This is a genomic window from Mycobacterium pinniadriaticum, assembly GCF_026242045.1.
GTDB classification, from domain to species: Bacteria; Actinomycetota; Actinomycetes; order Mycobacteriales; family Mycobacteriaceae; genus Mycobacterium; species Mycobacterium pinniadriaticum.
In genome coordinates this window covers 115344-173014 of the sequence record NZ_JAPJDO010000009.1, presented here as the reverse complement: position 1 = coordinate 173014, position 57671 = coordinate 115344, and the positions used below count along the sequence as shown (strand labels likewise).

52 protein-coding genes and 1 pseudogene (2 of these 53 cut by a window edge) are annotated in these 57671 nt (G+C 66.7%); 20 read left to right on the top strand and 33 right to left on the bottom strand.

Annotated elements, in window-relative coordinates; genetic code table 11:
* Window positions 1-67, bottom strand: partial view of a DUF998 domain-containing protein gene (locus tag ORI27_RS13130; RefSeq protein ID WP_265997195.1) — the 5' portion only. Its footprint begins 593 nt before the window's first position; the window shows 67 of its 660 coding nt (coding positions 1-67); it begins with the start codon at window positions 65-67; its stop codon lies beyond the left edge, outside the window.
* A gap of 9 nt (window positions 68-76) precedes the next feature.
* Window positions 77-1102: an epoxyqueuosine reductase gene (locus tag ORI27_RS13125; protein ID WP_265997196.1), complete on the bottom strand. Its 1026-nt coding sequence runs from the start codon at window positions 1100-1102 to the stop codon at window positions 77-79.
* A gap of 177 nt (window positions 1103-1279) precedes the next feature.
* Here ORI27_RS13125 and ORI27_RS13120 point away from each other — a divergent pair, with 177 nt between their 5' ends.
* Together ORI27_RS13120 and ORI27_RS13115 are read left to right on the top strand one after the other, a co-directional pair.
* Window positions 1280-3289, top strand: a complete 2010-nt coding sequence (locus ORI27_RS13120) for a universal stress protein (RefSeq protein WP_265997197.1) — start codon at window positions 1280-1282, stop codon at window positions 3287-3289.
* Window positions 3286-3936: an O-methyltransferase gene (locus tag ORI27_RS13115; protein WP_265997198.1), complete on the top strand. Its 651-nt coding sequence runs from the start codon at window positions 3286-3288 to the stop codon at window positions 3934-3936. Before ORI27_RS13120 ends, ORI27_RS13115 begins: the two co-directional genes overlap by 4 nt.
* A gap of 11 nt (window positions 3937-3947) precedes the next feature.
* On the opposite strand, the gene ORI27_RS13110 is transcribed toward ORI27_RS13115, so the two are convergent.
* Together ORI27_RS13110 and ORI27_RS13105 are read right to left on the bottom strand one after the other, a co-directional pair.
* Window positions 3948-5582 (bottom strand): fatty acyl-AMP ligase, encoded by a 1635-nt coding sequence (locus ORI27_RS13110; RefSeq protein ID WP_265997199.1) that lies wholly within the window; start codon window positions 5580-5582, stop codon window positions 3948-3950.
* Between the two features lie 314 nt (window positions 5583-5896).
* Window positions 5897-6841 (bottom strand): 4-(cytidine 5'-diphospho)-2-C-methyl-D-erythritol kinase, encoded by a 945-nt coding sequence (locus ORI27_RS13105; protein WP_265997200.1) that lies wholly within the window; start codon window positions 6839-6841, stop codon window positions 5897-5899.
* A gap of 68 nt (window positions 6842-6909) precedes the next feature.
* On the opposite strand from ORI27_RS13105, the gene ORI27_RS13100 reads away from it, so the two are divergent.
* Complete coding sequence (locus ORI27_RS13100; RefSeq protein WP_265997201.1) at window positions 6910-7719, top strand: serine/threonine-protein kinase; 810 nt, start codon at window positions 6910-6912, stop codon at window positions 7717-7719.
* Here the strand turns inward: ORI27_RS13100 and rsmA are convergent.
* The 3 genes from rsmA to ORI27_RS13085 form a co-directional block, all read right to left on the bottom strand.
* Complete coding sequence (gene rsmA, locus ORI27_RS13095) at window positions 7707-8621, bottom strand: 16S rRNA (adenine(1518)-N(6)/adenine(1519)-N(6))-dimethyltransferase RsmA (protein ID WP_265997202.1); 915 nt, start codon at window positions 8619-8621, stop codon at window positions 7707-7709. The genes ORI27_RS13100 and rsmA overlap by 13 nt on opposite strands.
* On the bottom strand, window positions 8618-9739 hold the full coding sequence (locus ORI27_RS13090; protein ID WP_265997203.1) for a resuscitation-promoting factor: 1122 nt from the start codon (window positions 9737-9739) through the stop codon (window positions 8618-8620). The genes rsmA and ORI27_RS13090 overlap by 4 nt, the downstream gene beginning before the upstream one ends.
* Before the next feature lie 124 nt (window positions 9740-9863).
* A complete protein-coding gene (locus ORI27_RS13085) occupies window positions 9864-10691 on the bottom strand; it encodes a TatD family hydrolase (protein ID WP_407666297.1) in 828 nt (275 codons plus the stop codon).
* A 26-nt stretch (window positions 10692-10717) separates the two neighbouring features.
* On the opposite strand from ORI27_RS13085, the gene metG reads away from it, so the two are divergent.
* The 4 genes from metG (at window position 10718) to ORI27_RS13065 (ending at window position 15978) form a co-directional block, all read left to right on the top strand.
* A complete protein-coding gene (gene metG / locus ORI27_RS13080) occupies window positions 10718-12307 on the top strand; it encodes a methionine--tRNA ligase (RefSeq protein ID WP_265997205.1) in 1590 nt (529 codons plus the stop codon).
* 173 nt (window positions 12308-12480) lie between these two features.
* Window positions 12481-13665, top strand: a complete 1185-nt coding sequence (locus tag ORI27_RS13075) for an NAD(P)/FAD-dependent oxidoreductase (RefSeq protein ID WP_265997206.1) — start codon at window positions 12481-12483, stop codon at window positions 13663-13665.
* Complete coding sequence (locus ORI27_RS13070; RefSeq protein ID WP_265997207.1) at window positions 13662-14555, top strand: RNA polymerase sigma-70 factor; 894 nt, start codon at window positions 13662-13664, stop codon at window positions 14553-14555. The genes ORI27_RS13075 and ORI27_RS13070 overlap by 4 nt, the downstream gene beginning before the upstream one ends.
* A gap of 40 nt (window positions 14556-14595) precedes the next feature.
* On the top strand, window positions 14596-15978 hold the full coding sequence (locus tag ORI27_RS13065) for an aminodeoxychorismate synthase component I (RefSeq protein ID WP_265997208.1): 1383 nt from the start codon (window positions 14596-14598) through the stop codon (window positions 15976-15978).
* Here the strand turns inward: ORI27_RS13065 and rsmI are convergent.
* Window positions 15918-16820, bottom strand: coding sequence for a 16S rRNA (cytidine(1402)-2'-O)-methyltransferase (rsmI, locus tag ORI27_RS13060; RefSeq protein WP_265997209.1), 903 nt, complete (start codon window positions 16818-16820; stop codon window positions 15918-15920). The two genes, ORI27_RS13065 and rsmI, sit on opposite strands and share 61 nt — an antisense overlap.
* A gap of 24 nt (window positions 16821-16844) precedes the next feature.
* On the opposite strand from rsmI, the gene ORI27_RS13055 reads away from it, so the two are divergent.
* On the top strand, window positions 16845-18395 hold the full coding sequence (locus tag ORI27_RS13055; RefSeq protein ID WP_265997210.1) for a dolichyl-phosphate-mannose--protein mannosyltransferase: 1551 nt from the start codon (window positions 16845-16847) through the stop codon (window positions 18393-18395).
* A 191-nt stretch (window positions 18396-18586) separates the two neighbouring features.
* On the opposite strand, the gene ORI27_RS13050 is transcribed toward ORI27_RS13055, so the two are convergent.
* A complete protein-coding gene (locus ORI27_RS13050; protein WP_266073960.1) occupies window positions 18587-19513 on the bottom strand; it encodes an LLM class F420-dependent oxidoreductase in 927 nt (308 codons plus the stop codon).
* A 91-nt stretch (window positions 19514-19604) separates the two neighbouring features.
* Here ORI27_RS13050 and ORI27_RS13045 point away from each other — a divergent pair, with 91 nt between their 5' ends.
* On the top strand, window positions 19605-20753 hold the full coding sequence (locus ORI27_RS13045) for a Zn-dependent alcohol dehydrogenase (protein ID WP_265997212.1): 1149 nt from the start codon (window positions 19605-19607) through the stop codon (window positions 20751-20753).
* Window positions 20750-23044, top strand: coding sequence for a CaiB/BaiF CoA-transferase family protein (locus ORI27_RS13040; RefSeq protein WP_265997213.1), 2295 nt, complete (start codon window positions 20750-20752; stop codon window positions 23042-23044). The genes ORI27_RS13045 and ORI27_RS13040 overlap by 4 nt, the downstream gene beginning before the upstream one ends.
* Here ORI27_RS13040 and ORI27_RS13035 read toward each other — a convergent pair.
* The 5 genes from ORI27_RS13035 to arcA form a co-directional block, all read right to left on the bottom strand.
* Complete coding sequence (locus tag ORI27_RS13035; RefSeq protein ID WP_265997214.1) at window positions 22984-24525, bottom strand: flavin-containing monooxygenase; 1542 nt, start codon at window positions 24523-24525, stop codon at window positions 22984-22986. The two genes, ORI27_RS13040 and ORI27_RS13035, sit on opposite strands and share 61 nt — an antisense overlap.
* Window positions 24526-24548: 23 nt before the next feature.
* Entirely contained in the window at window positions 24549-26288 is a 1740-nt protein-coding gene (locus ORI27_RS13030) for a flavin-containing monooxygenase (RefSeq protein ID WP_265997215.1), read from the bottom strand.
* 69 nt (window positions 26289-26357) lie between these two features.
* The gene (locus tag ORI27_RS13025) at window positions 26358-28697 is read right to left on the bottom strand and encodes an HAD family hydrolase (RefSeq protein WP_265997216.1); all 2340 of its coding nucleotides are present in this window, start codon (window positions 28695-28697) and stop codon (window positions 26358-26360) included.
* A gap of 142 nt (window positions 28698-28839) precedes the next feature.
* Window positions 28840-30285 (bottom strand): aldehyde dehydrogenase, encoded by a 1446-nt coding sequence (locus tag ORI27_RS13020; protein WP_265997217.1) that lies wholly within the window; start codon window positions 30283-30285, stop codon window positions 28840-28842.
* A complete protein-coding gene (arcA, locus tag ORI27_RS13015; RefSeq protein WP_265997339.1) occupies window positions 30282-31478 on the bottom strand; it encodes an arginine deiminase in 1197 nt (398 codons plus the stop codon). Before arcA ends, ORI27_RS13020 begins: the two co-directional genes overlap by 4 nt.
* A gap of 59 nt (window positions 31479-31537) precedes the next feature.
* On the opposite strand from arcA, the gene soxR reads away from it, so the two are divergent.
* Both soxR and ORI27_RS13005 read left to right on the top strand, forming a co-directional pair.
* Window positions 31538-31969, top strand: coding sequence for a redox-sensitive transcriptional activator SoxR (gene soxR, locus ORI27_RS13010; protein ID WP_265997218.1), 432 nt, complete (start codon window positions 31538-31540; stop codon window positions 31967-31969).
* A 40-nt stretch (window positions 31970-32009) separates the two neighbouring features.
* The gene (locus tag ORI27_RS13005) at window positions 32010-32606 is read left to right on the top strand and encodes an alpha-ketoglutarate-dependent dioxygenase AlkB (protein WP_265997219.1); all 597 of its coding nucleotides are present in this window, start codon (window positions 32010-32012) and stop codon (window positions 32604-32606) included.
* Between the two features lie 2 nt (window positions 32607-32608).
* On the opposite strand, the gene ORI27_RS13000 is transcribed toward ORI27_RS13005, so the two are convergent.
* From ORI27_RS13000 to ORI27_RS33140, 4 genes and pseudogenes are all read right to left on the bottom strand, one after another.
* Complete coding sequence (locus tag ORI27_RS13000; RefSeq protein WP_265997220.1) at window positions 32609-33268, bottom strand: DUF5642 family protein; 660 nt, start codon at window positions 33266-33268, stop codon at window positions 32609-32611.
* Window positions 33269-33289: 21 nt separating this feature from the next.
* Window positions 33290-33955: a DUF5642 family protein gene (locus ORI27_RS12995; RefSeq protein WP_265997221.1), complete on the bottom strand. Its 666-nt coding sequence runs from the start codon at window positions 33953-33955 to the stop codon at window positions 33290-33292.
* 132 nt (window positions 33956-34087) lie between these two features.
* A complete protein-coding gene (locus tag ORI27_RS12990) occupies window positions 34088-34564 on the bottom strand; it encodes a TspO/MBR family protein (RefSeq protein ID WP_265997222.1) in 477 nt (158 codons plus the stop codon).
* A 10-nt stretch (window positions 34565-34574) separates the two neighbouring features.
* Window positions 34575-35817: pseudogene (locus ORI27_RS33140) on the bottom strand (PE-PPE domain-containing protein).
* A gap of 351 nt (window positions 35818-36168) precedes the next feature.
* Here ORI27_RS33140 and lpqN point away from each other — a divergent pair.
* Window positions 36169-36873, top strand: coding sequence for an envelope biogenesis lipoprotein LpqN (lpqN, locus tag ORI27_RS12975; RefSeq protein WP_265997224.1), 705 nt, complete (start codon window positions 36169-36171; stop codon window positions 36871-36873).
* 31 nt (window positions 36874-36904) lie between these two features.
* Here lpqN and ORI27_RS12970 read toward each other — a convergent pair whose 3' ends face one another.
* The 8 genes from ORI27_RS12970 to ORI27_RS12935 form a co-directional block, all read right to left on the bottom strand.
* The gene (locus ORI27_RS12970; protein WP_265997225.1) at window positions 36905-37726 is read right to left on the bottom strand and encodes a shikimate 5-dehydrogenase; all 822 of its coding nucleotides are present in this window, start codon (window positions 37724-37726) and stop codon (window positions 36905-36907) included.
* Window position 37727: 1 nt separating this feature from the next.
* Window positions 37728-38735 carry a GNAT family N-acetyltransferase gene (locus tag ORI27_RS12965; RefSeq protein WP_407666302.1) on the bottom strand — a complete coding sequence of 336 codons (1008 nt, stop codon included), beginning with the start codon at window positions 38733-38735 and terminating at the stop codon, window positions 37728-37730.
* Window positions 38736-38858: 123 nt separating this feature from the next.
* Window positions 38859-39713, bottom strand: a complete 855-nt coding sequence (locus tag ORI27_RS12960) for an SDR family NAD(P)-dependent oxidoreductase (RefSeq protein WP_265997226.1) — start codon at window positions 39711-39713, stop codon at window positions 38859-38861.
* A gap of 20 nt (window positions 39714-39733) precedes the next feature.
* Entirely contained in the window at window positions 39734-40750 is a 1017-nt protein-coding gene (locus tag ORI27_RS12955) for an NAD(P)/FAD-dependent oxidoreductase (protein ID WP_265997227.1), read from the bottom strand.
* Window positions 40747-41256, bottom strand: a complete 510-nt coding sequence (locus tag ORI27_RS12950; protein ID WP_265997228.1) for an isoprenylcysteine carboxyl methyltransferase family protein — start codon at window positions 41254-41256, stop codon at window positions 40747-40749. Before ORI27_RS12950 ends, ORI27_RS12955 begins: the two co-directional genes overlap by 4 nt.
* Complete coding sequence (locus ORI27_RS12945) at window positions 41256-42314, bottom strand: type III polyketide synthase (protein WP_265997342.1); 1059 nt, start codon at window positions 42312-42314, stop codon at window positions 41256-41258. Before ORI27_RS12945 ends, ORI27_RS12950 begins: the two co-directional genes overlap by 1 nt.
* Window positions 42315-42390: 76 nt before the next feature.
* Window positions 42391-44625 carry an MMPL family transporter gene (locus ORI27_RS12940; RefSeq protein WP_265997229.1) on the bottom strand — a complete coding sequence of 745 codons (2235 nt, stop codon included), beginning with the start codon at window positions 44623-44625 and terminating at the stop codon, window positions 42391-42393.
* A gap of 17 nt (window positions 44626-44642) precedes the next feature.
* On the bottom strand, window positions 44643-45470 hold the full coding sequence (locus ORI27_RS12935; RefSeq protein ID WP_265997230.1) for a methyltransferase family protein: 828 nt from the start codon (window positions 45468-45470) through the stop codon (window positions 44643-44645).
* A gap of 56 nt (window positions 45471-45526) precedes the next feature.
* Here ORI27_RS12935 and ORI27_RS12930 point away from each other — a divergent pair, with 56 nt between their 5' ends.
* Window positions 45527-46279 (top strand): O-methyltransferase, encoded by a 753-nt coding sequence (locus ORI27_RS12930; protein WP_265997231.1) that lies wholly within the window; start codon window positions 45527-45529, stop codon window positions 46277-46279.
* A 12-nt stretch (window positions 46280-46291) separates the two neighbouring features.
* Here ORI27_RS12930 and ORI27_RS12925 read toward each other — a convergent pair whose 3' ends face one another.
* Window positions 46292-47527: a histidine phosphatase family protein gene (locus ORI27_RS12925; RefSeq protein ID WP_265997232.1), complete on the bottom strand. Its 1236-nt coding sequence runs from the start codon at window positions 47525-47527 to the stop codon at window positions 46292-46294.
* A gap of 189 nt (window positions 47528-47716) precedes the next feature.
* Here ORI27_RS12925 and ORI27_RS12920 point away from each other — a divergent pair, with 189 nt between their 5' ends.
* Window positions 47717-48241, top strand: a complete 525-nt coding sequence (locus ORI27_RS12920) for a hypothetical protein (protein ID WP_265997343.1) — start codon at window positions 47717-47719, stop codon at window positions 48239-48241.
* Between the two features lie 8 nt (window positions 48242-48249).
* On the opposite strand, the gene ORI27_RS12915 is transcribed toward ORI27_RS12920, so the two are convergent.
* On the bottom strand, window positions 48250-49470 hold the full coding sequence (locus ORI27_RS12915; protein ID WP_265997233.1) for a cytochrome P450: 1221 nt from the start codon (window positions 49468-49470) through the stop codon (window positions 48250-48252).
* A 187-nt stretch (window positions 49471-49657) separates the two neighbouring features.
* On the opposite strand from ORI27_RS12915, the gene ORI27_RS12910 reads away from it, so the two are divergent.
* Window positions 49658-50215, top strand: a complete 558-nt coding sequence (locus ORI27_RS12910) for a TetR/AcrR family transcriptional regulator (RefSeq protein WP_265997344.1) — start codon at window positions 49658-49660, stop codon at window positions 50213-50215.
* A 3-nt stretch (window positions 50216-50218) separates the two neighbouring features.
* Here ORI27_RS12910 and ORI27_RS12905 read toward each other — a convergent pair whose 3' ends face one another.
* Both ORI27_RS12905 and ORI27_RS12900 read right to left on the bottom strand, forming a co-directional pair.
* Window positions 50219-51337 carry a DUF7802 domain-containing protein gene (locus ORI27_RS12905; protein ID WP_265997234.1) on the bottom strand — a complete coding sequence of 373 codons (1119 nt, stop codon included), beginning with the start codon at window positions 51335-51337 and terminating at the stop codon, window positions 50219-50221.
* Window positions 51338-51345: 8 nt separating this feature from the next.
* Window positions 51346-52254 carry a metal-dependent hydrolase gene (locus tag ORI27_RS12900; protein ID WP_265997235.1) on the bottom strand — a complete coding sequence of 303 codons (909 nt, stop codon included), beginning with the start codon at window positions 52252-52254 and terminating at the stop codon, window positions 51346-51348.
* 88 nt (window positions 52255-52342) lie between these two features.
* Between ORI27_RS12900 and ORI27_RS12895 the strand changes: the two genes are divergently transcribed.
* A complete protein-coding gene (locus tag ORI27_RS12895) occupies window positions 52343-52960 on the top strand; it encodes a TetR/AcrR family transcriptional regulator (protein WP_265997236.1) in 618 nt (205 codons plus the stop codon).
* On the opposite strand, the gene ORI27_RS12890 is transcribed toward ORI27_RS12895, so the two are convergent.
* On the bottom strand, window positions 52941-53732 hold the full coding sequence (locus ORI27_RS12890; RefSeq protein WP_265997237.1) for a bestrophin-like domain: 792 nt from the start codon (window positions 53730-53732) through the stop codon (window positions 52941-52943). The genes ORI27_RS12895 and ORI27_RS12890 overlap by 20 nt on opposite strands.
* A 208-nt stretch (window positions 53733-53940) precedes the next feature.
* Here ORI27_RS12890 and ORI27_RS12885 point away from each other — a divergent pair, with 208 nt between their 5' ends.
* Entirely contained in the window at window positions 53941-54282 is a 342-nt protein-coding gene (locus ORI27_RS12885; RefSeq protein ID WP_265997345.1) for an alpha/beta fold hydrolase, read from the top strand.
* Entirely contained in the window at window positions 54275-54673 is a 399-nt protein-coding gene (locus ORI27_RS12880) for a hypothetical protein (protein WP_265997238.1), read from the top strand. The genes ORI27_RS12885 and ORI27_RS12880 overlap by 8 nt, the downstream gene beginning before the upstream one ends.
* 177 nt (window positions 54674-54850) lie before the next feature.
* On the opposite strand, the gene ORI27_RS12875 is transcribed toward ORI27_RS12880, so the two are convergent.
* Window positions 54851-55453 carry a TetR family transcriptional regulator gene (locus tag ORI27_RS12875; RefSeq protein WP_265997239.1) on the bottom strand — a complete coding sequence of 201 codons (603 nt, stop codon included), beginning with the start codon at window positions 55451-55453 and terminating at the stop codon, window positions 54851-54853.
* 192 nt (window positions 55454-55645) lie between these two features.
* Between ORI27_RS12875 and ORI27_RS12870 the strand changes: the two genes are divergently transcribed.
* Window positions 55646-56773: a hypothetical protein gene (locus ORI27_RS12870; protein WP_265997240.1), complete on the top strand. Its 1128-nt coding sequence runs from the start codon at window positions 55646-55648 to the stop codon at window positions 56771-56773.
* A gap of 673 nt (window positions 56774-57446) precedes the next feature.
* Here ORI27_RS12870 and ORI27_RS12865 read toward each other — a convergent pair.
* On the bottom strand, window positions 57447-57671 hold the final stretch of the coding sequence (locus ORI27_RS12865; protein WP_265997241.1) for a cutinase family protein. 681 nt of this gene lie beyond the right edge of the window; the window shows 225 of its 906 coding nt (coding positions 682-906); the start codon falls outside the window, past its right edge; it ends in the stop codon at window positions 57447-57449.

Sequence of the window (57671 nt, the reverse complement as noted above, 5' to 3'; positions counted from 1 at the left end):
GGGTGAGCACCGCGACCAACGCCGCCGCCGCACCCGCCACACCGATCCAGCCGAGCGCGCGCACCATTGCACAAGCCTACGTGCGCCCCCGGGCCCCTGAGTCGACGATCTTGATCGGCTTGTGCGGAAAGCGCCGCTCTGCATGCTCCTGCGCGGCCGAATTTGGCAGTACGTAAAGAGTTTCGGCCTTCTGTTGCAGCGGCCGCAGGACGAGATCCATGAACGCCCTGCGGTCATCGAGATAGGGCTCGATGACATCTTCACCGGCCGGGCAGACCGCCAGGCAGTACGCCGCCTTGTAGTTGGCCTTGAACGACAGGCTCTGCCACATCGATGCATTCTCCGAATCGCTGACTCGGGAACGGAAGTCGGTGGCATCCTCGCTGTCGGCAATCGTTTGGGCCCAGTCGGTGAACCCACCCATGAATTCGCGATAGTTGTGTACCGAACAGGCGACGAAGTCGAACTCGCCGTCCTTCTTGATGGCGCCGACCGGGCATGCCGCGACGCACAGCTTGCATTCCAGGCAGGGCGAATAGTCCAGTGGAGCACCGTAACTGCTTACAGGTGCGTCGACGAGAACGGTGGCAAGCAGGATGAAGTTGCCGAATTTCGGGTGGATCACGTTGCGATGGATGCCCATCACGCCGAGGCCGGCGGCTACCGCGACGGGTTTGTGGGCGACCACCCAGATCCGGCCGGGATAGCGGTCCATCTCCATCGGAAACGTTGCCGACGGGTTGAGCACACGATGGCCGGCGTCCTGCAATGCCCGGGTGATCCGGTGGGCGGCCTCGTTGATGAGTTCTCCGGTGCGGTGGAATTCCTGGTTGGCCACGCTACGGGCGACCGAGCGGACGTTGTCGCGGTTCATCCGCACCACCAGGCTGATGTAGCTCTTCGTCCCGGGCAGGGCCGCCTCGACATGCTGGCGTTCACCGGCCAGGTCGGGATTGTCCACGCTGGCGAACGCGACATCGTCGGCTCCGGCGGTCAGGCACAGCTCGCGCAGCCAGTCGGCGTCGATCACCCGAGCCGGCGCCGGGCGCGGGCGGGCGCGTACCGCCCGCACGGTCGGATGGTCGGTCAGTCGTGGGGTCATATCTGAGTACAGTACACCATACTCAGATGCGATGCCGTGACCGAGAACACCTTGATCCACGGGAATATTGGTTACCTATGTAAAGTTGTTTGCAGCCATGCCCTGTCTCACCACGCACTCAGGCTTGCTGTCGACAGCGCAACCCGCCCTCGCGGCGGGAATCGGAGGCCAGCCCTGATGCGTCAAGGCCCGCTGGCAGGACGCTACCCCGCGGTGGCCGCCATGGTCACCCTCGCGCTCATCCCCTATCTGGCCCTCTCGGCCGCACTCGATCCGCTGGTGCCGGTCATCTCCGAGCAACTGCACATGACCACACAGGCGATGGCCCTGAGTTCGGGGCTGGGCAACGCGGCCTACGCCGTGGGCACCGTGCTGGCCGTGCAATTCGCTCAGCACCTCCCCCAGCGGCGGATGCTGCTCGTGTACGCGGTTGTGCTCGTCGTCGGCTCGGTGGTCGCCGCCGCGGCCCCGAATGCGACGGCCTTCATCGGCGGCCACGTTCTGCAGGGTTTGGCGACCAGCATGCTGTTGATCGCGGCCGCGCCACCGCTGACGATCGGCTTCCCGCGGGACAAGCTGCGCAACACCGCGGTGATCATGAACATGTGCGTGTTCGGGGCCGTCGCGCTCGGACCGTTCATCGGCGGCGTGCAGGCCGAGGCGCACGCCTGGCGGCCGTTGTTCTGGACCGTCGCGGTCATTGCCCTGCTGGCCTTGATTCTCGCCGCCCTGACGTTTGACGATGCGCCGCCTGCCGATCCCGGTGCCCCGCGGGATCTGAAGGCGATCGCACTGGCAACCGTGGGTTGTACGGCCGCATTCGTGGGCGCCGCGCAACTGACGAGTCACGGACTTTCCGACTTCGCGGTCACCGGGCCGATGTTCGGCGGCCTGGCCCTGATCGTGGCGCTGATCGTCTACCAGTTCCGCACGCCCAGACCGCTGCTGACCATCCGCACGATGTTGACGAGCGCAATCCCGGTTGCGGGCGTGGGTGTCGCCCTGTTCGCAGCCGCCGCCTCGGTGGCGGCCACCGTACTGACCGCGTCGATCTTCATGCAGAACTTCAGTCCCGTCGAGGTCGGCCTGCTGTACCTTCCCGAGTTGGGCGGCGCGCTGGTCATGGCCGTCGTGTTCGGCATCGTCATCTCACGACGCGCCATGCACTTCCTGCCGCTGGTGGGCATGGCCCTGCTGGCCGCCGGTATCGCGGTGTTCCGTGCGTCCCTTCCCGCGAATGTGCCTCTGGCACTTCTCGGTTCCGCCCTGACAGGTCTGGCGTTGGGCGCCGCGGTTGCACCGGCGTTGTTCGTTGCCGGGTTCTCCCTGCAGTCCAACAGCCTGCAGCGGGTGTTCGCGATCATCGAATTGCTGCGCGCGGTCGCCGCGTTCATGGTCGCCCCGATCTTCGCCCATCTCGCGACGCACTACTCCGGTGACCTTCTCGAAGGCACCGGTGTCGCACTCTGGGTCGGATTCGGGCTCGCGATCGCCGGCGCGGTGTTCGGCGTTGCGGTCTACGCACTGAGCGGGGCGCGGCCACAAACGCCGAACCTCGATGAATTCCTCGACGGCGACTCCCCCGCCTGGTACTCACCACCGCTGCTGGCACGGCTGCGCTCCGGCCTGCCGTCGCCGACCTCACTGCACGCACCACGCCGGCCGGCACCGCGACACCACCCATCGGCGCCCACCGGGCCCGTGCTGTTCGCCTACGACGGTTCGGAACTGGCCAACCATGCGATAATCCAAGCCGCCGAACAACTTTCACGGAGCGAGGCCGTCGTGGTCTGCGTCTGGCAGCCCGTCGACGTCGGTTTCACACCGCTCGACGGTCAGCCGTTCGACGCGGATCGGGCCAGCCAGGTCCGGCTGGCCGCCGAGCGGACGGCCGCCCACGGCGCGGCACTGGCCGACGCGGCAGGATTCCGATCGTGCAGTGTGGCGATCGAGGCATCGCCGACCTGGAAGGGCATCGTCGACACCGCAGCCGAACACCGGGCCAGCATCATCGTCCTCGGACCCCATCGTCGCAACGGCCTGCTCGGTCACCTTCACGGCAGCGTCGCCGCGGCGGTCGTGGCGCACACCGACATTCCGGTCCTGCTCGTCCCCCAGTCGCTGGACGCCTCCTCGACGGCGACACCAGCTTCTCGCCAGCTTGCGCGAGTACCCTCGGCGCCATGAACACGCTGCGCGACCCGAAAGTCGCCGCGGTCATCGACCGTATGTACGCCGAAGCAACCGAGCAGATGGCCCGACTCCACGAACGCGGCTCTGAGATTCGGGCGGCGAAGACCGCACAGGAACGGGCTGACGCCTTCAGCGACTTCTATCTGCCGGTGACCCCGGAGTCCGGCCAATTGCTCTACACCCTGGTCCGCGCGATCCGGCCGAAGTCTGTGGTGGAGTTCGGAATGTCGTTGGGGCTCTCGGCAATCCATCTGGCCGGCGCGGTGCGCGACAACGGCGTCGGACGGCTGGTGACGACCGAACTCAGCGCCGCCAAGGTGGTCGCCGCCACGGCCAGCTTCGCCGAGGTCGGCCTCGACGACCTGATCACCGTCCTGGAAGGCGACGCGCTGCAGACGCTGGCCGGCCTCCAGGAGCCGGTGGACTTCGTGCTGCTCGACGGCTGGAAGGACCTGTATCTCCCGGTGCTTCACCTGCTGGAGCCGAAGCTGAGGCCCGGTGCGCTCGTCGTCGCCGACAACACCGGTCTACCCGACGCCCGACCCTACGTGGACTACATCCGCGACCCGGCGAATGGGTATGTCGGCGTGAGCTTCCCGGTCCGGGAGTCCGACGCCATGGAGATCAGCTGCCGGGCCTGAGCCCGCGCTGACTAGGTGACCAGCGCCACCGAGTTGGCGCGACGCAGCTTGCCCGACGGGGTCTTGGGGATGGTGCCCGGTCCGAGGACCACAACGTTGCGCGGGCGCACGTCGACCTCGGCGACCACCTCGTGAGCCACCTCGTGTTCGATGCGCCGCACCGCGGCGGGGTCCTGCCAGGCGTTGGACTCCACGGCCACCGCGAACGTCTCGCGGGAGTGGCCGGCGTCCAGACGCACCGCGACCGCACATCCGGGCCGGACCCCCTCAACGCGGCTGGCGGCCCGTTCGATATCGGTCGGATAGATATTGCGGCCGGCCATGATGATGACGTCCTTGACGCGACCACACACGACCACGTGGCCGTTCTCCAGCAGGTATCCCAGGTCGCCGGTGTCGTACCACCCGTGTTCGTCCTGGGCCGGCACGAAGCCGCCCATGGTGATGTAGCCGGGAGTCAGCGATTCGCCGCGCAGCTCGATGATGCCCACGCCGCGCGCGGGCAACACGTTGCCGTCCTCGTCGACGATGCGCGCCTCCAGGTCCGTCAGCAGCGGGCCCAGGGTGGCCAGGCGGCGGGTGTTGCCCTTGGAGGCGGGAACCGCGCGGCGCAGTGCCGCCAGCAGGTCGGCATCGACCTCGTCGACCACCAGGCCGGCATCACATTCGGAGAACGACACCGCCAGGGTGGTCTCGGCCATGCCGTAGGCCGGCAGGATGGCCTCCGGCCGGAGCCCGAACGGCCGGCCGGCGTCCAGTAGGTCTTCGACATCGGCGGGCTCGACCGGCTCGGCGCCGGAGAGGGCGAACCGCAGGGTGGACAGATCGAACTCGCCGGGCTTGGCCTGGCGGCGCAGCCGCTTGGCGAACAGCGCGTAGGCGAAGTTCGGCGCCGCGGTCATGGTGCCCTTGTACTTGTCGATGAGCTTGGCCCACAGCAGCGTGTCGCGCAGGAAGTCCATCGGGGTGACCTTGACCAGCTCGGCCCCGAAGTACATCGGGATCGTCAGGAAGCCGACCATGCCCATGTCATGGAAACAGGGCAGCCAGCTGACCATGACATCGTTGTCGATGTCGTACTTGGCGCCGATGAACATCGCCTCGGCGTTGGAGTGGATGTTGCGGTGGGTGATGACCACCGCCTTGGGAGACCCGGTCGACCCGGACGTCAGCTGCATCAGCGCGACATCGTCTTCGGAGGTCTCGACAGGGTCGATCGGGTCTGCCGCCAGCAACGCTTCGACGGTCAGCACCTTGACGCCGCGCTCCTCGAGCACCGGCACGGCGACCAGGAACGGGTCGGAGACGATGACGGCCTTGGCCTCGATCATGTCGATCACGGTGGCGGTGTCCTTGGCCCACTGCTCCAGGTCGGTGCGGGGCGTCGGCTGGTGCAGCATCGTCAGGCTGGCGCCGCGCATCCACAGTCCCTGCGCGGTCGGCGCGATCTCCACCGGCGCACCGGCCAGGACTCCGACGGCGTCACCGAGGCCGATCCCCGCCGCGGCCAGGCCACCCGCGATACGACGCGCACGTTCGTGCACCTCCCACCACGTGTGCCGGACCGGCTCACTCGGCTCCCCAGTGACCATGCCCTTGCTACTGGTCAAGGCACTGTGGAACATCTTGTCGGTGAAGCGGCTCACGACGACCTCCTCGGCATCCGGAGCTGGGTGATCAGCGACGTTGAATTCATGCTCCACCTGCCGCAACGCGGTGCATAGAAGGCACGCTGGTACAACTGGGGAGCGGTTCGGTCTCGAAATGATGATGGTGCGGAACAAACCGCGGTTCCACCGGACTGCCGCCCGCCCCGGTTCGGGGTGGGCGACTCGCACGTATGCAGTGCCAGGCCGCTAGTCATCACCGCGGATCATCTTAAACTTCCCTTAAGTTACTGCCAAGTTTTACAAGCTATTGAGAAGCGCGTCACACCTCGCGCGCCGGCAGGCAGCCCCGGCTAGCTGGACACGATGCGGGCGCCGTGGACCGGCCCGCTGGCGACCCGCACGGTTCGGCATACGTCGACGCCGGCCAATTCCATGCCGACGTCCACGGCCGCGGCCGCCGATTCGCACAAGAACGCACATGTCGGGCCGGATCCGGACACGATGCCGGCGAGCGCCCCCGCCTCCGCTCCGGCCCGCAGGGTCCGCCGCAGGCCGGGGTTGAGGCTCAACGCGGCGGCCTGCAGATCGTTGCCCAGCAGCGGAGCCAGCTCGTGCGGGTTCCCGGCGGCCAGCGCACCCAGGAGCGGTTCGGGGTCGTCCAGCCGCGGCGGCTTCCCGGCCCCGCGGAGCCGATCGATCTCCCGGTAGACCGCGGCGGTCGACAATCCGCCCTGACCGAAAGCCAGCACCCAGTGAAACGTGCTGCGGGCCAGAACCGTGGCCAACTCCTCACCCCGGCCGGTGCCCAGCGCGGTGCCCCCGTGCAGCGCGAACGGGACGTCGCTGCCCAGTTGTGCGGCCAGCGCGTGCAAGTCGCGCCGCGGCACACCCAGTTCCCAGAGGTTGTTCATGGCGACCAACACCGCCGCGGCGTCGGCACTGCCGCCGGCCATCCCGCCGGCCACCGGGATCGACTTCTCGATCGTGATGTCCACATCGGGTGCGCGCCCGACATGTTCGGCCATCAACTCCGCCGCCTGCCAGGCGATATTGCGTTCGTCGGCCGGCAGAGCGTCGGCACCCTCCCCCACCACCTGCAGGGACAGCACGTCGGCGTTGCGCACCGTGACCTCGTCGACCAGCGACACCGCGTGAAAGACGGTGGTGAGTTCGTGGTAGCCGTCGGCACGGCGGTCGCCGACCTCCAAGTACAGGTTCACCTTGCCGGGTACCCGCACGGTCACCGACCCGGTCGGCACCCATTCAGACGCGATGGAGCCGTTGGACGAGGACACCGGACGAGACTATCGCGCCGCAATCGATTCCCCCGCCGGTCGCCGACCCGCGAATCTAGGGTCGAAGCGTGGTACATCCCGGGCAGTCGTTCGCGGGCTACGTCGTCGAGAACGTGCTGGGCCACGGCGGCGAGGCCGTCGTCTACCTTGCTCGCGGTGCGGACCGCACGCGCGGTCTGGTCGCATTGAAGGTGCTCGAAAGGCCCGACCATGCCGCCATCGCGCGGCTGGCCCGCGAGTACCGGATCACGCACCGGCTGCGGCACCGGCACATCGTGGCCGTCTATGACCACGGCGAGCACTGGATGACGATGCAGTATGTGGACGGCGGAAACGCGATCGGCCTGCCGTCCCCGGACGCGAAGCTCGATGCGCTCGCCCAGATCGCCGCGGCACTCGACTACGCCCATCACGACGGGATCGTGCACGGCGATGTGAAGCCCGCTAACATCCTTGTGCACCAAGATTTTTCGCGGCACGGAGCAGTGCTGATCGATTTCGGTGTCGCGCACGTGCTGGCCGAGGATGTGTGGCACCGACCGGGCCAGGTGGTGGCGTCGCTACCCTATGCCGCCCCGGAGCTTCTCCAGGGCCGACTGCCCCAGGCCGCGACCGATGAATATGCACTCGCGTGCACGGCAGCGGAATTACTCACCGGCGCAACGCCGTTCACCGCCGACGACCCGCTGGCCCTCGTAGACGCACACCTGCACCTGCCGCCACCGGAAATGTCGCGGCAGATCCCATGGCTATCAAGGTCGTTCGACAAAGTCCTGACACGAGCCATCGCCAAAGACCCAGACCTGAGATACCCATCGTGCACCGAGTTGGTGCAACACATCACCGAGGCAGTGCGCCGAAGCGCTCAGAACACCTGAGCGGCCCGCGGCGAGCCTTCCGAGGAGTCCGTCGCACCCGAGAAGTCGCCCGAGCGCTGCAACAACCGGACGAAATCGGCGACCGCAAGCGTTTCCCCGCGGCGGGCCGGATCGATGCTCGCGGCCAGCAGTCGTTCGGCGGACTCGTTGCCCGTGCCGGCCCACTCCAGGAACGCATTGCGCGCGGTCTTGCGGCGCTGCGCGAAGGCGATATCGACCAATTCGAACACCTGGTGGCGGAAGCCCTCGTCGGTCGGCCACGGCGAGGTCTCGTAACGGTCGATGCGAACCAGGCCCGAGTACACCCGCGGAATGGGCCAGAACACCGTCGGCGACACCATGCCGTAACGACGGACCTTGCCGAAGAACCGCACCTTGACGCTGGGCACGCCGTAATCCTTGCCGCCGGGCTCGGCGGCCAGCCGCTCGGCCACCTCGGCCTGGACCATCACCATCACGGTCCGGATCGAGGGGAATTCAGCCAACAGATGCAGCAGCGCGGGAACGGCGATGTTGTACGGCAGGTTGGCCACCACCGCCGTGGGCGGGTCGACCAGGTCGGCGCGGTGGAGCCCAAGGATGTCGCGGTTGAGCACGGTCAGCCGATGAATTTCGCTGTGCGAGTGCTCAGCAATCGTCTTGGGCAGGCGCTGGGCCAGCACCGAGTCGATCTCGATGGCGCTCACGGTGGCACCACGGTCCAGCAACGCCAATGTCAGCGAGCCCAGGCCGGGTCCGACCTCCAGGACATGATCATGTTTGTTAATGCCGGAAGCCGAAACAATACGACGCACGGTATTTGCGTCGTGTACGAAATTCTGACCCAAAGATTTACGCGGCTTGAAGTCGAGTTCTTTGGCCAGATTTCTGATCTCGGTTCGCCCGAGCAGACGAATTGTCACGATGCACCCCTACCACACACGGGCCACGCTCCCCAGCCTTGTCGCGCACGCGTTACTTCAGCAATTGCGATTTGCTCTTCTCTTGTTGCCAGATCGGCACGGCTAGCATAGCGCAGTCCGCCGTTTCTTTCCCAGGTGTTTTGATCAAATTGCACGCCGCCGTAGTAGCCGTTGCCGGTATTGATCGCCCAGTTGCCGCCCGCTTCACACCTGGAAATGGCGTCCCAAATGGGTCCGTTCTCCACCGGAGGCACCTCGGTACCCGGCTTGGCGCCGACCCGCAGCACCGAATCACGGGCCGGCACAACGACAGTGTTAGCAACGGGTAGGCGTCCGGTTTCCACACCGTTGACCGTCGCGACAGCAAAAGTCACGTCCTGCACCCCGGGCGTTCCCGGGTCTTCCACGACCTGCCGGCTCATGTTCATCGTCGGGTCCTCGATCCGCTGGGCCACCGGCAGCAGGGGTACCCGCTGGGTGACCTTCTCGACCCGCGTCCGGGTCACCTGGATCTGCATCCCGGCGATCACCGGGGAGGACGCCGCGGGCACCACCGAGTCGGCCTGCTCCAGCGGCACGCCGGCGGCGGCGAGCAGGCCGGCCACGTTCGGCGCGGCCAGGTGGACGGTACGCACCACGCCGCCGTCGTTGATCTGCACCGTCTTGGCGCTCACCACCGGAAGAGCCATGCCTTCCAAGGGAAGTCGGCTGCCGCGCGAAGCCGCGGCCGGGGCGGTGTCGGTCATCCTCAGCTGAGCCAGGGCCTCGTCGACGGTCGACGCGGTGGTCCACACCTGCTTGGCAGCCTGTCCGTCCAGCGAGATCTGCAGCGGGCGGCTGCGGCGCAGCACGATCGTCTCGGCGTCGGTCACGGTCTGGTTGGCACCGGGGAAGAGGTCATCGCGCTCACCGACGGTGTAGCCGTTCTCCTCGATGACGTCGATGACCCGCGACTTCATGGTGCTCACGGTCATCTGGGTGCCGTCGATGTTCAGCGTGACGGTCTTCTCGGACATCACCGCGAACACCCCGGCGCCAGCGAGCGTGAGCAGCACGGCGACGACGACGAGGCGAAGGATCGGTGATGGCGACTGGTGGAGCTTGGTCAACGCATTCAAGAGTTTCGGTCCCGCCTAGGCACTAAACAAAACTAAGGGGCCGACGTTGGCCCCCTTTGATCACAAGACGGTAACGAAACAGTCCGCACCGGGGCAACCCGGGCCCGCGGCTCTCAACGGACCCTTAGAGACCGTAGACCCGTCGCGCGGTGGCCGACGATTGCTCCGCCAGGACCTCCGCCGGCCGATCGACGACGTCGGCCAACGCTCGCACGGTGTAGGGCAGGCAGTACGGCTCGTTGGGCGCACCCCGGTAGGGATGCGGGGTCAGAAACGGGGCGTCGGTCTCCACCAGGAGCTGGTCTGGCGGGATCAACGTCGCCGCCTCCCGCAGGTCACGGGCGTTCTTGAAGCTCACCGTGCCCGACAGGCTCAGCACCCAGCCCGCGTCGACGCAGGTGCGCGCCATCTCCGGCCCGGAGGAGAAGCAATGGAATATGACGGTCTCGGGGGCCCCCTCGGCGCGCAGCACGTCGAGCACCTCGGCGTCGGCGTCGCGGTTGTGGATCATCAGCGGCTTGCCGGTCCGCTTGGCCAGATCGATGTGCCAGGCGAACGACTCCCGCTGAGCGGACGGTTCGGCGCACCCCTCGAGCCTGCCCGGCCAGTACAGGTCCATGCCGGTCTCTCCGATCGCCACCACCCGAGGCTGCGTGGCCAGCCGTTCGATTTCGGCGCGGGCGTCGTCGGTGAGCGCCGCCGCGCGGGTCGGGTGCAGCGCCACCGCGGCGTACACCCGGTGGTCCCAGGTCGCCGCCTCAGCAGCCCAGCGGGCGGCGTCGAGATCGTCGGCGATGGTCACGACGGCCTCCACCCCGGCGGTTTGCGCGCGGTCCAGGATCGCTTCGACGTCCCCGGCATCGCGGGCGCCGCACGCGTCCAGGTGCGTGTGGGCGTCGATCAACGGAGTCAGCGGCTCGGGCAGCGGCGGCGGCTCGCGACGAGAAGTCACGCCCACACTTTAAAGTTGTGCCTCAAATGACTGATCCAATCCCCGGCGCGGGGGCGCGCACCCCAGGCCGCGCGCCGTACTACCTCACCACCGCGATCGCGTACCCCAACGGGGCGCCGCACATCGGGCACGCCTACGAGTACGTCGCGACCGATGCGATCGCCCGCTTCAAGCGGCTCGACGGCTTCGACGTGCGCTACCTGACCGGAACCGACGAGCACGGGCTGAAGATGGCGCAGACGGCGGCCGCGGAGGGCATCCCCACCGCCGAGCTGGCGCGGCGCAATTCCGACGCATTCCAGGCGATGCAAGAGAAGCTCGGGGCATCCTTCGACCGCTTCATCCGCACCACCGATGCCGACCACATGGACGCATCGATCGAGATCTGGAAGCGGATGGACGCCGCGGGCGACATCTATCTCGACTCGTACTCGGGCTGGTACTCGGTGCGCGACGAGCGCTTCTACACCGAGGACGAACTCGAGACCCGCGCCGACGGCGACAAGTACTCGCTGGAGACCGGCACACCCGTCACGTGGACCGAGGAACAGACCTATTTCTTCCGGCTGTCCGCCTACACCGAGCGGCTATTGGCCCACTACGCGGCGCACCCCGAATTCATCGGTCCCGACGTGCGCCGTAACGAGGTCATCAGCTTCGTCTCCGGGGGGTTGCGGGATCTTTCGATATCCCGCACCACCTTCGACTGGGGCGTGCCGGTGCCGGGTCACCCCGACCACGTCATGTACGTGTGGGTCGACGCGCTGACCAACTACCTCACCGGCGCCGGCTTCCCCGACACCGACTCCGAGGCGTTCCGCAAGTACTGGCCGGCCGATCTGCACATGATCGGCAAGGACATCATCCGCTTCCACACCGTGTACTGGCCCGCGTTCCTCATGTCGGCGGGCATCGAGCTGCCGAGGCGGGTGTTCGTCCACGGCTTCCTGCTGAACAGCGGCGAGAAGATGAGCAAGTCGGTGGGCAACGTGGTGGACCCGTTCGCGCTCATCGACGCGTTCGGGTTGGACCAGGTGCGCTACTTCCTGCTGCGCGAGGTGCCGTTCGGGCAGGATGGCAGCTACAGCGAGGACGCCATCATCGGCCGCATCAACGCCGACCTGGCCAACGAATTCGGCAACCTGGCACAGCGCTCGCTGTCGATGGTCAACAAGAACCTCGATGCCCGCGTGCCGGAGCCCGGTGAGTTCACCGACCCCGACCGCGAGCTGCTCACGCTCGCCGACGAGCTGCTTCCCCGGGTGCGCGCCCACTTCGACGTGCCTGCCATGCACCTGGCGCTGGAGGCTATCTGGGCGATGCTCGGCGCCGCCAACCGCTACTTCTCCGCCCAGGAACCGTGGGTGCTGCGCAAGTCCGAAGCCGCGGCCGATCAGGACCGCTTCCGCACCGTGCTCTACGTGACGCTGGAAGTCGTGCGGATCGCCGCGTTGCTGGTCCAACCGGTGATGCCGTCGTCGGCGGCGAAGTTTCTCGACCTGCTGGGGCAGTCGGAGTCCGCGCGCGACTTCGGCGCGGTCGGGGTGCGCATCGCACCCGGCATCGAGCTTCCGACGCCGACCGGAGTCTTCCCGCGCTACCAGCCGCCCGAGTAGGCGCCGACCTCCCTGCGCGAGTAGACGCAAAGACCCCCGACACGCCGGGGTTTTGGAGACATTTGTGTCTGCTCGCGGGAAGAAAGCGTGAGCTGCGTCACGTAGCGTCACATTCACCAGCCCCACGGTGTCTCGAGGTCAGCACGCTCAAGCGACCTCAAAGGAGAGATGTGATGACCGAGCAACGAACCAAGGTTGTGGTGATCGGCGGCGGATACGCCGGGGTGATCGCGGCCAATCACCTACGGCTGCGCGCGGGAGTGGACATCACCCTGGTGAACCCGCGCCCCGAATTCGTCGAACGGATCCGGCTGCACCAGTTGATCACCGGTTCCGACGACGCCGTCGTCGCCTACACCGACATCCTCGGCGACGGCATCGAGCTGGTGGTCGACGCGGCCACCCGCATCGACACCGAAGCCCGGCAGGTCGAATTGTTCAATGGCTTTCCGGATGGCCGGCCGCTGCCCTACGACTATCTGATCTACGCCGTCGGCAGTGGCTCGGGTGGTCCGGCCGTTCCCGGCGCCGACGAATTCGCCTATCCCATTGCCGATCTCGAAGAAGCACAGCGGCTGACCTCCGCGCTGAGCGAGGTGCACTACGGCGCGCCGGTGTGTGTGGTCGGCGCCGGGCCCACCGGTATCGAGACCGCCGCCGAGCTGGCCGAGCAGGGCCGCAACGTCACCCTGGTGTGCGGCCCGGTGCTCGGCCCGTACCTGAGCACTCCCGGTCGCCGGTCGGTGGCCAAGCGGCTGCGCAAGCTCGGGGTCGAGATCGTCGACGGGCCACAGGCCATGGTGACCGCGGTGTCCGCCGATGAGGTGACCCTGGGTGACGGACGGCGCCTGGCGAGCACGCTGACGATCTGGACCGCCGGTTTCGGGGTGCCCGACCTGGCGACCCGCTCGGGGCTGCGCACCGATGCGATCGGACGGCTACTCACCGACGAGACACTCACCAGCGTCGACGACAACCGGATCGTGGCGGCCGGGGATGCCGCGGCACCGTCGGATCAGCCGCTGCGGATGAGCTGCCAGGCCGCGATCCCACTGGGCGCACAGGCGGCCAACACAGTGTTGGCCCGCATCGCCGGGCAGCGGCCGGCCGTGATCAGCCAGGCGTTCACCGGGCAGTGCATCAGCCTGGGCCGGGGTGGCGCGACCGTTCAGATCGCCCGCACCGACGACACCCCGCTGCCGCTCTACATCGGCGGGCGCGCCGCGGCGACGATCAAGGAGGCGGTCTGCAAGGGCACCATCAGCTTCCTGCGCCGTGAAGCCCGTAAGCCCGGGTCCTACTTCTGGCTCAAGGGCGGCGGCAAGCGACCGGCACCGGAGTCGGTGACGACCCCGTGACCACGACCGACGAGCACGCTGAGCGGTTCACGCTGCTTCGGCCGCTGCTGTTCACCATCGCCTACCAGATCCTCGGCTCGACCACCGAAGCCGACGATGTACTGCAGGACAGCTATTTACGTTGGGCAACAGTGGATTTGGACGAAGTACGGGACACCAAGGCCTACCTGGCCCAGCTGGTCACCCGGCAGGCGCTGAACACGCTGCGCACCCAGGCCCGGCGCCGGGAGGACTACGTCGGACCGTGGCTTCCCGAACCACTGCTGCTCGACGAACGTGACGGCGCCGCGGACGTGGTGCTCGCCGAATCGGTGTCGATGGCGATGCTCGTGGTGCTCGAGACACTGACGCCCGACGAGCGGGCGGTGTTCGTGCTGCGCGAGGTATTCGGCTTCAGCCACGACGAAATCGCCAATGCGATAGGTAAATCCGCGGCCGCGGTGCGCCAGATGGCGCATCGCGCCCGCGAGCATGTGCATTCGCGAAGGCGCCGGTTCGAGCCCCTCGATCCGGCCCGCTCCGAGCAGATCACCACACAGTTCCTGACCGCGGCGGCCACCGGCGACCTGGAGGGACTGATGGGCATGCTGGCACCGGATGTGGTGTTCACCTCCGACAGCGACGGCAAGGTCAGCGCCGCCCGTCGTCCGGTCCTGGGACCCGTCAAGGTCGCCAGGCTGATCATCGGGCTGATGCGCCAGGCCGGGCCGGAGTACCGGATGGAAGCCGCGACCTACAACAGTGCGCCGGCGTTGGTGGTGTACCGCCACGACCAACCCGACAGCGTCTTCATGATCGAGGTGAGCGACGGGCGGATCACCAACTTCTACGCGATGCGCAACCCGGAGAAGCTCGCCGCCGTCACCGTACGCCGGGAGATCAGCCGCTGACGCCTTTGCGTCGACCGGCCCCAGGCGTCAGGCTAGGGCGATGCGCATCGACCGGCTCGGCGATCTCGGCACCGCCGCCGAGGTGCTGCGCGCCGTTGCCGGCGCCGCCGCGCGGCACGGGCTGGAACCCCCAGCCGCACTGACCGGTGACTGGTTCGGCTCGGCGGCGGTGATCGCACCCAGCGTGTCGGTCCGGGCGATCGACCCGGGCGAGGCGTTCTGCGTATGGCCGGGCGGACACGGCGACGCGGTCGGCGGCGGGTGGATCGGCTATCTGTCCTACCCCGATGCCGCCGCCGACAGCCTGCCGCCGCGGATACCCGAGGCGGCAGGCGGCTGGACCGAGAGTGTGCTCCGCCTGGACCGCGACGGCTGCTGGTGGCACGAAAGCTTGTCCGCGGCACCGATCGCCGCCTGGGTTGCCGACGCGCTGTCGAATCCCACCGAGCGCGATGCATACGAAATCGACTGGGAAGAGCCTGATTTCGCGAGACACCAAGACGGTGTCCTGGCCTGCCTGGCAGCGATCGGCGCCGGCGAGGTGTACCAGGCCTGCGTGTGCACGCAATTCACCGGCACGTTGCGAGGCTCGTCGCTGGAGTTCTTCGCCGACGCCGTGACAAGAACGACCCCGGCCCGGGCGGCCTACCTGGCCGGCACCTGGGGTGCGGTGGCCTCGCTGTCACCGGAGCTGTTCGTCCACCGGGCCGGCGACGACGTCACATCCAGCCCGATCAAGGGAACGTTGCCGTTGCACTGTGCGCCCGCAGAACTGCTGGCATCGGCCAAGGATGTCGCCGAGAACATCATGATCGTCGACCTGGTGCGCAATGACCTGGGCCGGGTCGCCGACACCGGGACCGTCACCGTTCCCGATCTTCTGGCCGTCCGGGCCGCACCGGGCGTATGGCATCTGGTCTCGACGGTGGCGGCCAAGGTTCGCCCGCAGGTCACCAACACCGAGTTGCTGGCCGCGGCATTCCCGCCCGCATCGGTTACGGGCACGCCGAAAGGCCGTGCCCGTCAACTGCTTTCACAGTGGGAGCCGCGCCGGCGCGGGATCTACTGCGGCACCGTCGGAATGGCCTCCCCGATCGCGGGCACCGAGCTGAACGTGGCGATCCGCACCGTCGAGTTCGCCGCCGACGGCGCGGCCGTGCTCGGAGTCGGCGGCGGGATCACCGCCGACTCCGACCCCGCCGCGGAGTGGGAGGAATGTCTGCACAAGGCGGCTGCGGTGATTCACGGTTCGAGTCAAATCCCCGGGTCGCTGCGCTCCTGCCCGCCGGATCAATTCCCCGCGTCGCTGCGCTCCTGCCCGCCGGATCAATTCCCCGAGTCGCTGCGCTCCTGCCCGCCGGATCAATTCCCCGAGTCGCTGCGCTCCTGCCCGCCGGCTCGCGAGCGCAGCACCGCCTCGTAGAGCTCCCGCCGCGACGGCGCGCCCGGATGCGCCTCGACCACCACAGCGCAGGCATCCTTGACCCGCATGCCGTCGGCCACCAGGGCGTCGACCTCGGCGACCAAGGTCGGCAGGTCGGCGGTTGGCACGGCACCGGCCAGGACGACGGTGATCTCGCCGAGCACCTTCTCGTCGGCCCAGTCGGCGAGTTCGGCCAGCGTGCCGCGCCGGATCTCCTCATGCACCTTGGTCAGCTCCCGGCACACCACCGCGCGACGTTCCCCGCCCAGTTCGTCGACGGCGTCGCGCAAGCAGTCCGAAAGTCGTCGTGGCGACTCGAAGAACACACAGGTGCGTTGCTCGGCAGCCAAGCCGGCCAGCCAGGTGCGCCGCGCGGACTGCTTGCGCGGCGCAAACCCCTCGAAGCAGAACCGGTCGGACGGCAACCCGGAGACGGCCAGTGCGGTGGTGACCGCGGATGGGCCGGGCAAACAGGACACCGCCAACCCCGCGTCGATACACGCGGTCACCAGGCGATAGCCGGGATCGTTGATCAGCGGCATCCCGGCGTCGCTGACCACCAGGACGGTGGCCCCGGCCCGGATGTCCTCGACCAGCGCGGGCACCCGGGCCGCTTCGTTCTGGTCGAACAGGCTGATCACCCGCCCCCCGATCCGCACACCAAGCGACTGGGCCAGGGTGCGCACTCGCCGGGTGTCCTCGGCGGCCACCACATCGGCCGTGGACAGCGCGTCGACCAACCGGTTCGAGGCGTCGGCCGGCTGTCCCAGCGGCGTGGCCCCGAGCAGCAGACGACCGACAGACTCCGGCGGGCGGGAGCGAAGCGACTCGGGGGTCAACACCGGCACAGAATACGATCGCAGGCGATGTCCACGACTGCCGACGACCTCGACGTGCACGAGCGCCATGTGCCCGTCATCAGCCCCGGCCCGCTGGTGCCGATCGCCGACTTCGGTCCGGTCGACCGCATCGAGGGCTGGGTGGCCACGGCCATCGTCACCGCCCTGGCCGCGCTGACCCGGCTGATGAACCTCGGCTCGCCCACCGATGCCGGCACGCCGATCTTCGACGAGAAGCACTACGCACCGCAGGCCTGGCAGATGCTGCACAACTACGGCGTCGAGGACAACCCCGGCTTCGGCCTGGTCGTCCACCCGCCGATGGGCAAACAGATGATCGCGATCGGCGAGGCGCTGTTCGGCTACAACGGTGTGGGCTGGCGGTTCACCAGCGCGGTGCTCGGCGTGCTGGTGGTCCTTCTGGTGGTCCGCATCGTCCGGAGGATCAGCCGCTCGACCCTGATCGGCGCCATCGCCGGACTGCTCCTGATCGCCGATGGGGTGAGCTTCGTGGCGGCGCGCACCGCCCTGCTCGACGGCATCCAGACGTTTTTCGTGGTCGCGGCGTTCGGGGCATTGATAGTCGACCGCGATCAGGTTCGCGAACGCATGCACACCGCCCTACTGGAGGGCCGCATCGCCGAGACGCCGTGGGGTCCGCGGCTGGGCGTGCGGTGGTGGCGGTTCGGCGCGGGCGTGCTGCTCGGCCTGGCGTTCGCGACAAAGTGGAACGGTCTGTACTACATCGCGTTCTTCAGTCTGATGTCGCTGGCGTTCGACATCGCGGCGCGACGGGCCTACCGGGTTCCCCGGCCGTGGTTCGGGGCGATCCGCCGGGACATGGGGCCCACCGCCTACGTCTTTCTACTGATTCCGTTCGCGATCTACCTCGCCTCGTACGCGCCCTGGTTTTCGTCCGAGACGGCGGTCAACCGCTACGAGGTCGGGGAGTCGATCGGCGAGCGGCAGTGGTATCAGCCGCCGGATGCGATCCGGTCACTGTGGCACTACACCTACAAGGCGTATCACTTCCACTCGACGTTGACGAACGCCAACGGCAACCACCACCCGTGGGAGTCCAAACCGTGGACCTGGCCGATGTCGCTGCGGCCGGTGCTGTACGCGATCGACAACCAGAACGTGCCCGGTTGTGGTGCGGCGTCGTGCGTGAAGGCCGTGATGCTGGTCGGTACACCCGCGATGTGGTGGCTGGCCGTACCCGTCCTGGTCTATGCGCTGTGGCGGGCGTTCGTCCGCCGCGACTGGCGGTACGCGGTGGTGCTGGTCGGCTACAGCGCCGGATTGCTGCCCTGGTTCGGCGACATCGATCGGCAGATGTACTTCTTCTACGCGGTGCCGATGGCGCCATTCCTGATCATGGCGATCGCACTCATCCTCGGCGACATCCTGCATGCACCCAACCAGAACGCCGAACGCCGCACGCTCGGGCTGATCGTGGTGAGCTGCTACGTCGCGCTGGTGATCACCAACTTCGCCTGGCTGTATCCGGTGCTCACCGGGGTGCCGATCTCACAGGCGACGTGGAACATGGAGATCTGGCTGCCCAGCTGGCGCTAGAGGTCATCCACAACACGAACTCGACACCAGGGTCGCAACTTTGAGAATTCCACAGCCCTGAAGGCGTTTTCGCCACCTCGATGACCCGTTCGCCAGCCCCCCGGCTCGAAGAGTTGGGCTGGCTGATCTGCGTGACGGTCGCGGATCGACCAGGTCTACAGCCCTGGTGTCGGTTTCGGCAATGCCCGCCGCTAGAGGCCCAGCAGTGGCTTGAGCCCCTCGCCGACCGCGGTGATACCACCGGGCTGATACCCGTTCAGGGTGGCCGCAGACAGGATGACCCCGTCGACACCGGCGTCGAGCACCTTGGTCTTGATCTGTTCGACGATCTGGTCCGGGCTGCCGTAGACGGCCTGTTGTTTGAAGTCGTCGGGGATCATGTCGGCGGTGACGTTCTCATCGACCAGCGCGATGGCCAGCACACTGGTCTCGAGTGTGCTCGGGTCGCGGCCGATTTCCTCGCAGCGGTCCTTGACCACCTGCACCTTGCGGGGCAGTTCGTCGAACCCGGCGATGATGTTGAGGTGGTCAAAGTAGCGGGCCGCCAGCGGGATGGTCTTCTTCTCCCCGCTGCCGCCGATCATCAGCGGGATGTGCTCGCGGAAGCGGGGATTGGCGAACGCCTCGGTGGTCTTGTAGTACTTGCCGTCGATGCTGACCCGGTCCCCGCTCAGCATCGGCAGGATGATCTCCAAGGCCTCGTGGAGCTTGTCGAATCGATCGGTGAAGGTGCCGAATTCGTAACCCAGTGAGTCGTGTTCGAGCTCGAACCAGCCGGTGCCGATGCCCAGGATGGCCCGGCCCAAACTGACCACATCCAGCGTCGTGATGGCCTTGGCCAGCAGCGTCGGGTTACGGTAGGTGTTGCCGGTGACCAGGGTCCCCAGCTGCACCCGCTGCGTCGCGGTCGCCAGCGCACCCAAGGCGGTGTAGGCCTCCAGCATCGGCTCCTCGGGAGCCCCCAGGCCGGGCAGTTGATAGAAGTGATCCATCACGAACACGGAGTCGAACCCGGCCGCCTCGGCCTCCTGGGCCTGCGCGATGACCGTCGGGAACAACTCGGCCACACCGTTGCCGTAGGAAAAGTTCGGGATCTGAAGTCCAAGTTTGATTGCCACGGGGGTTAACGTAACCCCGGCCAACCGGGGCGTGCGCCCCGTTTCGCTCTCCGTGAATCGGGGAATATCTCGCACCCGTAAGGTCGGGGCCATGAGGAGCCGCGCTGCCATCGTTCGTGAGATGGGCGGCGCGTGGTCCGTCGAAGAATTCGATCTCGACCCCCCGCGGGCTGGCGAGGTCTTGGTGCAGATGGCCGCCGCCGGGCTCTGCCACTCCGATGACCACATCCGCAACGGCTTCATGGCGCCACCCGGCGCGCCGAGAGGGCGTCCACCGACCATCGGCGGGCACGAAGGTTCCGGGGTGGTCCTCGAGGTCGGGCCCGGCGTCACCGGATTGGCTCCCGGCGACCATGTGGTGACCTCGTTCGTCGCGGTGTGCGGGCGCTGCCGGTGGTGCGCATCGGGCATGGAGTACCTGTGCGACAAGGGCGCCGGCGTGCTGATCCCGGGCATGCCGACCGACGGCACCTTCCGCCACCACACCCTCGACGGCCACGATCTGGGACATACGTCGAAGATCGGCGCCTTCGCCGAACGCACTGTCGTCGCGGCGGATTCGCTGGTGAAGATCGATCCGGACATTCCGCTGGTGCCCGCGGCCCTGCTGGCGTGCGCCGTCCCGACCGGCTACGGCTCGTCGGCCCGGCGCGGCCAGGTGCGCGGCGGCGACACCGTCGTCGTGATCGGTGCCGGCGGAATCGGGACGGCCGCCGTCCAGGGCGCCCGGATCAACGGGGCGACGACGATCGTGGCCGTGGATCTACTCGAGAACAAACGGAAGTCGTCGACCGGCTTCGGCGCGACGCATACCGCGGCATCGGCCGGCGACGCCGTCGGCCTGGTCCGGGAACTGACCCGTGGCGTGATGGCCGACTGCGTGGTGGTCGCCCCCTCCGACATCACCGGCGACGACCTACGGGATGCCCTGGCCCTGACCCGCAAGGGCGGAACCTGCGTGCTGACCGGCATGGCCCCGGCCGGTCCGCTGCCCGTCCAGCTGGACATCCAGGATCTGGTGCTGATGAACAAGACCCTGTGCGGGACAGTGTTCGGGTCGTGTAATCCGCGCTCAGAGATCCCACTGCTGGCGTCCATGTACACCTCGGGCCAACTTCTTCTCGACGAGATGATCACCACCCGCTACCGGCTCGACGACATCAACACCGCGTTCGACGATCTGCTGGGCGGCGCATTGGTCCGTGGCGTCATCGATTTCGGGATCGCCCCAACCACATGACATCTCCACTGTCGGGTATCCGGGTACTCGAGATCGGTGACCGGATCGCCACCGCGTATTGCGGCAAGTTATTGCGCGATGCCGGCGCGGACGTGGTAATGGTCGAACCGCCGGCCGGACACCGGCTTCGGCGTTATCGGCCCACGGGTGTCACACCGACCGGCGACACCAGCCCGTTCTTTTCCTTTCTCGCCGGCGGGAAGCGGAGCGTCACGAGTCCGGCGGTTCCGTCCGAACTGCTGGACTCGGCCGACATCGTCATCCTGGGTGCGACGCCGGCAGAAGCCGCCGCGATGGGCCTTCACACCGAGGACATCGCGTGCCGCGCAACATCGGTGGTCACCGTCTCCGACTTCGGCTGGACCGGACCCTGGTCTGACGTGCCGGCCACCGAGTTCACTCTGCAGGGGTGGTGCGGGTCGACGGGCTCACGGGGCGAGCCCGAGCGCCCGCCGATCGCCGTCGGCGGAGACCTCGGCGAATTCATCGCGGGTAGCTATGCCGCCTTCTTCGCGCTCGCCACCCAACGCGGCGGGAGAGCGGACATGTCGGTCCTGGAAGCCATGACCACCTCGATGCAGGTGTTCTCCTGGCTGCGGAAAGAATTGATGCTGCTGGAGGTCGTCGGCCGTTCGACGGAAGTGCCTTCGGTCGAACGCGCCAAAGACGGCTACGTCGGTATCTCGATGGCCACCGGACAGCAGTGGCAAGACTTCTGCGCCATGGTCGAGTGTCCCGATCTGGCCGACATTCCCGACCTGCGCTTCCAGGTCGGCCGCTGGGAGCAGCGGGATCTCATCCGCGCGCGCACCGCCGATTTCTTCGCCACGCACACCGTCGCGGAAATCGTCGAGCTCGCCGCGCTGTTCCGGATTCCGATGACCGCCATCGGAAACGGCGAAACCCTCTCCGATATGGACCATTTCGTCGCCCGGGAGTCATTCCTGGACCATCCCGGCGGATTCCGCGCCCCGCGCCCGCCGTGGCGGATGAGCCGCACCCCGCCCCTGCCACCCGCCCCGCCACCCACGCTCGGCAACACCGACTCCGCCGCGCCCTGGTCACCCCGCGGATCACGGCCGGAACGCCCAGGCCTGTCGCTCGACGGCATCCGCGTGGTCGACTTGACGGCGTTTTGGGCCGGCCCGACCGCCACCCACCTGCTGGCCATGCTGGGTGCCGACGTGGTGAAGGTCGAATCCGTCCAGCGCCCGGACGGGATGCGCTTCGCCGGCGGATTCCGCGAAGACGTCGAGCGCTGGTGGGAATACAGCTGGGTGTTCCACGGCGTGAATTCCGGCAAGCGTTCGGTGACATTGGATTTGGAATCTGACGACGGCAGAACGCTTTTCGGTCGGATGGTCGCCGAAGCCGACGTGGTGGTCGAGAACTTCACGCCCAGAGTGATGGAGAACTTCGGCCTGAGCTACTCCGACCTGTGCCGGTTCAACGAGCAGATCATCGAGGTCCGCATGCCGGGGTTCGGGCTCGACGGGCCGTGGCGCGACCGGGTCGGGTTCGCGATGACGATGGAACAGCTCGCGGGGCTGGCCTGGCTCACCGGCTACCCCGACGGACTGCCCACCGCACCCCGCGGCGCGTGCGACCCACTGGCGGGTGTGCACGCGGCGTTCCTCACGCTCACCGCCCTGGAGCATCGTCGTCGCACCGGGCAGGGCCAACTGGTCGAGGTGCCGATGATCGACGTTGTCCTCAACGCCAGCGCGCTGCAGGTCATCGAACACGACGCGGCCGGTGTGCTGCTGACCCGCCGAGGGAATCGCGGCCACGAGTTCCCCGTCCAGAACGTCTATGCCTGCGCAGGATCCGACCAGTGGATCGCGGTCAGCATCCGACACAACGGTGATTGGGAAGCCCTCAAAGAGATATTCGGGAGACCGGACTGGACGCACGAAACCGAGTGCAACGCAGACAATGCCGACCAGATCAACGCCCACCTGTGCGACTGGCTGAAGGACCGGCCCCGTGACGGGACCGTCACCGCGCTGCTCGCCGCGGGGATACCAGCCGCGCCGGTGGTACAGCCGCCGGAGGTGATCGACAATCCCGCGCTGCAGGCCCGGGCCTTCTTCCAGACGGTCACCCATCCGTTGTGCGGCCCGCTGCCCTACCCACGGCCACCGGTCACCGGTCGCTTTGTGAAAAGCGCCGCTCCGCTGCTCGGACAGCACAACACCGAAATCCTCGGCGGGTCACTCGGTTTGACTGCTCAGGAGCTGGATCGCCTGGAAGAAACCGACGTCATCGGAACCTGGCCGCTGGGGCTGTGACCGTTCGTTCGGTGGATCCAGTCGCGGGTGCGTAACCGCCAGGTGCGCCGTGCGTAGTCGATTTCGGTATACGGCCACTGCGTGACGATCCGGCCCGCCGGTGACCGAAAGTAGCTGCCGCACTGCGTCCACACCGTCTGCTCGAGCTCGGCGGCGATCTCCTCGTTGAACCGGCGCTCGGCCTCCGGTCGCACCTCGAGCGTGCCTCCCTTGCGACCGAGCCGGCCCACCGCATCGGCGACCAGCCGGGCACCCGCCTCCAGGACGTAGACGATCGAGTTGCCACCCTGGTTGGTGTTCGGCCCATACAGCATCAGGAAGTTGGGAAACCCGCTGACCGCCACGCCGAGGTAGGCGCTGGGCTCCTCACCCCAGCGTTGATGCAGCGACTGTCCGTCGACGCCGGTCACATCGATACCCGACAGGTAGTGGTTGGTCTGGAATCCGGTGGCCAGCACGATGGCGTCGACATCGGTCACCGTCTGCGCCGTGCATACCGAGGTCTCGGTGATCTTGTCGATGGGCTGGGTCACCAGCGACACGTTGTCCCGCTGCAGGGCGGCGTAGTAGTCGTCACCGAGCAGTACCCGCTTACACCGAAACGGGTAATCGGGCGTCAACGCCGCGCGCAGCTCGTCGTCGGCGACGCTGCGGCGCAGGAATTCCTCCGCAATGCCCTGCCGGCCCGCCACCAGCGGGTCATCAATCCGCAGTGCGGTGTTGTCGTGTTGCTCCTTCCACAACCGCCACCGCTCCCGGCGCGCGGCCCACGGGCCGCGCCGAAACCGGTCGAGCTCGGCACCGGTGAACGCGCGGTCGTCTTTGGGCACCATCCACGGCGAGGTGCGCTGAAAGATGGTCACCTCGGCGGCAACCTTCGCCAGCTCCGGAACCACCTGCACGGCACTGGCTCCCGTGCCGATCACCGCGACCCGGCAATCGGTGAAATCAGCATGTGGATCCCACCGGGAGGTGTGCATGACCGACGCACCGAAGTCGGCCAAACCATCGATCTGCGGCAGCTTCGGCTCACCGAACAAACCCACTGCGCTGACGACCACGTCGGCCGAGAAAGCGAAACTACCTCCGGTGGTGACGGATTCCAGATCGATATCCCACCGGGAGGTGTCCGCGTTCCAGCGCAGACTGCGCACCGCGGTGCCGGTCAGCAGGTGCCGGCTCAGGTCGAAGTCTTCAGCGACCGACTCCAGATACGCCAGGATCTCCGGCTGACGCGCGTAGGTGCGACTCCAATTCCGGTTCGGTGCGAACGAGAACGAATACAGATGGCTCTGGATGTCGCACGCCGCACCGGGATAGGTGTTCAACCGCCAGGTTCCGCCCACCCCGTCACAACGCTCGATGATCGCCAGATCGTCGACGCCGATGCGCCGCAACGCCACCGCCGCGGCCAGGCCGCCGAACCCGGCGCCGATGATCGCCACCCGTGGTGAGGGCCGCCGGCGGACGGCCGCCCTCATCCGTCCGATCAGATACCGGCGGTTCACCGGGTGCCGCCGATCTGGAGTCCCTCCAGCGCGCCGCCGTCCCGCCAGGCCGCCAGGATATCGGCGTATTCGGTTGGTGTGCCGTAGAAGAAGCTGCCCTGCCGGGTGATGGCGTTGGCCTGCCCCTCGCGGTTGTAGTACCCGGGCGTGCAGGACCGGGCGCGGTCGGCGGTGCCGGCCGACCTGACCACCACGGTATCGACCCACCCCTCTTCGGCGGCGGACGTCGGTTCGAGCCGGGTGACCTCGCGTGCCAGTGCCTGCGCGATGATCCATGCGACATGCGAGGCCTGGACGTCGAGAAGGTAGGGAAAGTTCACCGTAAAGCCGGACTGCGCAATACTTTCCACGAACAGATTCGGAAATCCCTCGACCATCAGCCCGTGCAGGGTCCGCACCCCGGCACGCCACTTCTCGGTCAGCGTCAACCCACTGCGTCCCACGACCTCGAAGCCGGTGCGCCGCGCGTATTCCGTGCCGACTTCGAAACCGGTCGCGAAGATCAGGCAGTCGATCTCGTGCTCGACCCCGTCGACGACGACGCCCCGCTTGGTGATGCACTGCACGCCCTGTCCGTGCGTGTCCACCAGAGTCACGTTGGGCCGGTTGAAACTTGCCAGGTAGTCGTCGTGAAAGCATGGCCGCTTACAGAAGTAGCCGTACCACGGCTTGAGCGCCTCGGCGGTGTCCGGGTCGGCGACGATCGCGTCGATGCGGGCCCGGATCTCCTCCATCTTCGCGAAATCGGCCAGCTCGCCATCCCGCATCACCAGCAGGGTCTTGGTGATGGACGTCCAGGCATCGGCCACCAGGTCCTCGTCGGCCTGGCCGCCTGCGGTGAGCTGCTGGAAGTTCTCGATGCGTCGACGTTGCCAGCCAGGCGTCAGACCGGCGGCCCACTGCGGATCGGTCGGTCGGTTGTCGCGCACATCGACCGAGGACGGAGTGCGCTGGAACACCGACAGGTGCCCCACCGCACGCGCCAGATGCGGTACGCACTGCACGGCGGTCGCACCCGTTCCGATCAGGCCGATGCGCTTGTCGGCCAACAGCTCCAGGTCTTTTCCGGTGTAGTCGTAATCCCACCTACTGGTGTGGAAGGTGTGCCCGGTGAACGCGGCGATGCCCGGGATGCCGGGCAGCTTTGGTTTCTGCAGATAGCCGTTGGCCATCGACACGAACCGGGCGCGGATCGCGTCACCGCGGTCGGTTTCCACGATCCACCGCGACAGGTCTTCGTCCCACCGGATTTGCCGGACTTCGGTGTGCAGGCAGGCGTCGCGGTAGAGGTCGTAGTGTTCGGCGATGCGCTGGCAGTGGGCGAAGATCTCCGGGCCCTTGGCGTACTTCTCGGTCGGCAGGTAGCCGACCTCCTCCAGCAGCGGCATGTAGACATAGGATTCGACATCGCACGCGATACCGGGATACCGGTTCCAGTACCAGGTGCCGCCGACGTCGGCGGCCTTGTCGATCAGCCGGATGGACCGAACACCGAGTTCACGCAGCCGCGCCCCGGTCAGCAGGCCGCCGAATCCGGCGCCGATGATCGCGACGTCAACCTCGTCGGTCAGCGGATCACGGGTCGGCGGCTGGTCCGACCACGGGTCGCGCGCGAACCCCGCGAAATCACCCGCCACCTCCACGTACTGGGCGATCCCGTCGGCGCGCAGCCGGACCTCACGCTCGCGGGCGTATCGGGCGCGCAGCGCATCAGGGTCGAACGGCAAGTCGGACACGTTCTCCGCACTATATGTGGATCACGCCGGGATCGGCTCGATGTCCCAGTCGCGCGGAGAACCCGCCCGCTAGCAAGCTCCGAACGATCCCAAGCGTCCTGAACCGGTCAGCGTCGCCAAGGACTCACCGACCGATTGAGTCAGGTTCGGGTAATTCGCGATCTTGGTGTTCATCTCGCACTGCGTCGGCAGGAACCCGACAGGCGCCGTTTCGATGGTCGGCTGCATCAACCACAACCCCGCCGGATTGGCCGCCGCGTTGTCGACGAATGCCTGCACCAGGTCGGGCTGATCCATCCGATCGATCGTCAGGTGGACACCGGCCTCGTTGAGCATCTCGATGTCACCGGTGGAATCGCCACCCACCAAGAACAAATCGCCCACCGAGATGGGGCCCTGCAGGATGTAGTTGACGATGGCGCCCACCTTGCCTCCACGCCAGGACGACAAGCCATCCGGCATTGCTGTGATCCCGAGTTGCGAGAGTCGGGTCGGGTCGAGGTTGATGTAGGCCTCATCCGGATTTTGGAACGTCAGCTCGTAGTCGGTGACGAGCTGGCCCGTGGTGCTGTCCTTCATCACGGTGTTGATCCCGATGACATGGTCCAGCGGGAGCGTCGCGTCCTCGCCGTACTTCGCAGCGATGGTCGGGTTTTCCGCGTTCTGCACCATCCAGCGCACCGCCCAGGTGATCCCGGCGGAGACGATGTACACCCGGTAGCCGTGAGCGATCAGGTTGCCCTGCAGGTCGGCCATCTGCGGATAGACGAAGGGTTGCCCGGCGCCCAAGATCATCGACTCTTGTCCAGTGGTCAGGTCGGCCTCAGCCGCTCCGTTGTCGTAGACGGCTGACGTCACGCCGACGAAATCATCGACCGAATACCCGTCGAACACCGAACTGGGCATCGTCAGGCTCGAATACTCGCCGAACGGGTCATTCGACAACGAGTCCAGCAGTGCCTCGTAGTACGTGTACACACCTTGAGTGACCGACACTTCGCCAGTGGACGTCATAAACGACGGAAACAGTGCTGTCGACAATGTGGTCGGATCAATGACGCCGTTCAGCTGGACATACGCCATCATCGCCTCGCTGACGTCGCGGGCCTGGGTGGTGTTGTCGAAATCGAACACGGCGATCTTGCCCTGTCCGGCGTCCCGGCTGATGGCCTGAACAAGGTTTTGGTAGACGGTGGTCGACCAGCCCGTCGGATCGAGAGCCGGAACCATATCGTCGGTTCCGTCATCGCCCCGGGCCCCTCGTGCACCGACGATGCCGAACAGCCCCGCCGCGCCGCCGGCACCGCCGTTGCCGCCGGCCCCGCCCGCGCCGCCGGCATAGCCGAAACCACCTGCGCCGCCCGAGCCACCGGCGCCGCCGTTACCCCACAGCGACAACAATCCGGTGCTGCCGCCGTCACCACCGGCGCCACCGATGCCACCGGGGTTCGCTTCACCACCAGCCCCGCCGGCGCCACCGCTGCCGAAGAACAAGCCGCCCCTGCCACCGGAGCCGCCGGCCGCGGCCGTCAGTCCCGCTCCACCGGAACCGCCGTCGCCGACCCAGCCCGCATTGCCTCCGTCGCCGCCGATGCCGCCGGTCCCCGCCGACAGGCCGTAACCGAGCGCCGCGCCCGCACCGCCTTGGCCACCCGCGCCACCGACACCGATGAACCCGGCGGCGCCGCCAGTACCACCGATTCCGCCGTCACCTCCGGCCTGGCCGGATCCGCCGGACATCCCGGCACCGCCGGCACCACCGTCACCACCATTGCCCCACAAAGAGATTCGGCCAACTCCACCGCCGGCACCGCCGGCGCCACCGGTGGCACCCGCTGCGGTCGCGGCGCTACCGGCACCACCGCTACCACCACTTCCGGCAAGCAGACCGCCGACCCCACCGGTTCCTCCGGCCCCGCCGTCGACGCCGGCACCACCGTTGCCGCCGTTGCCGATCCAGCCCGCATTCCCGCCGTCGCCACCGTTGTAGCCGGCACCCCCGTTGCCGAGCAGCCCAGCGTTACCTCCGTTGCAGACCGTGGTGCACGACGACGCAGTCCAGCTGTAGCCATTGCCGACCAAGATCCCGCCGTCGGGGTGCGCGGCGGTCCCGTTGCCGACGAAGTACCGCACGACCTCCTCCGGCGCGGGCAGAGCGGGGACCGCTGCCGCGGATCGGGCACCCGCCACCCTCGCCGTCGGCCGGCTCGCCGGGCCCGATTTCGATGTGGCCGAGCGGGACGCGTGGGATCCGACCTTGGGCTTCGACTGCTTCGTATGACCGGTCGAGTGCCGCGACGACGATCCTGTCGTGGTGTCAGCCGACGCCACCGGCATGAATGCCATCACCGCCGCGCCCGCACCCAACGCAATCGCCAAGCCCCCGACCCGGCCCAGGGAAAAGCCCATCAACCGGTTCCCAACCTTCCACCCGACAGCCCGACGCACGCGTGCGTCAATTACCAGGGCAGGTGTATCACGGCTTCGCCGACTGGTTGCTTACGGAAAGTAACGTGCAGGTGAATCTGCAGCAGTCACGTCGCTGGGCTGCCTACATCGCGCTGGCGATCACCTTGGTCTCCAGGAATTCCTCGAAACCCGCCAGACCCATCTCGCGGCCGTTGCCCGACTGCTTGTAACCCCCGAACGGAGCGTCGGCCGAATACCAGACTCCCCCGTTGACACTGACGGTGCCCGTCCGCAACCGCCCGGCCACACCCGCAGCACGCTGCGGATCGGCACCCCACACCGCGGCCGACAGACCGTACGGTGAGTCGTTGGCGATGCCGACGGCGTCATCGTCGCCGTCGTGAGCCAGCACCACCAGCACCGGCCCGAAGATCTCCTCGCGCGCCACCCGCGCCGAGTTGTCCAGTCCTCGAATCACGGTCGGCGCGATGAAGTATCCCCGGTCCAGGCCGGCCGGCCTTCCGCCGCCGCAGGCGAACGAACCACCCTCGGCCACAGCTAAATTCAGATAGCCCTGCACCCGATCACGCTGGCGCGCTGAGATCAACGGTCCGCACACCGTGGCCGGATCGGTCGGGTCGCCGACCGCGATACCCGACATCGCCGCGGCGGCGGCCTCGACTGCGTCGTCGTAGCTCTCACGCGGCACCAGCAGTCGAGTGGTGAACGCGCAGCCCTGCCCGGCGTGCCGGGAAACGGCCAGCGCGGCGACGCCGCAGGCCCGCGCCAGGTCGGCGTCGTCGAGGACGATGAAGGCGGACTTGCCACCGAGTTCGAGACACACCTTGGTGATGGTCTGCGCCGCGCCGCCCATCACGGACGCACCGGTGGCGGACGACCCGGTGAACGACACCACGTCCACCCTGGCGTCCTCGGCCAGCCGCGCACCCAGGTGCGGGTCGCTGCCGGTGACAACGTTGACGACGCCTGGCGGAAAGTCGGTGCGCTCGATGATGATTCGCCCGATATGGGCGGCGCACCACGGGGTCTCGGGAGCCGGCTTGAGGACCACCGTGTTGCCGGCCGCCAGTGCCGGGCCGAGCTTGGCGAGATTGATCTGATGCGGAAAGTTGAACGGGGTGATCGCGCCGACAACACCGTACGGCTCCCGTACGAGTTCGCGCCGAGACGAGATCCCCATCGGGGATGCCACCCCGAGATCAGTTCTCCACGAATAGTTTTCGGCGATATCGGCGGGGAATGCCAGATCGTCGACCGGGCCCTGCAGGTGTGGGCCGTGGGTGAAGGTGATCGGGGCTCCCACCTCGGCGACGGTCACGTCGCGCATCGGCTCGATCTCGGCGTTCAGCGCTGCGCGCAGCTGGCGTAGACAGTGCACCCGCAGCGCCACGTCACGCGACCAGTCGGTGTCGTCGAACGCGCGGCGCGCCGCGCCGATCGCCCGGTCCATGTCCGCGGCGTCCGCGTCGGCGGCCGGCCCGATCGGCTCCTCAGTGGCCGGGTTGATGGTGCTGAACGTGCCCGACCCGCCGACGGATAGCCGCCCATCGATGAGCAGTTCGGTCATAGCGGATCCCGGGCAACCGGACATGACATGCACCGCGGCCCACCCCGCCCGGTCCCGAGTTCCGAGGCGGCGATGGGCAGTACCTCGATACCGGAATCTTGCAGTCGGGCATTGGTTTCGACGTTGCGCTCGTAGGCGACGACGACGCCCGGCGCCAAGGCCAGGGTGTTGTTTCCGTCGTCCCACTGCTCGCGTTCCGCGGTCACCGGGTCCAGTCCGGTGTCGATCACCCGCAACTGCTCGATCCCCATCGCGGTGGCGGCGGCTTTCACGAACGGCGCCTCGTCGAGAATCGTCACCCCGCCGGGAGCCCGCTTGATGGTGAACGCCGACAACGAATCGCTGATCGCGGGGTACATCACCACCGCGTCCACGTCGACCATGGTGCAGACGGTGTCCAGGTGCATCTGCGCCCGCTCCTGGGCGATCGGGACGGCCAACACGGTGTGGGCCAGTCCGTCGTCGAACAGACTGCGCGCCAGAGCTTCCGCCCCTGCCGGGGTGGTGCGTTCCCCGACCCCGACCGCCACCACGCCAGGCGAAAGCAGGAGCACGTCACCGCCCTCCACCGGCGCGGTGTGCGACTCGTAGGCACGCCGCACACCGAGGAACCGCGGGTGGTGGGCGTAGATCAGGTCGGTCAACGAGGTTTCACGGATCCTGGCCGGCAGCGCCAGCGAGGTGATCGCCACCCGCGGGCCGATCCAGAATGACGAGTCGCGGGTGAACAGCAGATTGGGCAGCGGCTCGATCACGAAGTCTCCGCCGTGGTGCATGCGCCGCACCAGCGACGTGTCGGCTTTGGCGTCCTGCGGTAATTCGGTGAACGTCATACCCGCCGTCAGCACATGCGCCAGCGCGGGGGGCTCGAGGCTGCGCAGATAGGCGGAAAGTTCCTGCGCCAGAGGCAATCCCAATCGGCGCGCATCAACAGCCGCGGCGATGCCCTGCATCCGGGCGGCGCCACTGGCCAGCGCCTCGGTCAGCAGGTCGGACATCAACAGCACTTCCACACCCCGCGACCGCAGTAGTTCGGCGAACGCGTCGTGCTCCTGCTGGGCCCGGGACACCCACGGCAGGCCGTCGAAGAGCAGCTTGTCGTTGTTACGCGGCGTCAACCGCTGCAACTCGGCGCCGGGCCGATGCAATATGACGACTCGCAGCGTCCCGACCTCGGAGTTGGAGCCCAGCACTGTGGTAGTCACACGTAGCACCGTAACAACAGGTCAGGCACCTCAACTATCGTTGAGGTGTGACCGAGCAGGAACTGGCGCCCGGCGAACTCGCCCAGCGGGCGGGCGTGGCGATCTCGGCACTTCACTTCTACGAACGCGAGGGGCTGATCAGCAGTCGCCGGACCTCGGGCAACCAGCGCCGATACTCTCGCGACACCCTGCGTAAAGTGGCGTTCATCCGGATGTCCCAGCGGCTGGGCATACCCCTGGCCCGGGTGCGGGATGCCTTGGCGACGCTGCCGACCGACCGGGTGCCGACCAGCCGGGACTGGGCGCGGCTATCCGCGGGGTGGCGCGATGACCTCGACGAGCGGATCCTGCACCTGCAGCGGTTGCGCGACAATCTCGCCGATTGCATCGGTTGCGGCTGCCTGAGCCTGCGCAGCTGCGCGTTGTCCAACCCCGAGGACGTGCTCGCCGGCCGCGGCCCCGGGGCGGCGAGGCTCTAGATCGCCTGTCATCGAACAGGTGTGCGATATCCTCGGGGTCGTGTCTGTAGCAGTTCAGGGAGCGCTGTTCGAGCACAGTGAGCGCCGCGACCTGGGCGCCGGAGCGTGGATCGACGTGCGGTCGGCATGGGTCGACGACGCCGATGAGCTCTTCGACGGCCTCCTCGGTGCCACGTCCTGGCGTGCGGAGCGGCGGCAGATGTACGACCGCGTCCTCGATGTACCCCGGCTGGTCAGCTTCCACGACCTGACGACCGAAGCGGCGCCCCATCCCGTCATCACCAAGCTGCGCCGCCGCCTCAACGACATCTACGGCGGTGAACTCGGCGAACCGTTCACCAGCGCCGGATTGTGTCTGTACCGCGACGGCGCCGACAGCGTGGCCTGGCACGGCGACACCATCGGCCGCAGCAGCACCGAGGACACCATGGTCGCCATCGTCAGTTTGGGGGCGACCCGGGTGTTCGCGCTGCGGCCCCGCGGGGGCGGAGCCTCGCTGCGTCTCCCCCAACGCCACGGCGACCTTCTGGTGATGGGTGGCTCGTGCCAGCGCACCTGGGAGCACGCGGTCCCGAAGACGGCGCGCCCGAAGGGTCCCCGGATCAGCGTCCAGTTCCGCCCGCGCGACGTGCGCTGAGCTCAGCTGCGAACGGCATTGACGCCGGTGATCAGGAGGTCGCGGGCACGCTGGGTGTTCACCGGCACCACGGGCTTGTCGGGTAGCACCAGCGGGTTGGCGCTGACGATCACCTGATAGGCGCCGAAGTGGGCGGAGAAGTTGTAGGTCTCACCCGTGCGCGCCTGGTTGTCGACCATCGCCTGCAGGACGCGGTGCACACCGATCGTCTGGGTTCCGTCGATGTGCGGGGCTTCGACGCGCTCGACCAAGCCCCGCATTCCGGAACCGGCGAACGTGACCTTCTGGCACTCCGGCCCGGGCTCGGTCACCGGGAGCGCCGAGTTGGTCTCGACCGCGATGACGATGAAACGGTTGCCCTCCCCCTGGGCCGTCACGGCTGCCATATTGCCCTCGGTGCCGGCCGGTACCAGTTGCCCGGCGGCGAATTTCGCGCAGGCGGGCGGGTCGAAGGTCAGGCCGTCGGGAAGCTTCTGCCCGGTCAGCAATTGGGGGTCGATACCGGTCTTGGCCGTCTCGCGCACGGTGAATTCGGGACCGAAGCTGGACTTCAGTGTCGTCACCTTCGCGATATCGAAATTCGGTTGGGCCGATCCGCCCGAACCGCACGCAACAAGAAGGCCGGCGCACACGAATGCGATGACCGCGCCGGGTTTCACCATCGTGGCCAATGTACCCGGTGTTCAGTCACGCAGCGCGGACACCGTTGCGACCAACAGATCACCGGCGAACCGCGCGTCCAGCGGCGGGTAAGGCGACCCGGGATCGGTGACCACGGTGACGAATGCGATGTGGCCGTCGAGGTAGGCCTGCTCGGTGACGGCGTGGCCGTTGGTTTCGGTGCCCGACTCGACGACCGTCCGGGTGGCGACCGTCATCGCGATGGTGTCGGCGCCATCGATGTGGGGCGCATCGGAGATCGCCACCTCGCCGGTGGTGTGTGCGAACGTCATCGTCCAGCGCGCGCATTCGTCGAGCAGCGTGGCGTCCGGCACGCCTTGGTGAGGTACCGCGACGACGACGTAGACGGTGCCGCCGGGCCCCGAGGCCGAGTACCCCCGGGCCGCCGGATCGGCGGCGGCCGGGTCGGCCAGGATGCCACAGGACTCCGGTGCCGCCGTCCACCCGGATCCGAAGCCCCATAACCCCGCCGCGCTGACCGGCCCGGACACGTCGGCGATCTCGTAGCCGGCGGGCAATGCCGGCCGGATCCGTTTGATGTTGGCCGGCTCGATCGGACCCGGCACGGGCGACGCGCTGGGCGCCGTCGAGGCGGGGGGCGTCGAAGTGGGCTGCGCCGCGCACGCGACCAACCAGAGCGCCGTCAGGCAGACGATGAGCTGCCGCACGGGGTCTTGATACCACCTAATGATCGGCTGGTGTGCGAGCCGCGCGGGCAAGCCCGTCGGTCACCTGCACTCGAGCTGCGGCGAGTAGCCGAAACTCAGCTCCCTGCAGGACTTCTCAACAGGGCATGCATGCTAGCGGTTCAGTCGCCAGATGTCGGTGGACATCAGCGTCGCGAACGAACACCACAGTGGGTAAGGCGTCAGTGCGGCACCGAACTTCGGGTCCGCTTGCGCGGCGCGGCGGGCCAGGTCCGCGCTGCTGACGGCCAGCGCTCCCGCCACGATCGCCGACTGTCCGAGCTTGTGCCGCTTGAAGAAGAGCCAGCTCCAACTCGCATTGAGGACCAGATTGGCGCCGAGCGCGCCCACGTAGGCGCGGGCCTTGTCGCCCTCGCCGGCACCGCGGAACTTCTCGATCGTCGCGGCGGAAGTCACCGCGATATCGGCATACAGCGTCGTCCATGCCACCGGAAACACCGCATTCGGCGGAACGTAGCGCGGCTTACGCAGCGTGGGATACCACGTTTCGACACCCTGGCGGCTGGCGACGCTGCCGACCACGGCCGCCGCAGCGGTGGCCAACGATGTCGTGATGATCGACTTGCCCATGACCGCCAATTTACCCATCCGCCGCGCCCCGGAAACGCGGCCGGTGCCCACCGACACCAGGGCGCGTGCGCTGGACAGCGGCGACCGATGCCGGCGGCCGCGATGTGCGGGCCACCGGCGTACGAGGTGTACGGCCGGCCGTGCCGTGTTGCCTGACCGACGGCTGTCTGATGGCCGGCGTCGGCGCGCTCGGAGATGCCGCGGGGAGTGCTGGGCCACCGACTCCGAACGGCCCGGCCGGTGTGGTTCCGAGGGGGCGCCCGAAACCGGCGTCTTCGAGGCCGTCGTCTAGCCCGGTGGGGATGGCGGCCAGCAGGTCGCGGACCTTGGCCGCCGGCGTGCTCGGATCGGCCAGGGTCGCCGCGGCGGGGTCGCCCGGACTGATACCGCGGTCATAGCCCCATTCCACCATCACCCGCAGCGGCGCATCGAGCACAGCGAGGATCGGCCCTGGTATGCCAAGTCGGGCGAGCGGCGTCAAGAGCGGCAGGCGGTTGGCCGGTAGCAGGTAGTACCCGGTGTCGCCGGTACGGCCTTGGTAGATGGCTTCGGTTACCGACACGGTGTAGTTCGGGTGCAGATTGGCGATCCCGGCCAGCGCGTTGAGATCGGCCAGCAGGTTCAGCGGGCGGCGGGGGAAGTCCGCCCATCCGTCGTACTGCCAGGTGATATCGGTGGTCAGGAACCGGCAATCAGTGCAGTCCGGCGAAGCGCTGCAGGATTCCCCCGTTGGGCCTGTTCGGATTGCCGATGAGCACGAACGCGGCGCTCAGGGCCGCACCGGTGGAATCGACCACCGGCAGCCAGGTTCCGTCCGCATTGCGGTATTGCGCGATCAGGTTTCGCTTCTCGATGGTCGCGATCCGGGCGCTCTGCGAATATCCGAATGCCACGTAATCGGACGTCAACGCAACGTCGTCACCGAAGTAGTGCGCTTTACATGCCGTCCTGCCCTGCAGGCAGTTGTCCAGATTGCCGACTCCGGTGGCCACCGACGTGTCGAACACGTCCGAACCGACGACCGGCCAGAACTGCTCGGGTGTTTGGACTGCGACGGGGTTGTAGGCTCCGGGATCATCCGGAACGCCCCGGGACGAACCCGTTGGCGCGATGAACAGATCGAGTGCGCCCCGGACGAACGCTCCGACGAAATCCGCGGACTCGCCAAGCGGATAGGAGAGCAACGAATCAGCCGGACCGACAGATGTCGCGTCTGGTCTCGAGTTCACCAGCGGGTGGCCTGTCCCGCCCATGATCAACGCGGTGGTGGCGCTCAGCCGAACGCCGACGGTCAGCGGTCCGGGAGCGGCGAACGCGGCCGCGCCGACAATGGCAGCCACCGCCAGGCATGGCGAGCGCAGCCAGCTGGCCATGGCGCCCCCGAACGCCAGGCGCAACGCCCTTGGTGGCTTCGCCCGACCCACCGCCGCGACCACACTGCGCCATTGCAATCACGCGACCTATGGCCATGGTGCCTCCCGGCCACTCACGCGGTGCGGGTTCGCAGACATTCTCGCGATTTTCCTGTGAATCGCACTAAGCTGCTCAATCGAGTTCGATTGGCCGCTGGCAGCAGCGCGCCGCGACAAAAGGAGACGCGTTCGATGAACAAGGTGACGGCGGTAGCTACGGCGGGACTGGCCGCCGTTTCGTTGAGTGTGGCGCTCGTCGGTTGCGGCTCGGACAGCAAGACCGAGAGCACGACATCCACGTCCACCTCGACGTCAACCGCGACGTCCACGTCGATATCCACTGAGACATCGACCAGCTCGAAGCCATCCGCGGGCAAGCAGCAAACAATTCAGGACTACCTGAAGGAAAACCAGATCACTGAGTCGCCGGTCAAGCGCGGCGATCCCGGCTCACCGAATATCGACCTGGCGATGCCGCCGGGGTGGAAGGACGCCGGGGCGCAGACGCCGGACTGGGCCTACGGGGCGATCGTCTACGACTCCCCGGAGGATCCGAGTGATCCCCCGAGCATCATCGCGATCGTCTCCAAGCTGACCGGCAACGTGGACCCGAAGAAGATTCTCCAGTTCGCACCGGGCGAGTTGGAGAACCTCCCGGACTGGGAGCCGCTCGGGGACCCCAGCGACAGCACGCTCGGTGGTTTTGATGCCGTTCAGCTCGGCGGCAACTACATGAAGGACGGCAAGAAGCGCATCATCGCCCAGAAGACGGTGGTGATTCCCGGCCAGGATGGCCTGTACGTCCTGCAGATGAACGCCGATGCGCTGGACGGCCAGGAAGGTCCGCTGATGGACGCCACCGGCATCATCGACGACAAGACGACGATCACCCCCTGATCGGTCCCCTCCGCGGCTGCGGCTGCGCTCGCTAGGCTCGGGAGTACGCAGACGCCTCGGCGACCTGCTGCGGAGTCGGCCGCACCCCCGTGTAGCGCTCGAATTGTTCGGCCGCCTGCAGGGCGATCACCTGCGCGCCGGTGATCACCGGCTTACCCGCCGCCCGGGCGGCCACGATCAACGGCGTCTCAGCCGGCACCGCGACGACGTCGAAAACCATATCGGCAGCCGCAATGACATCGTCGCCGTACGCCGGTTCGTCTTCCTCCGGCCCGTTCGCCATCCCGATCGGTGTCACGTTGACGATCACCGACGCCCGGAGGTCACCCACGTCGGGGCGCCATTCATAGCCCACCCGCTGCGCCAGCTCAGGCCCGCTGTCGGTGTTTCTGGCCACAATCGTCCCAGTGCCGAATCCGCTGTCCCGGAACGCCGTTGCGACCGCGCTGGCCATTCCGCCGCTGCCGCGGATCAACACCGGTGCATGCGGGTCCAACCCGTGCTCGGCGATCAGTCGCTGGACGGCGGTGTAATCGGTGTTGGCCGCGGTCAGCACACCGTCATCGTTGACGATCGTGTTGACGGCATTGATGGCGCGGGCGGACTTCTCCACATGATCCACCAGGGCGAGCACATCCTGCTTGAACGGCATCGAGACCGAGCACCCGCGAATCCCCAACGCCCGCACCCCACCGATCGCGGCGGTGATATCGGCGGTGGTAAAGGCTTTGTAGATGAAGTCCAGGCCGAGTTGCTCGTAGAGAAAGTTGTGGAAGCGCGTGCCGATATTGCTGGGCCTAGCCGCCAGCGATATGCACAGTCTGGTGTCCTTGTTGAGCGGGGGTCTGGCCATGTCAGCCGATCGCCCGCAGCACTTGGCGCGCCATGGCCCGGATCTCCTCGGCCAAGACCGGATCAATCTGCAACCCATCGGCTTTCGGAACATCGAAGACAGTGGTGACCACCCCTGGCTCCTCCCGCTCCCAGTGGGTACCGAAGCGATCGAGAATTGTCCGCATCGGCAGATTGTCGGACAGCACCCGCGCCGAGAACCGCTTCACACCCCCGACCTGCGCGGCAATGATCAGTGCGTCCATCAGGAAGTTACCGATCCCACGTCCCTGGTAGGCATCACCGACGATGAACGCGATCTCGGCGACGGACGGATCCGTCTCATCTCGGACGAACCGCACGTCGGCGACGACGGGCCCGTCCGCCCCGTCGACGAGGACCCAGACGAAATGGTCGACGTAGTCCACCTGGAACAGATAGTTCATCAACGCCATACTGGGTGCGCGCATCGACATGAAGCGTCGGTAGAGCGTCTCGCTGGAGAACTCGACCGGACCATTCGAGGTGCGCGCGCTGTCACCCGGCAGCACCGGACGCAACATCAGTTCCGTGCCGTCCTTGAGCACCACCGGGATTGGGGTGACGAATGCGGCCAGTCGTTGCCGGGCGGTGCGCACCAGGCGCTCGCTGATCCCGGGCAACTCGGCCATCGCCTCGAATGCCGCGTGGTCGCCGATGTATCCCGTCAGCGGTTCGGTGGTCGTCACCGTGGCCGTCCTGGGCTTGTCCCGCAACAGCGCGATCTCCCCGACGATCACACCGGCCGACACCTCGTCCAGAACGACCTCAGCGTCATCGCCGACGTGGCGCACCTGCGCCCGGCCCGATTGAATGAGCAGGAAGGACACCGCCCGCTCGCCTTGACGCATCAAGACCTGTCCGGCCGGCGCCCGCAACGGCCGCAATCGCGCGGCCAGCGGACGGAGCAGCTCGGGCCGGCACCCGTCGAACACCTCCATGCGCGCCAGCCCGTCGGCCCGCACGGCGATCACCTCCGGCGTCGCACCCAATGCCGACGCCAGGCCGTTTTCGCCGCCGCCCGCACTCATGCGACCTCCGTAGTCACGACTTCGAGACTACCGACGGGGCGGAACCCGCCGGACCGATTCAGCGCACGGGGCCGCCGCCGAGGACTAAAGGTGCTTCGAACGGTTGACAAAGCGGCCGGCACGTGGCGAAAACAGCCAGCCACCACCGGCTTTCGTTCCCCCGTCGACCGGAATGTTGTGCCCGGTGACGAATGCCGACATCTCGGAAGCCAGGAATAGCGCCACTCGCGCCTGATCCTGGGGCCACCCGACGCGGCCGACCGGTGCCCACGACTGCCACAGGTGGTCGACGTCCTCGTATCCGGTGAGGTAGTCCACCTGCGGGGTCTGGGTCAGGTCGGTGCCGATGCCGTTGACCCGGATACCGTGGCGACCCAGGTCCACCGCCAGACAGGTGGTGAAATGCGCGACAGCGGCTTTCATGGCGCCATACACGGGGTCGCGCGGAAAACCACGCATGCCTTCGACGGAATGAATGTTCACGATGCTTCCGCTGCCCGCCTGGATCATCGCCGAGACGAAGGCCCGAGTCACCGCAAAAACATGCCGCACGTTGATGTCATACATCCGCTGCCAACTCTGTGGCGTCGACTCGTCGAATGCGAGCAACGGCCGGTAATCCCCGACGTTGTTGACCAGCACGTCCACCCGGCCGTGTGCGGCCAATACCGCGTCGGCCAAGCGCTCGACGTCGGCATCAACGGTGACGTCGGCGATATGGCTGCGGATCACGCCGCCGGCGTCCGATACCTCACGACTGATCGCCTCGGCCCGGGACGGGTCGATCTCGGCGACCTCCACCGCGGCGCCATGCTCGGCGAACAGGGCCGCGACCGCCGCGCCGATCCCGGCACCACCCCCGGTCACCACCGCAACGCGGCCGTCCAGCAGACGATTCCAGTCCGCGATGTCCGGGACGCCGCGGGGGCCGTTGCTCATAGCGGCGCAGCCTACGCCGCTCAGTACGCCAGGAGGTTCACAATCTTGGCGAAGGTGCCGGGAAAGGCCGCTGCCGCGGGCACCACCCGCGAGCGGGTGGTGCCGTATTCGGTGGCGTGCAGCAGCCCCGCCGTCAGCATTCGGTAGCGTCGCGACATATGGCGCCATTGCCGGTCATAGTCACCCGGTCGGTCGGCCAGAACACAATTCACCAATAGCTCGGCACCACCGAACCCGATGCCGAGTCCTTCACCGGTCAACGCGTCGACATAGCCGGCGGCGTCGCCGACCAGCATGACGCGCCCGGCGCTGCGGCCCGCCACCCGTTGGCGCAACGGTCCGGCGGCCCGCTCAGATCCGTGCGGGTGGCCGTCGACGCGGTCACTCAACGCACCGAATTCGCCCAGGCGGCTCTCGAACGAGCCCTGCCGCGCCGTCAGGATCGCGATGCCGACGCAGTCGTCGGCCACCGGCGTGACATACGCCTCGGCGCCGTCACCCCAGTACACCTCGACCCGGTCGCTCCACGGCGCCGTGTGGACGTGGCGCCGCAATCCCCACCGGCGCGGTCCGCGGCTCGGGCGGGCCAGGCCCAGCGAGCGTCGGATCGTCGAGTGCAGCCCGTCGGCGGCAGCCAGATAGCGCGCGCGAAATCCCGCGCACTGAACCGAACCTGAATCCTGACTGATCGATCCGACATGGGCGGTGACCAGGTCGACGCCGGCCGCGCCGGCCGCATCCACCAAGGCGCTGTGCAGCGCGGTGCGCCGCACGCCGAGCCCGGGGTCCGCTCGCAACGGGGCATCTACGCACCGCTTCGAGTCCAGATAGGTGACCCCGCGAAAAGGCTTCCCGGGCACAGTGATTCCGAGCTTGTCCAATTGCGCGACGGCATGGGGCATCAGCCCTTCACCGCAGGCCTTGTCAATCGGCGGGCTCCGCCGCTCGATGACGGTCACCGTCAGGCCCGCCCGCGCGGCGTGCAACGCGGTCACGAGACCGGCCGGCCCGCCGCCCGCGACTAGGAGATCGATCACGACAGGCTTGCCAGGGCAGCGTTTTCGGTGCGGATCCGGGTCCGCAACAGGGCGGCGTTGAGTGCGGTGAAGACCAGTGCGGTGATCCATCCGGTGTGCACCAGTGGCAGCGCGATGCCCTCGGCGACGACCGCGACGTAGTTGGGGTGGCTAAAGAACCGATAGGGGCCGCCGGCCACTCGCGGTGCACCCGGAATCACCACGACCCGGGTGTTCCACTGTCGGCCGAGGGTGGTGATACACCACCAGCGCAAGCCTTGAGCGCCAAGCACTATCGCCAGCATCGGCCATCCGAGGGCGGGCAGGAACGGGCGGTGCAGACCGATGACCTCCACCAGGGCCCCGAGGAGCAGCCCGGTGTGCAGGACGACCATTACCGGATAGTGATTCGCCCCGAATTCGATGCCGCCTCGCGACCGGCTCCAGGCCAGGTTGCGCCGTGCGACGACCAGTTCAGCGACCCGCTCCAGCGCGACCGCGGCGACCAGCAGCACATACCAAGTCATCAGTGCCAGCGCAGCAGCACCAGTTCCGAACAGAACCCGGGGCCCATGGCCATCATCAGGCCGGGGCCCGACGGCGGACGTTTGGCGATGGTGTCGCGCAGCACGTGCAGCACCGAGGACGAGGAGATGTTGCCGATGTCGGCCAGCGAACGCCAGGTCAGTTCGAGTGCCTCGTCGGGCAATTCGAGACTACCCACGATCGCTTCGATGATCTTCGGACCGCCGGGATGGCAGACCCAGGTGCCGATATCGTCGATGTTCAGGTCATGTGCGTCAAGGAATTCGGTGACGTCGGCAGGTAGGTAACGTTCGATCACCTCGGGCAGGTCGGCGGACAGCACCAGCTCCAGGCCGGACGCGCCGACATCCCAGCCCATGGTGCGCAACGAGTCTGGATACAGGTGGCTGCGGGAGTCGATGATGTCGGGGCCGCTGGCGTTCATCTTCTCGGCGCGCCGCTCGCCGACCGCGACGACGGCTCCCGCCCCGTCGGCGAACAGCGCGCTACCGACCAGTCCGGGCATTGTGGGCTTGTTGGCGGTGTAGGTCATGGAGCACAACTCCACCGACACCAGCACCGCGACCCCGTCCGGGTCCCCGCGTAGGTAGTCGTGCAGCCGGGCGACCCCGGCCGCGCCGGCCACACAGCCCAAGCCGAACATCGGCACCCGCCGGACATCGGGCCGCATCCCCAGGCGGCCGGCGATCCGGGCTTCCAGCGACGGTGCCGCAACACCCGTCACGGTCGTCGATACCACCAAGTCGACGTCTTCGGGACGCAGGCCGGCTTCATCGAGCGCACCCGCGATCGCGGCGGATCCCAGCTCGACAGCGTGCTCGATGAACAAGTCGTTGGCTTCGCCGAAGTCTTTCAGGGTGGGGTACTGATCCAGCGGCAGGACGAAGTGGCGATTGTCGACCTTGGCGCTGCGATGCAGGCTGCGAAGGATTTCTTCGTAGTCGCCGTACCCACCGATCGTCAGGAAGGCCTCGGTGATCTCGGCCTGACTGAAGCGGTGCGGTGGCAATTCACCACGCACACCGGCAATGACACTGATCGGACGCATGTTCTGAATACGAAGATCATTCGCCGCCGGTTCATGAGACTTTGCCCGAGACCCCTTGTTCGACACGTCAACCAGTATGCCTCGCCGGGCCGCCTTCGCGGATGCCTACCCGTTCGTGCATCCAGGCCAGCGGCTTGGGCGCCCACCAGTTCCACCGCCCCATCACGTGCATAAACGCCGGTACCAGGACCAGCCGCACCAATGTCGCATCGGTGAGCACAGCCAGCGCCAGACCAAGCCCGAACATCCGCATGAACGACACGTGGGCCACTGTCAGCGCCGCGAACGAGATCGCCATGATCAGCGCAGCGGCGGTGATCACCCGACCGGTGTGAGCCACACCAAGAGCGACGCTCTCGTCGTTGTCCGCAACGCCGTCCTGGGGCGATGCGATCCAGAACTCCCGGATACGGGACACCAGGAACACCTCATAGTCCATCGAGAGGCCGAACGCGATGCAGAACAACAGCACCGGGATATTGGCAACCAAAGTCCCGGTCGAGGTGGTGCCCAGCGCGCCGAGGTGACCGTCCTGAAAGATCCACACCATCGCGCCGAACGCCGCCGTCAGTGACAGCACGTTGAGCACCAGGGCCTTCAGTGGGAGCACCACGCTGCCGGTCAGCAGGAACAGCAGCACCAGCATGATCACCGCGATCAGACCCAACACGACGGGAAGCCGCGAGGTGATGGCATCGACGCTGTCCCGATTGGTCTGCGCCGTTCCAGCGAACTCGACCGTCCGGCCGCCCGGGGCACTCACCGCGTGCAACCGGTCGAGCTGGTTTTCGGACCTGTTCGAGTACAGCGGTGCCGTGCTCTCGACCGTGAGCAGGGCACTACCCGACGCAAGCCCGGCCGCCGCCGACGGCGGCCCCACCAGGTTTCCGGCCACGTACGCCCCCATCGGCGCCGACACGGTGGTCACATCGGGCACTCGCGACAGATCCGCGGCGTATCGGGCGATCTGAGGATCGGACAGTCCGGCCGCATCCGGGATGACGATGGGGATGGCCGTTTCGGAGTTGTTGGTGAACTGGCTGCGCAACTGATTACCCACCTGGTGCGCCGAGGCCGACTGCGGTAGCACCCGGTCATCGGGGAATCCCGGGCGAACACCGAGGAAGGGCGCGCCCAGAACCACCAGCACGACCACACCGGCCAACCCGATCGGCACCGCGCGCTTCATCACGAATTTCGTTGAGCGGTACCAGAATTGTTCGTCGATTGACCGCCGGACGGGTTCTGCCCGGCCGAGTATGCGGCGAACCAGCCGGCGCACATCGAGCGAGTCGAGCCGATCACCGAACAGGCTGATCGCGGCGGGCGTGATCACGATCGCGGCCAGCACGGCGAACGCGACGGTGGCTACGCCCGCGTAGGCGAACGATTTCAGGAAATGCATCGGGAACACGACCATCGCGCCCATCGACAGCGCGACGGTGGTGCCCGAGAACACCACGGTGCGCCCGGCCGAGACCATGGTCCGCACCAGCGCGTCGTCCCGCTCGTGGCCTTCGGCCAGTTCGTCGCGGTAGCGGCTGATCATCAACAGCGTGTAGTCGATCGCCAGGGCCAGGCCCATCGCGGTGGTGAGGTTCAACGCGAAGATCGACACGTCGGTGAAGAAGGTCGTCACCCGAAGGACCGCCAACGCGCCGAGAATGGCCATCAACCCGACGGCGACGGGTAGCGCGGCGGCGAACACACCACCGAACACCCACACCAGGACCAGGAAACTCAGCGGGATGGCGATGGACTCCATCAGCAGGAGATCGTGCTGGGATTGCTCGGTCACCTGCAGGTTGACCATCGCGGTTCCGCCGGTGCGCACGACGACGCCGTCGCGGTCGCGGCTGATCTGATCGGACAGATCCCGGGCGTAGATCTGCTGGCTGGCCTCCTCGCCGGTGATTCCCGCGGAGATGAGACCCGACTTCTGATCGCGGCTGACCAGCGCGGCCGCCGCCTGTGGCGGGGAGGTCCACGCCGAGCTGATTCCGGTGACATGGCCCGACCGCTTCAGCTGGTCGATGACGTCGAGGGCGACCGCGCGCGCCGCCGGACTGTCGAATCGGTCGGACGTCACGATCACCAGGAAGGGAACATCCCCCTGCCCGAACTTCTCGGTGAGCAGCTGAGCGGCCCGCGACGACTGCGAATCAGGGTCGGCAAAACCGCTCGGGGACAGATCCTTGGCGACGGGTACGCCGAAGATGGCGACCGCCACCATGACGAGGATGCCCACCACGACCACCCGGCGCGGCGCGGCGACGGCTAGCCGGGCGATCGCTCTCAGCAATGCTTTGCCCTTCGATGTCAGCCCTGCCTTCTGCTGATACGTGCACGACCAGCAGCAGGTTCACAATGCCTCCCCGAAGGACGTCGTGGCCTACGAGGCAACGGTAACCAATACGGCACAGTGCGCGCATAACTGTCGAACGCCGAGCCGAAGATGCGGCGGAATCGGGCCTCCTTGAAAAGGGGTGCTATCAGGCAATACAGGGTGAATGTACCGGCGACTGCCAGTTGGTCCGGCGTCCAGGTGGGCACCGTCCACACCGTGAGGGTGAAGGCGACGTAGATCGGCTGCCGAGTCCACCGAAACAGGCCCGTCGTCGGCATCCTCGGGTACGTCGGTCGCCGACCGCGCAACAGTGCCACCCAGCCCAAGGTGCCGATCTGGACCGACAGTCCGGCATCGAACATCGCCTTGCCGAGCAGCACCCACGCACCGACGTACGCCACGACGAGCACAGCCAGGACCACTCCGTGCGCCCGCCACCAGATCGTGCCGGACGGTGACCACAGTGCGAACAGGGCGAGCACCTGCAGGGAAGCAACCGTGACGAAGGTGGTAGGGGCCAGTATGGTGCCGGTACCGCACGGTCCCAGCCGGTTGATCAGGGCCCGGCCCGGGCCGGTGAGCAACAGCGAGTGGACGACGGGAAACTGGACCAGCAGCGCGGCGTTCGCGATCCAGCTCCACGGCGGCGACAAGGTGCCCAACGAGCGGCTCATGCCGAAGTACATCGCGACCATCATCGCGACGACACCCAGCACGAATGCGGCGTGGCAGAAAACGCCGTATCCGACCGCTATCAGAATCCGGCCGCCGCGTCCCCGGGCGGCGGGCGGTGACGACATTGCCCGCACTCAAACCTCTCCAGTGGCACCACCGAACCACAACGTAGCGTGGGGACATGAGGCTTGGCCAGCGGATGCCCCTCCTACGATGGTCGCTGCTGCGCACCGGCATCGGTATCCGCAATTTCAACAAGACCGGCCAGGTCGGTGACGGCCGGGAGGCCGCCGCCGCCGACTACGTCGAAGCCAACGCCCGCCCAGGGGACATCGACGACGTGCTGGCCACCATTGATGAGTACGCGTACGCGAAGTCGTTTCTGGTCAATATCGGTGACGAGAAGGGCGCACTGCTCGATGCCGCGGTACGCCGCGCCGACCCGCGGCTGGCACTGGAATTGGGCACCTACTGCGGCTATGGAGCGCTGCGGATCGCGCGCGCCGCACCGTCGGCCCGGATTGTCTCGGTCGAGTTGTCGGCAGCGAATGCGGCGGTAGCCCGTCGGATTTGGGCGCATGCCGGCGTCGAACAACGTGTCACATGCGTGGTCGGAACGATCGGTGACGGTGGGCGAACCCTCGACACTCTGCATGACGAGTACGGATTCGCCCCCGGCACATTGGATTTCCTGTTCATCGATCACAACAAGAACGCGTACCTGGCGGACCTGCTCAGCATTGTCGAGCGCGGCTGGTTACGGCGCGGCGCCATCGTCGTAGCCGATAACGTCGGCTTTCCCGGCTCTCCGAAATACCGCGGCTACATGCGGGAACAACAAGGCCAACGCTGGGAGACCACCGAGCACCGCAGCCACATGGAATACCAGAAGCTGGTACGCGACCTGGTTCTCGAGTCCGAGTATCTGGGCTGACATCCCGGTGTGTCAGGCAGCCGCTTTGTGCGTGCTGCCCCGACGACTCGAGCCGGTGCCCTTCTTGGCTCCCCCGCCTGCCTTATCGGTTGCCGAGCTCGCCTCGGCCTTGCCCGACACCGCTGGTGTCGCACCGGCGCGGCGGCTGGCGCCGGCGCTGGCCTTGAGCGGTTCGACCTTGTTGCCGTCGGTCAGATCGGTGGCGCCATTGGCGGTCTCCTCCGTCGTCGCCGCGGCGGTGGACGACCTGAGGTTGGTGACAGCGGTGTCGGCAGCCGCGCCCCCGAGGTCGGGCAATGCACCGCGGATCGCCTGACCGATGTCGGTGACCGAGTCCGTGACGAAGTCGACGCCGGCCTTGGCGACCATGACCACGCCGTCGCGGACGGCTGCCACAACCTGTGCGGGATCGCGCGACTTGATGGCTTGCACGACGTCGTAGACCGCGGTCTGCGGCGCCACGACGAGTCTGCGAGCGTTGACGAACAACTGGCCGGCGAGTGGCGGATTCTGGCTGACCGCAGCGCCATCCCAGCTCTGCAGCATCCAGCCGTCGTCAGGGTTGCCGGTCACCTCCACGACCGCGGTGTTGCCCAGCGGGTGCGTCAGCATCAGCATGATGTCGGGGTTGTCGACGTTCATCATCGTCCAGACCATGATCGTCGCCCCGTGCGAGAAGAGCACGGGGGCGGTGGCACCGTTGGCGGTGACGGCGTCGATCACATCGTCGACCCGCGCCTCGAACCCGTTGCCGGTCTCTCCACCCGGAATCGGCAGGCTGCGCAAACCCAGGGTCCAGGCCACCGGGATCAGGAAGTAGCCGATGCGCCCCAGCCCGCTGTCGATGGGCGAGCCCTCGAAAATGCCCGCGCTGATCTCGTGGATACCCGCCTCCTCGTGCACCGGGAGCGACGGAACAAGTGCTTCCAGCGGTGCGGCGGTCTGATGGGTGCGGATCATGTCCGAGACATAGATGCTGTCGTAGCCACCATCGTTGAGCTGCACGGCAATGGCCTCTGCCTGCTGCTCGCCCAGTTCGGTGAGTTCGGGTCCCGGCACCTTCGTGTCGATCCCGGCGCCGGCGACATTGCCGTAGGACTCGCCGTGCCGTACCCAGGTCAGGGTGATCGAATCAGCGGCCCAGGCTGGCAGTGCCGATACCAGGAACAACGCGACTGCCGAGATGAGCGTCGCCAGTGCTTTCAGTGCGCGGCGCGGTATGGGCCGAGCGCCTGTGTGATGTCGCATCCCAAACTCCATCTGATCCCCCGTCGGTGGTACAACGCCCAGACAATAGCGACTGTGCGCTCGGTCACAGTACATAATTGGAAATCTGTCTACAAACACCCATGTCGCGGTTTCGGGACACTAACGATCTCGTACCTTCTCGGCATCAGCGCTCGCCTGCCCCGAGGGGCCATGGTGTCGTGGATGGCGATGCCCTCTCATCTGATCCGTGTCGCCGGCCTCACGGCGGCCGCGGCCTGCTCCGCGTTGCTTGTGACCGCCTTGCCGCACGCCGGCGCCGCGCCCGACTTCGACTCGCAGGGCTACCTCGATTCGACGGCGCGCTGTTCGGACGCCGCGGTGCTGTTCGGTAGTACCGGCACCTCTCGGGTCGCGATCTGTGAGACGTCCGGGGGCGGCTATCAGTACCGCGGTGTGCGGGTGCGCGACGGAGCGAAGCTGATTCTGTCCGCGTCGAGTTCCAGTGACGGCTCCTATACCGCGGTCAACGACGGCGTCACCTACACGGTGAGCTCTAGCTCGCTGACGGTGAGTTCCGGCAGCACTGTGATGCGCAAGGAGTCGTGGGTGGACTTCCACGGTCCCCAGACTTCGCAGTCCACGTCGTCATCGTCGGCCCCGACGACCTCGTCCACCGCCACTTCGACCACCCCGACGTCGACGACGCCGTTGCCGCCGCCCCTGCCGGCCGAGGTGGGTGGCAGCCCTCGCTAGCCGTGCGCTCAGTGACAGGCGAGTTGGAGTCGCTCCAGGCGGCGCACCAGTAGACTCGGCAGCCATTTCCCGATCTCGGTGGCCTTGATGCTCGAGGTGCGTTCGAGTAGCTGCCCGATCACGATTCTGGCCTCCATTCGGGCCAGCGCCGCACCGACGCAGAAGTGCACCCCTTTGCCGAATGTGATGTGGCCCTTGCCCTCCGCCCGGTCCAGCCGGAAGCGACCCGGATCGTCGAAGTGCGATGGGTCTCGATTGGCCGCTCCCCACAACAGGAGCAGTCGCGAACCCGCTTCGAGTTCGGTCCCGCACAGTTCGGTGTCGTTGACGACGTGGCGATAGTGCCCTCGAAAGGGCGGCTCGTAACGCAGGACCTCTTCGAGAAACGCCCCAAGCAGCTCCGGCCGGTCCCGGATCTGCGCTTCGACGTCGGCGTGGGTGGCGAGAATGTGTGCGGCGGAACCGATCAGCGAGGCGGTGGATTCGCCCCCCGCGCTGAAGAGCGTGATCATCATCGTCAGCGCCGCCACGTCACTGACGTCTCCGGCCGCACATGCGCGGGCGAGGTCGCCGAGCAGGTTGTCGCGCGGCTCGGCGGTTGCCAGGGCGAATTGTTCGGTGATGTAGGCACTCAATTCCATTACCGCGACGCCGGCGTCCGCCATGTGGGTCGGGGTCACCAGCCCTTCGACCACCTGGGTGGCCGAGTATCCCCACCGGATGAGCTTGTCGATATCGGTATCGGGCACTCCGATGATCCGGCCGACGATCATCATCGGTAGGCGGTTGGCCATCACACTCATCCATTCGATGCCGAGGGCGTTGGCGTCCTGCTCCCACAGTCGGACTGCGGTTTCTGCGATGAACGGTTCGAAGGCGCGGATGCGCTTGGCCGCCAGTTGCGGCAGCAGGAGCTTCCGGTGTACCGCATGTGCCGGTTCGTCGGCGGTGGCCAGGGCTTGGATTTCTCCGCCGAGTTCACCGACCGGGAACGCGGTCACCTCCTGCCCGGGTTGATACATCATCGTGGCGGTGAGGTTGGACGAGAAATCACCGCAGCGGGTGACCACCTCGTTGACGGCGTCCCAGCTACTCACCGCGTAGAAGGTTGATTCGCCGATGCGGTGCAGGTGTCCGGTCTGCTGCATCTGTTCGTAGAGCGGGTACGGGTCCTGGAGGTAGCGGTCCTCGAACAGGGACAACCCGAGGCCGGTTTCCGCCGATGTCATGTCTTTACGCTGAGCCGCCGGGCGGCGCCACGTCAATCGCGGATGAGAAAGTCGCGACCCGGTGTGCTCATCTGACAACCCCAACGTCTCATCACATCACTCTCACCTGCAGAAATCGGGACATACTTCCAGTATCTTGTGTCAAATTTGAGAAGCTGGCATGACAGTGACGCAGAGGGGGACAGTGATGGTCCGCGACGACTGGGTGGTAGGTGGCGATCGCCGGGCGGCCGCGGCGGATCGCATCTACGCCGCCGCGACCGAACTCGTCATCCAGGAGGGCCTGGATGCCTTCGACATCGACACCGTGGCCGCGAAGGTCCATTGCTCGCGGGCGACCGTGTACCGCCACGCCGGAGGCAAGGCCCAAATACGTGACGCCGTTCTGATGCGCCTGGCCGCGGGCATCATCGACACGGTCCGGCGAGCCGTCGACGGGCTCACCGGCCCGGAGCGGGTGATCGTTGCGATTGTGGTGGCCCTGGAGCAGATTCGATCCGACCCGTTGCGGCGCTTGATGTTCAGCGCGGGCACCCTACCCGACGTGAAGGAATTGCACTCCTCGCCCGTGCTGGCTCATCTTGCCGCCGAACTCACCGGAATCACCGACGACGATCCGCAAGCGGCACAGTGGATCGTGCGAGTCGTGGTGTCGCTGGCATACTCGCCCATCGCCGACATCCGCGACGAGCGGCGAGCGCTGGAGCGTTTCGTGGCACCCGCGTTCGCCGTCTCACCGCATTGACCCTCACCCGCGCGTCGCCGCGGGAATTCGCGCCCCCACCCTGCGCGCGGACGCCGCGACCGCGAGCACCGCGACGACGAAACAGATCACCGTGTACACCAGGCTCCCGGTTGGGGTTCCGTCGGCGGTCACGCCGTTCGTCGCTCCGAAGTACGCACCGAGCGCGCTGATCCAGAGCGCCGCCAGGACGCCGAGATAGAGCGGCCCGAAGACGCGGACGAATTCGCTGGGTTCGAGATCCTCTCGGGTGTGCAGCCATTGCCGGACCAGAACCGGCGCCGCGATCCCGGCCACGATCACCAGCTCGGCCGCGAACACGACCGCCTGCGCCATCGTGTTGGGCTGCGCCCCGCCGAACAGCGAGCTGGGAATGCTCAGGATCGCCACCCCGAGCGGCACGAGCAGACCCGCGAGCACCGTCCGCCAGGCCAACGGCCAACCTGTGGGAGCCGACGCTCCAGTTTTGCGGCCCACCACCAGCATTACCAACAGGGTCACCACGATCGGACCGAGGGTCGCGAAGATGAACACGCTCGTCATGGGTACCGACGCCAACATCGGGTGGTTGATCGGGTTGTCCGTGTTCCAGGCCCACCATCGAAGCTGCGGACCCAGCTGATCGAAAACCTCGTAGAGGCAGTGATGCACGAACCCGACGCAAAGGGCGCCGACGATCACACCGCGATCCCGGAAAACCCCTAGGCTGCGCACGATTTCGTACGCCAGGGTGATGACGGCCGGATACAGGGCGACGATGTAGAGCGGCAGCCGGTCGAACAGGAACTGCACGGTGTAGACGTTGTGGGCGAAGACCACTCCGAGTTGGTCCTGGACACCGAAGACATTCGGAAAGTACAGCGGGATCTCGATCGCGAACAGATAGACCACGGTGGCGCACCACAGTGCCAGATTGATCGGGTCACCGTGCCGACGCAGGCGGCGGATCGAGTACACCAGCGCGAGGACGGCGCCGGTCACCATCATCAATTCCAGGACCGGCAGCGTCCAATTGCTCAGCCCCAGTGGGTTACGCAGGTGGATGAACGCCGGCGCGTTCTGACAGGTGAAGCCACCGAGGGGTCGGGCGATCGCGTCGAAGGCGGCAGTGCACTGTTCGGCCATCATGCTCCTCAAGCAACCGGTTGACCGGTGTACCAGCGCGTCACATCGGCGCCGGCGTTCCAGCGCGCAAACCACCGGTCGGCGAACTCCGGCAGTGGCTGGTCGGCGGGATCATGAAACGGTGTCTGGCTCAACAACACCCGGCCAGCCGCGAGGAGACGCTCGCGGCGGGGAACCGTCGCGAACGCGTTCGGCGTCGACGCCCGCCTTCGCGCGAACCGCTGTCTCAGCGTGTGCAACATGCCGAAGGTCGGCAGCAGCGTGCGGGCGTCGACCTTGCGATCCGCCTCGGGGACATGCTCGTTCACTCCGTCGGCGATGATGCGCATCACGCCCATGAGGTGGCGAACCACGCCCGGCAACGCCCTCATCCGATACCAGCGGTCGCCGATGGCCGCGTTATAGACCACCAAAGCCGAACTGCGGTGTTCGACCTCTTCGACGAAATGCCACATCAGCAGCGAGGCCACCCGGTCATCGCCGGGGCGGAACAGCGTCGCCTCGTTGTCGAGCATCATCTTGAAACTCGGTGTGAAGGTGGCTTCAAGGTCGGCGATGTAGGCCAACCGGAACTTCAGCGGAGTGGTCTTGGTGACGTGGTCATAACTGGCCGTTGCCGCGTCCATGGTCTGCGCCAGGCCGGGATACCGCCGGATCAGCGCGGCCACGTGTTTGCGGTGAGTGGCCGAATGCTGAGCCTCCTGACGCAGGAACGCCGTCGCCTCGGCTGCCGCCTCGGGATCGGTGATCAGCGGCGCGGCCTCTTGGACGGCGGCCACGATCATCTGCTCGAAGCAGACCGCGATGATCGATGTCGCGTTCATGAAGAACGAGAACTGCGGGTTGGCCGGGTTCCACTCCCATGGCACATCGCCGGTGAAGTCGAACTTGGGCCGCCGGACCTGCAGGGCCGTCATCGTTCCTCCGCCATCGCTATTACACACAATGCTCATGCGTGTGTCATGTGTGTATTCTTGAAGCAACCAGAGGGAAGAGTCAAGGCTGATGGCGCGAAAAGGTTGGGGCGGTGCGCCACCCGCCGACGACGCGGAGGCGCGTAAGCGAATCATCGACACCGCGTTGCGTCTCGTCGACCGTCGCGGCGCCGCGCAGACCACCGTGTCGGATATCGCGGATGCCCTGGGCATTACCCGCCGCACCGTCTACCGCTACTTCAGCGGAACCGACGAGTTGTTCACCGCTGCCGCGGAGGAGGCACTCACGAGCTTCGTCGCCCAGATCGATCGGGTCGTCGCGGACCTGGACGTCGCCAGCCAGCTCGTCGAGGTTGTCGCCTACATCATCGAGCGGCTACCGCAGGAGCCTCAGCTGGCCCTGCTGCTGGCCAATGACCGCTCCAACATGTTCAGCCGGTCGATGTTGACCGGTGACGTGATCGCCCGCTGCCGGGTGGTCCTGCATCGGGCCCAGATCGACTGGGACCATCTCGGCTTCGACGACCGCGTGATCGACGAGTTGATCGAGTTCCTGTTGCGGATGATCCAGTCGATGGTCATCGCCCCGCCGGAACCGCCTCGCGAAGGCGCCGAACTGCGGGCCTATCTCCACCGCTGGGTTGGACCGGCGCTCGCCCCCCGAACCTCTACCGAGCCGGCTGGCTGAGGATCGACACGACCTCGCGCAGCGGATCCGACGTTGTCGCGATCCCCCCGACGAATGGGTGCGACAGCTCGAGTATGAGGAACAGATTGGTCGCGACGATCAGGCCGACGATGGCCACCATCGGGTAGTGCATCCCGGACTTCTCCACCCCGTAGATGACGACGGTGCCCAAGACCATGGAGCTGGTCAGGAAAATGACCGCCCACAACGGCCAGGGCGGCCCGGCGTCTTCGCGAACGGTCAGCAGGCGGACGGTGCGTGCCTGACTTATCTTGTCCAGATTGGCGTAGGACGTCGACAGAACGCTCTTCTGAGAGTCGGTCGTGGCGCTGACCTGATGGTAGGCCGCGGACAATTTGGCCAGCGCCGCGTCGGCCTCCGGCGACCGGGTGCCGCGGCCGCTGTCCCATTCCGCGATCGCAGCTTTCTCGTAGCCGAGCAGACTCGCCCGGATGCGATCGGCGTCGGCGTGGGTGAAAACATCCAGATTGGTCGCCATTTCGGCAGCCGCCGCACCCTCGGCCCGGGCATTTCCGTCGGCGGTGTTGATCTGCCCCCACATCGAGGAGACGACGAAACCGATGAAGAAGGCGTAGATGAAACCGATGAAGCTGTAGGTGAACTTGGTGACGTCGTTGTGTTCGTCACGGGTCAGGGCGGGGAACCGGCGCCGAACCCATTTGACCAGGAGCATCGCTCCCCCGGCGACAACGACGATCAGTCCGACGAGAAGCAGGCCCGGCGGAATGTTGCTGACGATCCATCCACTCACCGTCGCCCCCCGGGATGCACCTGGACACTCTGCGTATCGACTCTAAGGTTCGACGGGGACATGCGCCGGCCGTTTCCGATCAAGTCCGCCGCAGTGGAAGGATTGAGACGATGGACAAGTCGCTTGCCAGACTCGGTTTCGCGGAGAGGTACTTTCACACCGGCGACGTGATCTTGAACTATGTCGTCGGCCCCCGGGCGGTCCGCCGCTGGTCTTCATCCATGGGCAGTCGGTGACGTGGGAAGAGTACACGCTGATCATGCCGTTGCTGGCCAACCGGTTTCAGGTGTATGCCGTCACGCTGCGCGGGCACGGCCGGTCGAGTTGGACGCCGGGTGCATACACCTTCAATCAGTTGGGGGAGGACGTCACCGTGTTCCTGCGCGACGTCGTGGGCCATCCTGCCGTCGTGGCGGGCAATTCGTCCGGCGGTGTCCTGACCGCCGGGCTGGCCGCCAACGCCACTGAGCACGTCGTGGCAATCGTCCTGGAGGATCCGCCGCTGTTCCGGTGCGACTGTCCGAACGTCAAAGGGAACCGCGGTGTATGACACCTGGCTCGCGTTCAGCCGGGTCGCCGCCGCCGGCGGCGGCGGTTACGCCTACTTCTTCCGCGAGCATCTGATCCCCACCCTTCAACAGGCCGCCGGCGTGATGAACGACAGGACTCCGCCGAAACCCGCGCTGGCCGTCGTCGCCCGACTCATCGCGCTCAAGCAGGCGCTCGCCCCAGGCCAGCCGATCGACTTCCTGTTCCTCCCACGGCGCATGCGCATCATGATGCGCGGCACATCGCAGTTCGACGGGACATTCTCCCGCGCCTTCGTCGACGGTACCGTCGGCGCGGGGTTCGACCACGCCGAGACGTTGGCCCGCATCACTCAACCGGTCTTGTTCCTGCACGCCAACTTCTTCGTTCACGATGGACGGCTCGCTCGATGACGACGACGTCGTTCGCGTGCGGTCGATGGTGCAGGGGCCATGGGAGTACGTCCGGATGGACTGCGGACATGTCATCGCGCTCGAGGAGCCGGAGTCCGAGGCACGCGAGATCGTAGCATGGTATGACCGCGTCGTCGCGGGTGAGCCACTGAGCCAAACTGGGGTTGGTCAGTAACGCTAACGAGACTCGATACTGCGCAATGCCCTTGCTACGTAGTCGTCGATCATCGCGCTCTGGGCCGGCCAGTCATGCGTGGTCGTCAGCAATGCGTAGAGACCTAGCAGGAAGAAGACCGCGCTATTGATCGGAATCACCGACGGGTCCACCTCGCCGCGCCGCTGGAGGCGCTCGATCTCGCCCGCGACCGCGACGACAACCGGATGCTCCTTACTCTCATCCGCAGGCCTGGTTTGTGAGAAGTGCAGGGCAAGAAAGTCTTTGAAGAGAACGGCGCCGAGTCGACGCTCGAGACCCATGACCAGACGAATGGCTTCATTGAGGGTGGAGGCGAGGTCGCGTTCCGAACCTGCCAGGCTTCTGGTGAATTGTTTGGCGATGCGTTCCTCTTCGCGGCGCTCCAACTCCAGCAGCACGTGTTCCTTAGTCGGGAAGTGGAAGAAGAACGTACCGTGCGCGACGCCCGCGGCGGCGACGATGGCTCCGACGTCGGCCGCGGCGATACCGGACCGTTTGAATTCGGCGATGGCGGCGCCCATGAGGCGCTCCCGGGTCTGCAGCCGCCTGGCCTCGCGGGTGGACGGTTTTTCTACCACCGACATGACCTCGACGATATCGCCTCACAACATGATCACAGGTGCTTGGCGATATTGACCTGGGTCAGTCGGCCCGCGCCGAAACGGTTTCGAAGTCAGATCCCGACAATCTGTTGACAGACCTTCTCCGGCGTTGCGATAGTTCATTCGAACTATCTACCGTTACGTTCCATTATTGGACCAGATAGGCGGGCCGGCATGTATGTACAGGAGTACGCAGATCGGATATCAGCCGCTGAGCAACTGATTCGTACGGCACCGCATGTGGAGAGTGAAACCGATCTACTCGAAGGTCTGCAGTACCTGGCCGGCTGCATCGCAGCGTGCACGCGCCTCGTTTTCGATTACCAGCGCGACCATCCGTTCCTCCACACCGGCACCGGTCCCTTCACCAAGATGGCCCTGGACAATCCGGATACCCTGTACCTCGGCACCTGGCTACAGGCGGGCCACGAGTACGAGATCACGGGGTACCGGGGCACCACCACCGATGTGAGTTTTCAACTGCTCTCCGGCGAGTACTCCGACAATCACGTGCCGATAAGCGAGTTCGCCTTTGATGACCGCGAACTTGATATCGCCTCGGACCGCAGTTTCAGGTTCCGCTTCAGCCCGCGCAGCGACGCCCAACTCGTCATTCGTGAGGTCTACAACGACTGGTCGGCTCAACGCGGCACCGTCGCTATCACGCGAACGGACAGCGCCGGGACAGCACCGAGCCCACTGACAGCCACGCTGATCGAAAACCGCTACGCGGCAGCAGGTAAGCAGCTCACCCAACGCATCAAGACGTGGCTCACATTCCCCCGCTGGTACTACCTGAACGTTCCGGTCAACACGCTGACCGCGCCCCGGATAACACCCGGCGGCCTGGCCACCCAGTACTCCTCCGTGGGCCATTTCGACCTCGCCCCTGGCCAGGCAATGGTGATCACGCTGCCCGCCTCCGACGCCCCTTACCTCGGCTTCCAACTCGGCAGCATGTGGTACATCTCGTTGGACTACATCAATCACCAGACCTCACTGAATGGCGCGCAAGCTCAGGTCGACCCCGATGGCATGATCCGGATCGTCGTCGCCCACGAGAACCCAGGCATTACCAACTGGGTGGAGACGCTGGGACATCGACGCGGCTATCTACAGTTCCGCTGGCAGCGGACTGCACGCGAACTCACCGAAGCCGACGGCCCGATTGCCGAGATCGTCGACCTCGACTCGGTACCGGCCAAGCTGCCCTACCACGCCCACAATACGATCAGCAGCTACGACTTCCGTTCTCGAATTGCCCTTCGCCAGAAACAAATCGCAAACCGGATGGTGGCCTGAGCCACCTTAACGAGGAGCTCTGCAAAACCGCGGCGTGCTGGCCATGAGGACAACTCTCGAGCAACTTTGGTGACAGGATCAGCAGGAGCAGGCACGGCGGATTGTGTGGTCGTCACGGCTCCTCTGCGACGGCCGTTCGGCGACGACTCAACAACGGACGCGCGGCTAGCAATAGGGCCCACGCGCTTGTGTCCCGCCGGTATTCACCCAAACGTCGGGCACAAATCCGAGATCCCGACCACTGAGCTCCGTGCGAACCTTGTCCCATATCGGAGTGCTCAGCCGCGGCTATCCTTTCGGCCCCGGTCCCTCCACCCAGTCGCCAATTGCGACGCAGACGATATACACAGGAGTGTTGACGGGAATGCTTCCAACTTGCGGCGACGACAATCTTGGCTCGGCGCGTACATCTACACCGGTCACACCTTCAATGGGCGGCAATATATAGCCCCGGAAAAGTTGATCACCATCGCTGCGACCCCAAATGGCATATGCCACTCCTGCAATCACGGCAGCGGTGGCCAAAATGACCATGCCTGCAATCGCGACACGCTGACAACCCCACCGAGAACAAGAACGCATCAGTGGATCGTTGGGCGAACCGGTAATCGCCACGCGGATCCGCGCTGCACGAATCAGCAATTACCGCAGCGCCGCCCGAACCTGCCAGTGATCAGAGAACACGTGCTACCGCCAACTGATTGAGCGCGTGTATTGCATGAAAGACCGGGACCTCGCCCCCGTCCCATAACGGCTGGTCGCTGTAGTGGCCGTGCGCCCCCGTCGTGGCGAAAGCCCCCAGTGCGACTATCGTGTTGGCGACCTTGCCAGCCAACTTGAACGCCTCGATGGGGTGCGTGATCTTCCAGATCCAGTCGTCTGGCTTGATGCCGAGTTC

Bases quoted from the DNA above. Each gene is read 5' to 3' on its own strand.
- ORI27_RS13125 (WP_265997196.1), bottom strand. From the start codon at position 1,102: ATGACCCCACGACTGACCGACCATCCGACCGTGCGGGCGGTACGCGCC.
- ORI27_RS13120 (WP_265997197.1), top strand. From the start codon at position 1,280: ATGCGTCAAGGCCCGCTGGCAGGACGCTACCCCGCGGTGGCCGCCATG.
- ORI27_RS13115 (WP_265997198.1), top strand. From the start codon at position 3,286: ATGAACACGCTGCGCGACCCGAAAGTCGCCGCGGTCATCGACCGTATG.
- metG (WP_265997205.1), top strand. From the start codon at position 10,718: ATGACTGATCCAATCCCCGGCGCGGGGGCGCGCACCCCAGGCCGCGCG.
- ORI27_RS13075 (WP_265997206.1), top strand. From the start codon at position 12,481: ATGACCGAGCAACGAACCAAGGTTGTGGTGATCGGCGGCGGATACGCC.
- ORI27_RS13065 (WP_265997208.1), top strand. From the start codon at position 14,596: ATGCGCATCGACCGGCTCGGCGATCTCGGCACCGCCGCCGAGGTGCTG.
- ORI27_RS13055 (WP_265997210.1), top strand. From the start codon at position 16,845: ATGTCCACGACTGCCGACGACCTCGACGTGCACGAGCGCCATGTGCCC.
- ORI27_RS13045 (WP_265997212.1), top strand. From the start codon at position 19,605: ATGAGGAGCCGCGCTGCCATCGTTCGTGAGATGGGCGGCGCGTGGTCC.
- ORI27_RS13040 (WP_265997213.1), top strand. From the start codon at position 20,750: ATGACATCTCCACTGTCGGGTATCCGGGTACTCGAGATCGGTGACCGG.
- ORI27_RS13035 (WP_265997214.1), bottom strand. From the start codon at position 24,525: ATGAGGGCGGCCGTCCGCCGGCGGCCCTCACCACGGGTGGCGATCATC.
- ORI27_RS13025 (WP_265997216.1), bottom strand. From the start codon at position 28,697: ATGGGCTTTTCCCTGGGCCGGGTCGGGGGCTTGGCGATTGCGTTGGGT.
- ORI27_RS13020 (WP_265997217.1), bottom strand. From the start codon at position 30,285: ATGACCGAACTGCTCATCGATGGGCGGCTATCCGTCGGCGGGTCGGGC.
- ORI27_RS13000 (WP_265997220.1), bottom strand. From the start codon at position 33,268: ATGGTGAAACCCGGCGCGGTCATCGCATTCGTGTGCGCCGGCCTTCTT.
- ORI27_RS12990 (WP_265997222.1), bottom strand. From the start codon at position 34,564: ATGGGCAAGTCGATCATCACGACATCGTTGGCCACCGCTGCGGCGGCC.
- lpqN (WP_265997224.1), top strand. From the start codon at position 36,169: ATGAACAAGGTGACGGCGGTAGCTACGGCGGGACTGGCCGCCGTTTCG.
- ORI27_RS12970 (WP_265997225.1), bottom strand. From the start codon at position 37,726: ATGGCCAGACCCCCGCTCAACAAGGACACCAGACTGTGCATATCGCTG.
- ORI27_RS12960 (WP_265997226.1), bottom strand. From the start codon at position 39,713: ATGAGCAACGGCCCCCGCGGCGTCCCGGACATCGCGGACTGGAATCGT.
- ORI27_RS12950 (WP_265997228.1), bottom strand. From the start codon at position 41,256: ATGACTTGGTATGTGCTGCTGGTCGCCGCGGTCGCGCTGGAGCGGGTC.
- ORI27_RS12935 (WP_265997230.1), bottom strand. From the start codon at position 45,470: ATGTCGTCACCGCCCGCCGCCCGGGGACGCGGCGGCCGGATTCTGATA.
- ORI27_RS12930 (WP_265997231.1), top strand. From the start codon at position 45,527: ATGAGGCTTGGCCAGCGGATGCCCCTCCTACGATGGTCGCTGCTGCGC.
- ORI27_RS12925 (WP_265997232.1), bottom strand. From the start codon at position 47,527: ATGCGACATCACACAGGCGCTCGGCCCATACCGCGCCGCGCACTGAAA.
- ORI27_RS12920 (WP_265997343.1), top strand. From the start codon at position 47,717: ATGCCCTCTCATCTGATCCGTGTCGCCGGCCTCACGGCGGCCGCGGCC.
- ORI27_RS12915 (WP_265997233.1), bottom strand. From the start codon at position 49,470: ATGACATCGGCGGAAACCGGCCTCGGGTTGTCCCTGTTCGAGGACCGC.
- ORI27_RS12910 (WP_265997344.1), top strand. From the start codon at position 49,658: ATGGTCCGCGACGACTGGGTGGTAGGTGGCGATCGCCGGGCGGCCGCG.
- ORI27_RS12905 (WP_265997234.1), bottom strand. From the start codon at position 51,337: ATGGCCGAACAGTGCACTGCCGCCTTCGACGCGATCGCCCGACCCCTC.
- ORI27_RS12900 (WP_265997235.1), bottom strand. From the start codon at position 52,254: ATGACGGCCCTGCAGGTCCGGCGGCCCAAGTTCGACTTCACCGGCGAT.
- ORI27_RS12895 (WP_265997236.1), top strand. From the start codon at position 52,343: ATGGCGCGAAAAGGTTGGGGCGGTGCGCCACCCGCCGACGACGCGGAG.
- ORI27_RS12875 (WP_265997239.1), bottom strand. From the start codon at position 55,453: ATGTCGGTGGTAGAAAAACCGTCCACCCGCGAGGCCAGGCGGCTGCAG.
- ORI27_RS12870 (WP_265997240.1), top strand. From the start codon at position 55,646: ATGTATGTACAGGAGTACGCAGATCGGATATCAGCCGCTGAGCAACTG.